We start from the raw sequence: 57671 nt of genomic DNA on the forward strand, positions 1-57671 counted from the left end.
GGGATGGTCTTGCACCATCATGGTTATCAAGTTGTCATGGTTCAGTTTCCTGACCAGGCGGCTAATCCTCCAAGCTTTTTTTTAGGGCAAGGTTTCTAGCCAACGAATCGCACTCTCCTGAAGCGTTTAGGTCTTTGACGACCCAAGTTCCGGTGTGCCCCACCGTACTCAAAGCTCTTTTAAGGATGTTTATTGCGGCATTATGGTCTCTGTCTAACTGGCAGCCACACTTACAGGCGTGAGTCCTAGTTGATAGAGACTTTTTCACTACTTCGCCGCAATTGGAGCAATTCTGGCTGGTATAGGCGGGATTTACTGCAACCGTCACCTTCCCAAATTTCGTACCAAAGTGCTCCATCCATTTCCGAAATTGATACCAACCTGCATCATTAATAGACTTAGCTAAACAGTGATTTTTGGCTAGGTTTTTAACCCTTAAATCTTCATAGGCGACCAGATCGTTAGACCGGATTACGCAGCGCGCCGGAGACGAAACCTTAGAATAAAGAAGCCTTAATAACAAAGATTTAACCCTTTTATGCATAGCCGACTAACCATAAAGGCTTCTTTATTCTTACGGTAACTTCTAACCAGTCTCTTGGCGTGCTCTTCACGTTGCCTACTTATTTTAAGGTGATGTCTGCCTAGTCTATTAACTGCTTTTCTGCGATTGGATGAACCTTTCTTTTTTCTAGAAACTCTGCGCTGATAGAACTTAAGGCGCTTCTCTCCCGTCCTGTAAAAGCGGGGATTTGGTTCAGTTTCTCCAGCGGAATCAGTATAGAAATCTTTTAGTCCAACATCCAGCCCGATAGCCGTCCCAGTTGGTTCTAGATCTTCTTTGATGTCTACTGAAATACAAAACTGGATATAGTAGCCATCAGCCCGACGGACTATCCGAACCCGCTTAATCTGTTTTTTGTCGAAACGCCATAAGTCCCATTTACCTTTAAGTTTGAGCTTACCGATCCCCTTCAAGTCACTAAAGGTGATTGATTTATTGTCAGGAGACAACTTCCAGCCAGACTGCTTATACTCCACTGAACGGCAGTTTTTCTGGAATTTAGGAAAGCCTTTTTTGCCAGGTACTTTTTTCTTGCAGTTGTCAAAGAATCGAACGATTGACGACCATGCTCTCTCAGCGCTAGACTGTCGAGCGGTAGAGTTTAATTCATTGGCGAAAGGGAAGTTATTAGCCAGTACTGCACTGTATTTGTTGAGGTCAAATTTGCTGACCCCTTTATTGTCCATCCAGTACCTAAGACAGCTATTACGGATGAACTGGACTGTCCGAATAGCCTCATTGATCCCAGAGTATTGATGTTTGTTTCCTTTCGCCTTAAACTCTAGAATTATCATCAGTTTCTTAAAGTTACCGTAAGAATAGTGGAGCCTTATAACAACAGTTTTAACCCTTTTCGCATAGCCGACCAACCATAAAGGCTCCACTATTCTAAGGTTTCGTCTCTGACCTCAACTGTTTCTACTATTATTCTACAACATCCAGACTAAGATTCCAGATTTTCTCTAAATATTTTGATCACGGCGGCTAAAGACCGCGCTTGTTCCTTCATCCCCGGTCTAAAGACACGGGGTTTTCGGCTAATGGGGATTTTTATAATTCCCAAACAAGAGGTTTCCCTATCAGCCAGTGGCTAATGGCAAGTACCCGAAACTACCCACAGCGATACGCGATCGCGTAGCGTGGCCGTAGGCCAATCGCTGCTCTAGAATCGTTCGTTGTAGGAGGGATGTGATGCCTCTAGGGGTGTGGGTGCAATGGTTAAGAGGAAAGACGATAGTAGTACAAATGTTCTACTTGATTGTACTGAAACTCCAGTGGATAAGTCAAGGGCAAATTGCCCATGCTAGGCTGGAACTCAAGTAGCTTTGTCATATAAAAACACCTGAAACCCAGTTTATACAAGGGTTTCAGGCTTAATTTAATCAGGAGCAAAATCTAGGGAATCGGGAATCGGGAATCGGGAATCGGGAATCGGGAATCGGGAATCGGGAATCGGGAATCGGGAATCGGGAATCGGGAACAGGGAATAGGGAACAGAGCTGGTTGAGTGACTTTAGATCATGGCGTAGGTTGGGTTGAGGCAACGAAACCCAACAAAGCGTGAGGTGTTCGTTGGGTTAGCGATCGCGTAATCCAACCTACGGGAGAATCAGCATTTCAAGGGTCTTGTCAGTTAATCCCCGGTCCGGGGTGGGTGACCGGGTGTGGGGAAAATAGAAGGGAAAATCCCTCAATTCAATTCTCTGGAAGACATTCCCAACTGATATCCCAGGGCCTTTTTCTTCATGGTCTGGAAAATGTTGTAAAATCCATTAGCGCGAGAAGGGGTTAAACTAGCATTCAATCCTATGTCTTGAATAAAGTCAGGAGATAGGTTGACAATCTCTGTTGGCGTCAGTCCATTCAAGCCTTCAATCAACAACGCTACTAATCCTTTAACCAATTGGGCATCTGAGTCTCCCTGATACAAGACTTTGCCATCATCCAAGTTAGCGGTGATATAAACCTGGGACACGCAGCCAGGAACTTTGTTTTCTGGCACTTTATCAGTTTCTGGCATTGTCTGAAGCTTCTTGGCGTACCACAGCAACTGCTGATACCGTTGCTTGGGGTCTTTGCGGCGCTGAAAGCGTTCTACAATCCGAGCAAGAGCTTCTGGTAAAGGGCTTGAGGTGGCTGACATACCCAATGTTTAAAAAGGATTAACCATTTTATTTATAGCAGTTCTCAATACCGAATTGATAACTAGACTTCTTGCAGAAGTCGGGAACAGGGAATAGGGAACAGCGGATCTGGGAACAGGGAGGAGCTGATCAGGGTAGGTTTTTAACAAAGACGTGAGTATCAACTTTGGGGTGTGGGGTGTGGGGTGATTGGACTTGTCTTCCTTTTCCTCCCTACTCCCTACTCCCTACTCCCTACTCCCTAAAACCCAGGACTTTGTTCCGAACCGAATTAATAACTGTTATAACTGCATATTAGCTGATCAGTTGACATCCAGAGGAGTACAGAGTTTGTGAGCCAATATAAATCGTCAACGGTCAAGGGTCAACCGTCAACCTTTGATAAACAAAATCCTCGCCAGTTAGCATTCCTAGCTCTCCGGGATATTCATCGGCGGGGTGCTTTTGCTGATATTGCCCTGAATCGAGTGCTACACACTGCTCAGTTAACTGGTGCTGATCGGGGCTTAGTGACAGAATTAGTTTATGGTAGTGTCCGACGACAGCGCACTTTGGATGCTCTACTTGACCAGTTGGGCAAAAAGAAAGCGAATCAACAACCTCCAGATTTGCGCACTATACTTCACCTTGGACTATATCAGCTGCGCTATCAAGGCCGAATTCCTGCTTCAGCAGCGGTCAATACCACCGTTGACCTAGCTAAGAACAATGGCTTCAAAGGACTGGCAGGGGTGGTTAATGGTTTACTACGAAACTATGCCCGTTTAGCTGCCAATTCCCCTGACCCTTTGCAGTTGCCAGAAGGGGATATCGAGGGTTTGGGCATTTTACACAGTTTTCCCGATTGGATGATCGAGCTGTGGTTAGAACAGCTGGGAGCAGAGGAAACAGAACAGCTGTGTCAATGGTTTAACCAATCTCCTACTATTGACTTACGGGTAAATCCCCTCAAGGTGTCCATGGAGGAGGTGGAGGCAGGGATGCAATCTGCTGAAGTGGCTATTCAGCGGTTACCGACCTTGGTGTCTCACGAGGACGAGGGGAATGGTGAGATTATCCCTATTTTCAGCAATGCAGCTCAGGTCCCCCAAGCACTGCGGGTTGTGGGTGGTGTTGGTGCGATTCAAGAGCTACCGGGGTTTAAGGAGGGTTGGTGGACTGTTCAAGATTGTAGTGCCCAGCTGGTCAGTTATCTGCTAGACCCTCAACCTGGTGATGTGGTGATTGATGCCTGTGCTGCACCGGGGGGCAAGACAACTCATATTGCGGAATTAATGGCAGATCAGGGCAAGATTTGGGCATGCGATCGCTCGGCTTCCCGCCTCAAAAAAGTCCAACAGAATGCCGAACGGTTACAATTACAATCCATTCACATTACTACTGGTGATAGTCGCGATTGCCCTGAATTTACTAACATCGCTAATGCTGTGTTATTAGATGCTCCCTGTTCCGGTAATGGTACCCTTCACCGACGTCCTGATATTCGTTGGCGCATGACTCCAGAAAAAGTCCAGGAACTTACTGTTTTGCAAAAAGAATTGTTAGAGCATAGCGCAACTTGGGTCAAGCCCGGAGGTGTGTTAGTCTATGCTACCTGTACCTTAAATCCTCAAGAAAATGAGGGGGTAATACAATGGTTTCTGGAAGGTCATTCTCAGTGGCAAATTGAACCCCCTACTCTTTCGTTTCTTAAGGCTTTTTCAAGACCGGAAGGTTGGCTGAAAGTTGTGCCCTATCGAGACCAGATGGATGGTTTTTTTATGGTGCGGTTGAAGCGGATGATATAGGAAAGGGAACAGGGAACAGGGAATAGGGAATAGGGAGTAGGGAGTAGGGAGTAGGGAGTAGGGAGTAGGGAGTAGGGAACAAAAATTATCACAATTGATTGAGTTACCCTATAGCTACCGTTAGTTAGAGTGCTCTTGGAGCCAGTTGAGTAAGTCATCACTGGTGTTAAAATCCCAGATGGCTTTTGATAAACGGTCTAGGTCTTGGTTGGTCAAGGCTTCGATTAATGCGTTCGCGTAGCGTCGGCGAAGCCGAATCGCATTCCTGGTTAGTTGTCCAAAACGGCTCTCAAGCAGTCCCAATAGTAAATTTCTTTTCCCTTCTAGCCTTATTTCTTCTCGTCCTTCTTCTCGTCCTTCCCTTTTCGCGAAACTCCATGCACCTCGCCAGTCCCACAAGGCCATTTCCTGTTTCCAGATCTTTTCCAATTCTGACTCACTCAACCCCGCTTGATTCGCTATTGTTAAAGCTTGTTCTAGCTGTGGGATTTCCCTGAGCTGGTCAGGAATGATTTCTAAGTTGGGTGCTTCTTTGATAAAAAAGATCCACTTATCTATCACACTTTCCAATTCTTCCAGTTGCTTAGTAAATTTGGGGAGTTCCACAAACACCAGCTTTAATTCATTTTCCTGATAAGGCAAGTGGTCTTCTTCCTCTTGAAAGTAAAAACAGCTAATGACTTTTTCGGTTGAGGGGAATAACTTAAAATCCGTTATGGTTAAAGCAATGACCGGATTGAGATCGAAATATCCCTGTCCCGATTTAAGTTGATTTCCATAGGTTTTGCACAAGTTATAAACCACTCGCTTCTCGAAATCCTTTACATTCCAGATTTGGATCTCAATGATGACAGTCGTTTGATCTTCTAATACTGCCTTAACATCTAGATAAGTGTCTTTTAAATCTACTACATCCCCTGCGCTATAGGGATCAATAATTTCTAAATCCTGGATGACTGAATTACCGGAGTATATCATGGCATTTAGAAAGTAAATCAGAATATCTTTACTCTGATCTGAGCCAAAGATTTTCTTGAAAGCAAAGTCAGTTTTCGGGCTGATGAATCTCATGGTTTTACAGGTTTATATAGGGAACAGGGAATAGGGAATAGGGAATAGGGGAGAGTAGTAGGGTGGGCAAAAACAGTTTGGTTTTGTTGAGTATTAATGATTATATTACTTTGCCCACCCTACTTTATAATCTCACTCTTGCCTATTGCCTATTGCCTATTGCCTATTGCCTATTGCCTCTTCCCTATTCCCTATTCCCTGTTCCCTTGTCTATACTCAATCAAACTCCGGTGCCCACACCTCAACAATAGGTAATTCCCAACCAGGAAGCAATTCTGGTACTTGCAGCACATCCCCATCCCCCAGTACAACTTTATCCTGATTGAGGCGATAAACTTCCATGGTGCGAGTTCTCGGATCTACTAACACCCCAACTGTAGTTCCCAATTCCAGAAATTGCTGTATCTTCTGGCGCAATTTTGGTAGGCTATCGCTCTTAGATTTCACCTCAAATGTCAAATCAGGGACTAATTCGGCGTAATCTTCCGTAGTGCGAGGTAGACGTTCAGCTAAGATAAAAGACGCATCCGGGGCACGAACATCCCCATCTTTATTCGGTAAGCGAAAACCACCACTAGAACCAGAAACTCTTCCTAATTTGCGGGGTCTTACCCAGTTACGAAGTTGAGCAGCGATTTCTATGGCTACTTCATCGGATTCTAACCCTGAAGGACTCATAAAAATAATTTCTCCCCCTATTAATTCTATCTGATAATCAGGATGCTGTGCTTGCAGCGTTTCTAAATCTTTGACCGTTAAATTAGCCATGCTTAAAATCCTCCATCTACAGTTTTATTTTAGGGATTAGGGAGTAGGGAGTAGGGAGTAGGGAGCAGGGAGCAGGGAGTAGGGAGTAGGGAATAGGGAGTAGGGAGTAGGGAGTAGGGAGTAGGAGCAATTGCGTTTGTAATTGGGCAAAAATTCTAATATTTTTACCAAAATTACCACACTAAATACCCTCACCATACTAACCACATAAATCTCTTATTTATGTCCTATTTACTATTATAGCAATTTTAAATTTCGTAATAAAAAAAAATTCCTAAACCCCTTGACATTTGATTAACTTATTTATATATTAATAATATACACCATTTAAGGATACTGTTGATCATGACAAAAAACATTCCGCCTAACTCCGATGACAATCAAACTCCTGAAAACCCTGGTCGTAAACCTCAGAAAGTCAAGTACGTTTTGATCGGTTCTCCTGAACAAGTTCGGAATACAATTAATGCCATCTATGCCCTGAAATACGCCTATCCCGACGAGTGGAGCACTCCAGAACCTACTGAAAAGCCTGGTGAGGTTATGACCTTTTTGATTCGATATTTCTATGTAGACTAGGATAGGATTTTGCCAGGGTTTTGACGCCCTGGCGACTAGGAATTGTGGAGGTTATTTTGAAGCGATCAGCTTATGGGTTAGGTCACAGGCTGGAAGCCTGTGCCACAAAGCTGACCACTGAGTAATGTATTCGTTGATCAACAGTATCTAGATTTGAGCTGCGCTGTATTTGTGGTGGCTTACATAATAGAATTCGGTCAAGGATTGGGGTTAACCACAACTTGACCGATTTTTTTTTATTGGTATAGTTAGGGGAGTTCTAATTTGGTGAAGTCTGAAGTTTTGGGTTTTAGGGAGTAGGGAGTAGGGAGTAGGGAGCAGAAACAATAAGGAAAGTGTGAGAAGTTTGGGAGGGGGATGCGGGAATTTTATTATAATTTTTTCCTAATTTCAATGAAGGGGTGACTTCGTCAATAATTTATAAATCCTGGATCACTGAATTACCGGAGTAAATCATGGTATTTAGGAAGTAAATTACAATATACAGCCGTTTGCTAACATTTGCTAACCTAGTGGTAGCTTACAGGTTCAGACAACCATTCACCATATTGCTTCACCCTTACGTAAATCTGCCAATAGACCTTGCTTTTCTAACCGCGCACAAATAGCACTGAAAGGAGTGCCAGCCCTATAACTAGGCTTCCAGCTTGGATCCCTACTATGATGCAGGGCTACCAAATTCCAGTTAATATCAAAACATGGAGAACCAGCGGAACCGGGTTCGGTGTTGGTTTTATACTTAACCATGGTACCATTCTCGTTAATAGTAATAATAGCCTCGGTGTCAAAGGCCAATTTTAAGGGTTCGGCCTTGGCATGTTGCACTATAAACAGTGGAGTATTGGGCACAAACTGATAATATGGCTCTTGTGGTAACTCAATCCACTGGCGCTGTGGAGAATTGGGATCGGGATTTTTCCCTATCGGTTCTTCCCCAGGAACTCCATCTACTCTCAGCAAGGCATAATCCAATTCGTCAGGGGTTGGTAATGGATTGTTGGTATAAGGACTTTGATCAATTAGCCAGTCATCCTCTACTAAGCGATACTCTGTACCTGGGTTGATAATTTTGCTATCCCCTAACTGCTTGTAGTCAAAACGCAGGATAACATTGCTAGAGGTTGCTTGTTTTAAAATTACCGATTCCACCACATGGTAATTAGTAATAACCACATTGGACGCAATCAGAAAACCTGTCCCAAATTCACGACTATTATCGTTATTCGTAACTTCTACACGACAGACTTGCCCTTCAATTTGACCTAACCTTGCCCGCCACTGATTTACATCTAAAAAACAATTATTTTTCTTAATAAGTCTTTCTAATCGACCTCTTTCTGATAGCTGTGGTGGTATAACAATACCAAAATTAAACTCCTGGGCAAAGGCAAATAACGTTGGGTTACCTGGATTTGATTCACGGGCACCTACAATTAATTTATCAACCCATCCTTCTGCTTGGGCAGCTTTAATTAACTTAAATACAATTTCTTTTAAATTATCTCCCATTGCAATACTATCTAGATTTTTACTAAATTTAAAGTAAACTAATTCAGCAAGTATTGATTTTGATGGAAAAGCATCAAGTAAAGCATTCGTTAATTGTTGATATTGCGGTCCAGTTAGTTTAAAATTGGATGAAAGATTAGCTGATATAGGCTTTTTTAAGGCGGAAATTGGTTCATTAAAACGAGCATACTCTCTTCCTGATCGCCCTGAATTTTTTTTATTTTGTGGGGAATCCTGTTGAGCCTCACTTTTAGCTTCTTCTATTAACTCTTTATTTTTAATAAGTTCTTCAGCCAAACGAGCATACTCCCCTCCTAATCGCCCTAAGACTTGAGCCTTGAGGTGTGCAAAGGGACGAATTTTTTCTTCTAACCCATCATTACTTGCAGTTGCCGGTTTAAGTAAACGCGCTTCAAAGTCCTGTACTGATAACCCTAATTTCTTAGCAATAAACTCAGATACTGTATCAAGAACTGAAACGGTTTTACTAATGGGTACAGAATCTACTAATAACTCCCTTACCCCTGGCTTAAATTCGTACTCAATATAATCAGGATTTGAATTTTGGTCTACAGGGGTTATAGACTGGAGGAGTCCACTCATAAACACTTCCGCTACATGAATTTGTGCGGATTTTGGTAGCAGGGTTTGCTGAATTAGTTGCACTACAGGTAAACTAACGGGAGCAGCTGCCATTAATCCAGCTAACCGACGCGCCATAGGAGAAGCCGTAGCACGAAATCGACTAACTAATGCTGATGCTTCGGGTTGGTCTTGATTTGGTTTACGATCTACCTTTCTTCTCTGTGCGTGGGGGTCTTGGGATACATCAAAGTTAAACCCCACTGTTGTAACATTTCCCTGACCAGCAATTACCTGTGACCAGGCCAGTAGCGGGTAGGGTTCTAACGTAACCACGGGAACATTTACAGAGGATTTATTCTGAATAGACTTACTGTCATCTTGATCCCAAGGTTTAACAATCAACTGAGAATTGACAACTCCAGGACTAAAAGAATGCAGTTGCACTGATATTTCTGAAGCTAAAGCCGTGCGTTCCCAAAGCCGTTCAGGAAGTAGCTGAAGGATAGTAAGTAAACCATTGCGTCCCCACAACTCTAGCACTCGATGAATTAATTGTCTGCGCCAAGCCACAGAAATACAATCACTCACCAATAAAATTAAACGTTGTTTCTTCGGGTCAATTAATACCTCGGGAGGATAGGGAGTGGAATCATACCGACCCGTGCTAGTTTGAGAAAATAAGTTTACCTTGGTGTCAGTAATCCTTAATTCCCACGTGCGTACATCCCGAAATGCACCATGATGCTTGACTAAATGTTGCAGTTCAGTGATTGTCTGTTTCCAAATAGCAGTTGAACTAGTTTTTTCAACCAGCAACGCTAACTCTAACCATCGTTCCGAAGCGGGTTTCAGAACTGGAAGCCAAATGTTTGATTCTGCAATTTGGTAAACAGTAGCTTTTTCATCCAATATCGTTTCTGTAGCAGATGGGACTTTCCGCATTAACGGACGAAGTGCCCGTCCCAACGCCAGAGTATTTCTCAATGCTACCGCTGCTGGCACTTTAATCGGAATTGCTTCTCGACTTTCTTTAGTCTTTTTAGGTTTGGAAGAGCGTAGAGAAACATCAGCACCAGGTTTTTTGACTCCAGGTGATGATTTGTGCGTATCTGGTTGGATATCTGGATTTTTATTTGGGGGTTGCTGTGATTGGTCTTGGGATAGAGTTGATGGTTCTGACTCGTCTATTGACTCGTCTAGATGAACAGCCAACCAGAGAATTTCTGCTATTTCCCGAGCAGTTAAATCAAATCCTGCTTGTTGTAGAATAGCGATCGCTTCTTCAAGCATATCCCTTATATAGCAATTATTCTAATCATGACCTACAAATCTCTGGGTTTTAGGGAGCAGGGAGCAGGGAGCAGGCAAGAGACAAGAGTCAAAAAATCCTGTTTACCTCATAGCTATTATAAACACTATATACTACTGAGGGACCGTAGCAATTGGTCAATTAACCTTTTTTTGTTCTGGTCTTTGTCTTCGTCTTGAGAGTCACCCATGGGAGCATCCTCTGTATTAACTGTGTTAGTTAACAGATAAATGGCATTGAGCAATTGGTCTGTAGCCAAGTCTCCTTTATCCTTATCCCGTCGATTGATAAATTTTTCAATAATTGGTTTGGCTTGTTCAATACTATCCCCTAAGTGAGCTTTGACAATCGCTTCTAATTCCTTGGGAGTTGGTTCCAGTAAATCTAATCGTAAACAGCGTCGTAAAAAAGCCGGGGGAAATGCCTTCTCTCCGTTACTGGTAAGGACTACAAAAGGAAAGGCTTTACAGGTTACCTTTCCGCTATGGATGGTTGTCTTTTGATTATCCCAGGTTTTGACATCAATGTTTGCAAACCGGTCACTGATTCGTGTTAATTCTGGGATTTCAAATTTGCCTTCTTCAAAAATAGTCAATAAATCATTGGGTAAATCAATATCGCTTTTATCCATTTCATCAATTAATAATACCCTCGGCTTCTTTGAGTCTTTGGGATCAGTTGAGGGGAGTAACGCTGTTCCCAAGGGACCCAATTGAATATACTTACCAATGTCTGCTAAATTATCCTTGTCGCTGCCTTGAGCATCTTGTAATCTACCAATAGCATCATAACTATAAAGTCCTTGCTGTAAATGGGAGCGAGTGGTAATATTCCAACGTAACACTTCTCCTAATTGTAACTCTTCAGCGACTGCATAGGCTAACGATGTTTTTCCTGTGCCTGGTTTTCCCGTTACTAATAACGGACGACGTAGATACAACGCTGCATTGACTAACTCTATTGCCTCTGGCCTGGTCTGATAGGTTTTACCCCGTTTTTTTTTCTCAAATTTCCGCCAGCTAGGAGGCTCAGGAAGGCGTTCAATACCATTGTGGGGTTCTTCGGGAGTTCCGCGAAAGATTTTCCAAGAGTTATTAGTCATGGCGTTGTATAGTTAATATTGTCGATAATATCGTCGATAACCTGGGTTGGTATTAGATAGGGGTCTTCCCACAAAAGAGTAAGATGATGTCCGATATATTCTTGTTTATTCTTCGCGTTGGAACAAGCTTCTGAACGTTTTTCTATTACCTTTTCGGGAAGTTCATTTATTTTACAATTGAGTAATTTATCGAGTTCATCTTGATCATTTTTAGTTTCACAATTATTTTTTCTTAGCCATAAAGCCACTGGTATTCCCTTCCCTTCAATCACACCATATATCTTATTAGATGGAGGTTTATATAATTTTAATGCTATCTCATATCTTGGTATATTATTTTCTCTTGGTGGCCAAGACAAAAAATGGGTTAATTTCCTAGAATCATTAAAATTACTAATATCACAAAATTGAGCATGACAGCAAACTTCACAACTCTCTTTGAGTGTTTTCCATTTTTTTTCCCACTCTTGTTGGTATCCAGGATAGTCTTTCAACATTTCCAAACGTTTTATAGAGCGAATTACTACGCAATACTCACTACCAATAACAATTGGTTCATCATACTTATCTTGAATCTTAATTATGTCAAATTTATATTTCAATAGTTGACGATTAACCAAAAATACAATTATTGGTTTAGGTATTTTTTTAGGATAGTTAGATCGAGTTAACTGGTTGAGAAAATCTTTTATTAAAGTGGGTAAATCATTTTTAATAGAGATAACATTTTTTCCATAGTTTTTATCATATTCTCGACAATGTTCTAACTTTTTAAATGGTTTATCTCGTGAGTAATTATCATTAATTTTTTCATAAATAGCCCAAGCTGATACTAAATATCTTTTTTGACGTTGTTGGCAATATTGCTTACTGGAATCTAGCTTGATAAGCAGATAAGGTTGTGCATCTAAGTTGGGTTGCTGATAATTTTGAGAGTCACTGCTACTCTGAGATAATAAATCAGAAGGGTTATTGGCATTTTTTTCTAACCATTGCTTGAGTTTCTCAGCAGTTGGCTCGGGAATATCTCCAGTTTCTAATAAACGATCGACAAATTGTACAATAGGTTTTTCATTATCAGTTCCTTGAGCTATCTCATGCAAATTTTCTAGAATTTTAGCTAAACTTTCCAGGGGTTCATCTTCCCAATCATCGAAATGATTAGGACAACAAGCTTTATAAGCCTGTTGGATTGGTTCGATAATATTGTTTGGTAAAGGAAATAAGATGGTTAGTAAACTAGGCGGAATTTTAAATTCTTGAGAATATAGTTTTTTTAATTCAGAATTACGTGGATTTTCGTTAAGTGCTCCATCAAGTAAGTTTTCTAAACTATTCCTAGTCTGAAAATCTTGTACTAGGTTGTAAACAATTTCCTTCAAATTGCCACCACTAGCAACCTGTGCCAGATTTTGACTGAATTGATGTCGTAGCATCATTGCTAATTTCATTTCACTAGGGAAAGCACTACACAGTGCTGACTCTATCTGCGCGAGGAGATGACCAGGGGTATTTCCACCATTCATTTACAGTTACTTCAATCGTTTAAGGGATAGATGTGCCAAAAATTGATTACAACTCAATACAATAATAATCCAAATTACCTTGTCCCGGACCCTGACCCCACTGTGAATCAGGTTTCCAAGCACCATTGGGTTCTTTGCGACAGCGAGTGTGGACAGTGAGCTCATTACCTTCAAATGTCAGTAGATTATATTGCCAAGGATAACCGGTTACGAGTTCTTTGGTCGGTGCGCCAAAGGTACCAGCACAAATTCCGTCGAGTTTGCGCCCATCTCGGCTGAGGTCGTAACGGAAAAGGCTGGTTTCGGCTTTATGGATATGTCCGTGGAGGAAGAAGCGGAATCCAGCAACGGCTAGTTGTTGGATGAATGCTTGGTCGGTAATGCGATCGCTTCCGTCACTATTGAGGGGATGGTGCCAAACCGCTATTTTCAGGCAGTTGTCGTACTCTTTGTTACGGCGAATCTCAGTCAGGGCGTTACTCAGAGCACCGGAGTGGATACTAGCACGGGTTTTGAAGTGATGATCCAGTTCCCAAGCTGAGTTTAGTCCTAGGATCAGCAAGTTTTGCTCTGGGAGATGGTCGATAATGGCTTGCTGGTCATAGTCGAGGGGATACGGTTCATTTTTGATAGTTTTATAGAATTGGCTGAAGTGGGCAAAGCGTTGTTTGTATTTAGCTTCGTCTGGGACTCCAATCAGCTCTTCACGTTTGATATAGTGACCCTCTTTTAGTTCACCCTCGTAGTTTTCGCGATACAAAAACTGATAAGCCTGCTTTGCTAGTGTCCAGTTTAGGTCATGGTTACCCGGAACTAGAACAATTTTCTCTGGGTCTAGGGAGAAGTCTTGGCGGAGGTTGTCAAGAAACTGTTGTGCAGCGTCGTATTCTTCTGCGGTGGAATAATTAGCGATATCACCCGATAGGATCAAAGCATCAAGGTGAGGGATTTGAAGTTCGTAGCTGAGGTCTTGGGCGAGTTGGTTTGACCAAAGGGTAGCTTGCTCAGGGGTGGTTATATGGAGGTCCGAGAGGTGGAGGATATGGGTGGTTTTACAGGATGTTTTCCCACTCCTCGCCGTCCCAGGGCTCAAATCATGCTTGGCATTTTTTTCTAACCATTGCTTTAGTTGAACACCAATTGGGTTGGGAATATCTTCAGTTTCTAATAAACGAGCGCCAAATTGTATAATAGGTATTTCCTGATCATTGTAGTATTGAGGTATTTTATCTAAATTTTTTAGAATTTCCTCTAAACTTTCAGGGATTTCCTCTGCCGAATTATATAATAAATCAGCACAACAAACTTGATAAGCCTGTTGCATTTGCGTCATAAAGTTGTTTTCTAAAGGAAGCAATAAGTTTACTAAACTAGTTGTAATTTTAAATTTTTCTTTAATTGCCTTTAACTCAGCATTCTTGGGATTTTCTTTAAGAGCGTTCTTAATTAATTTTTCTAAACTATTCCTAGTCTTAAAATATTCTACTAGGTTGTAAACAATTTCATTCAAATTGCCACCACTAGCAACCTGTGCCAGATTTTGACTGAATTGATGTCGTAGCATCATTGCTAATTTCATTTCACTAGGGAAAGCACTACACAGTGCTGACTCTATCTGCTCGAGGAGATAACCAGGGGGATTTCCAGCATTCATTGATGGTTACTTCAATATCTGTGAACAATAGAAGTTAATACTCTGACTCTAATTAAGTATCTACACTCTGATTATACCGAGTTCCGTAAATTTTGCTTTATTTGCTGGCATTTGGCAACCTGGTGGTGGTTTACAGGTTCAGACAACCATTCACCACATTGCTTCACCCTTACGTAAATTTGTCAATAACCCTTGCTTCTCTAATCGCGCACAAATAGCACTGAAAGGACTGCCAGCGTTATAACTAGGTTTCCAGCTTGGGTCACCACTATGATGCAGCGCTACTAAATTCCAGTTAATATCAAAACATGGAGAACCAGAGGAACCGGGTTCGGTATTGGTTTTATACTTAACCGTTGTCCCATTCTCGTTAATAGTAATAATAGCCTCGGTGTCAAAGGCTATTTTTAAGGGTTCGGCCTTGGGATGCTGCACGATAAACAGTGGAGTATTGGGCACAAACTGATAAGGCTCTTGTGGTAACTCAATCCACTGGCGCTTGGGAGAATCGGGATCGGGATTTTTCCCAATCGGTTCGTTCCCAGGAGCTCCATCTACTCTCAGCAAGGCATAATCCAATTCGTCAGGGGTTGGTAACGGATTGTTGGTATAACGACTTTGATCAATTAGCCAGTCATCCTCTACTAAGCGATACTCTGTACCTGGGTTGATAACTTTACCATCCCCTAACTGCTTGTAGTCAAAACGCAGGATAACATTACTAGACGTTGCTTGTTCTAAAATTACCGATTCCACCACATGGTAATTAGTAATAACCACATTGGGCGCAATCAGAAAACCTGTCCCAAATTCACGACTATTATCGTTATTCGTAACTTCGACACGACAGACTTGCCCTTCAATTTGACCTAACCTTTCCCGCCACCGATTTACGTCTAAAAAAGAATTGGTTTTCTTAATAAGTTTTTCTAATCCACCTCTTGCGGATAGGGGGTGAGGCAGAGTAATAGCAAGATTCAACTCCAGAGCAATGGCGAATAACTTTGGGTTACCTGGATTTGATTGATGGGCACGGTGAATTAATTCATCAACCCATCCTTCGGCTTCTGCGGTTTCAATTAACCTAAACACTATTGCTTGTAAATCATTACCCATTGCTATGGCATTCAGGTTTTTATTAAACCTGAATCTTACTACTTCAGCCAATCTTTGCTGATTGGTAAATGCATCAATTAAAGCATTCGTTAATTGTTGATATTGCTGTCCAGTTAGTTTCATTTAGCATTTACATGTGAGTTGTGAACAGAATCCCTTAGGAAAAGACAAGAGGCAAAAAAAACTCTGTACCTAATTAACCTTATAAATTTTATAGCAATTCTGATCAATGTTTTTTACACAACAGCATCTTGACATTACTATTTTATGAATATATAGTTATAAAATATAGTAGGTAAGGATATGTCCCCTCAACACTAGGGTTTTTGACCTACAGCACTTTAAATTCTTAACTACAGTAAAAAAAGTTAGCTTAAGGACAGACAGCGATGTCAATTCGTCAACTGTTTGATCAAGACACCTGGACATACACCTATTTGGTAGCTGACTCCAGCACAAAGGAGGCTGTTCTGATTGACCCTGTTCTGGAGCAGGTGGAGCGTGATTCTCAGCTAATCCAAGAACTCGGTCTCACCTTGAGATTTTGTCTAGAAACTCACATTCACGCCGATCACATTACTGGAACTGGAAAACTTCGAGAATTGACTGGGTGCAAGGGGATGGTTCCAGAAAATGCAACTGCTGCTTGTGCAGATGGACATGTTAAAGATGGTGAAGTTTTACAGGTCGGCAGCTTAGAAATTAAGGCAATTGAAACCCACGGTCATACCGATAGCCACATGGCCTATTTGGTGAACCAGACTCACTTGTTCACAGGAGATGCCTTGTTTATCCGAGGCTGTGGTCGAACCGATTTCCAAAATGGTGATGCTGGCACACTTTATGATAACGTCACCCAGCGACTGTTTACATTACCGGATCAGACATTGGTTTACCCGGGACATGACTACAAAGGGCATACTGTATCCACCATCGGTGAAGAAAAACGTTTTAATCCTCGTTTTGTGGGTAAAGATCGCAATGGCTTTATCCAGTTTATGAACAATCTCAATTTGCCAGATCCTAAAAAGATGATGGAAGCCGTTCCAGCCAATGAAGAATGTGGGCAAGTTGCACAAGTTGCCTAAGATGCCTGGTCTCTAGGGATACAGCACATATAGCAATTCTCAGAGTCATGAGCGACATTGCTGATCCCTTTAAGGCAATAGGCAATAGGCATGCTAGCAATAGTAAAGAGGGTTTTAAGCGATGCAGCGCGGTCTTGGGGGTTCCCCCGGAGACAAAACCTTAGACAGTTGAGCCTTTATGGTTGGTAGGCTATGCAGAAAAGGGGTAAAACTTATTGATTAAGGCTCAACTGTCTTACGGTAACTTCAAACCATGAGCGACTGCATCAAGACAGGGAATCAGTGTCAAATAAGACTGTACCTCATAACTGCGAGAAACGCTATATGACATGTAAATCACCTTTTTTTATTTTTTGATTGGACAATAAAATAGAGGCTCTATTTCCCCTCTTACCTCTTGCCTCTTGAAGATTTCCACAACCGTTGCTCCCCACCCTGCTAACTCCCTACTCCCTACTCCCTACTCCCTACTCCCTACTCCCTACTCCCGATTCCCGACTCCCTACTCCCGACTCCCTACTCCCTACTCCCTACTCCCTACTCCCTATACTCTATTCAAAAAATAGCTTTCAGGAAAATATTCACTAATCATCATCACCGATTGGTGATTAGAAAAGACGCAATAGGTACGAAAAAGCAAATTTGCTTCCGGTTCAATCTGGAAATAATCAGCTAATTCGTTAGCAGGCTTTTTTCCAGTATCCACAATTTCTTTAAAGGTCTCGAATCTCTGCTCTCGCCAGATTTTGCCAATGGGGGTTTTAGTTTTAAGTAAATCTTTTTGAAAGTACTCATCTAGACGATCAATAACAATAATTGACTCAGCATAGATATAATTCTTGCGACTTATTTTACCCTGTAATAGTATTTTCCTATCAAGTACTGAGCTTCCTTTATTTAATTGCATTGGATCTATATCATCAGTTGTCGTTACCAATTCTTCCGACAACTTAACTAGACGAATCTGTTCAAACAGATAGGCTTCCAACATATCGGTTACTGTGCCATCTGTCGTTAAGATAATTCTTTGGAAAATACTCAGATTCGAGGGGTCTATATAACTTCGATTTAGGGATTGCTGTAGATCATTTCTCATTTTTAATAGCAATTATTATTGGGGTGAGGTATTAATTTTTGGGTTTTAGGGAGTAGGGAGTAGGGAGTAGGGAATCGGGAATCGGGAATCGGGAGTCGGGAATCGGGAGTCGGGAGTCGGGAATCGGGAGTGTGGGGCGGGAGTCGGGAGTGTGGGAAGTTTGGGGAGGGTGGGGAGTGGGAAAAAATTATCCAAGCTCTTTCCTACTTTTCCCTGTTCCCTATTCCCTGTTCCCTATTTCCTTGTACCTATAACACCAAAAAATTTTCCAAGGTCTTTCCTACTGCTCCGAAGTCCCTGCTCCCTGCTCCCTTGATAAAAACGCTATATCTAGCGTTTATTGCATGTATGAGGTACAATTATCAACCTCAAAGTCCACCTTTTTAAGGGGGACCAACGGGGGATCCCTTTGTACCTCATGGGAAAGAAAATTGCTATATATATCCTGCGCCACCTTTCGATATTTGCGATTTTACAAATACTTCCGCAATATCAACTCCAACTTCTCCTTAGTTGCTTCTGGAGCTTGATCTAAGGGAGTGAAAATAGCATGCTTCAAGGCGGAATGGGCTTTAGAAACGGGTGGATTTTCAACTAACCGGCGCACTGTCTCTTGAATCACCTTCTGAGCATTAATCGCATTGCGCTGTAGATTATCAAGTATCATATTCACGGTGACATGGTCATGATCCTCATGCCAGCAATCATAATCCGTGACTAGGGCGAGGGTAGCATAGGCAATTTCCGCCTCCCGTGCTAACTTGGCCTCTGGCAAATTGGTCATGCCAATTACTTTTGCGCCCCAACTCCGGTAGAGATTAGATTCGGCCATCGTGGAAAATGCTGGCCCTTCCATGCACAGATAAGTCCCACCGTTATGTACGGTCACCTCTGGTAACTCCAAACTTGCGATCGCATCCACTAAAATTCCCGCCAGTTGGTTGCACACCGGGTGTCCAAACCCAATATGAGCCACAATCCCTTCCCCGAAAAAGGTCGAAACCCGATTCTTCGTGCGGTCAATAAACTGATCCGGTACCAGCATATCTAAGGGTTTGACCTCTTCCTGGAGAGAACCCACTGCTGAGGCAGAAATGATATACTCCACGCCTAACTGCTTCATGGCATAGATATTGGCTCGGAAGGGTAACTCGGAAGGCATCAAATGATGATTGCGACCATGACGAGATAAGAAAGCCACAGTAGTTCCTTCTAGGGTTCCCACCATCAAGGCATCGGAGGGAGAACCAAAGGGGGTTTCAATGGGTACCTCCTGCACATCCTTGAGAGCAGCCATTTTGTAAAGTCCGCTACCGCCAATAATCCCAATTTGTGCTTTTACCATGGTGTTTGTGCTTGCTGTGCCTCAGTCCAACGCTTTGTTATTTTACCAATTGTATTAATTTTTGTTAAGGGATTTTAGGGGAAGAGTGTGGGGAGATAGGGGAGTGTGGGGAGATAGGGGAGAGGGGAGACGTAGTTTTCGATGAAGTTGGTATTTTAAGACTATTTTTGTTGATCAGCCATGTTGGTAATCATTTATTACTCGAATGAAGACTTCTGAGCAAAACCAAAAGAGCGATGCTCTGAAAGAGCCGCTACGCGAACGCATTTTCGCAATCGAAACTAGCCTTGAGCAAAGCAAAAGCCTGGCATAGAGTTAAGTCACGACTCCCGACTCCCGACTCCCGACTCCCGACTCCCGACTCCCGACTCCCGACTCCCGACTCCCGACTCTCGACTCCCGACTCCCGACTATTGAAACTAAAATCTTAGACCAAATCCACCTTGGACAGAGGCAGCCACGCCGCCACCCTCCCGATAGGCATCAAAAGCAATAATCGCATTACCAAACAAAACCGTTTGGCTATTAGGGATCATAAAATCAATACCAGGTTGTATAGCAAAACTCGTTTTATCTCCTACTGGTGAGGGAGAGTGACCGCTAGCAAATACAGCCCCTGCTCCCACGTAAGCATCGGTTTGCCAGTTAAGGGGGAAATCGTAACTAATTGTTGGCACAATAGCAGTGCCAGCACCAATCAGGGCTTGTGTCCGGAAGGAAATCGGGATTTCTAGGAATTTGTAGCGAAACGCAATTAATCCACCAATTTGCTGACCTTCTCCATCATCATCCTTTGTAATACCAAAGGTAGGACCGATTCCCACATAACTTCCGTAGGCAGCTTGAGCAAATGCTGGTTGCGACTTAATCATTAAACTAGCCAGACTCCCCAGCACCAGCGTTCCTAGTGTGGACAATAAACCAATAGCATTACCCATTTCCTCAACTCCTCAATACCTAATTCTAATGATGGCTGCTTTCTCGCTCATATTAGCTTAATTGCTTTGGTGAAACTAATATAGCAAAGGGAATAGGGAACAGGGAATAGGGAACAGGGAATAGGGAACAGGGAATAGGGAACAGGGAACAGGCAAGAAAGTAAAAATTATTTGATTATAATAGAAACCGCTATATACAGGTTGATGTTTTGTTCACTGTTGATAGTTAACTTTAAATCAACGCAATCCATTAAGCAATCTATTCTGGTTAAGGGGGTTTTCAACTCAAGTCAACTCGAAGATAGTGCATCAACTTAGGAGCTTTTGAATTTATGCGTTCGCGTAGCGGCTCTTTCAGAGCATCGCTAATTTTTTGACAATAGAAAAAAATCAAGTAGGCTGATTTTTTTCGTGGTCAATTTATATGATTAAAACTTTATAGCGTTTCTCATAGTTATCAGGTAAACATGATTTTATTCCTACTCCCTACTCCCTACTCCCTACTCCCTACTCCCTATTCCCTGTTCCCTATTCCCTATTCCCTACTCCCTACTCCCTACTCCCGACTCCCGACTCCCTACTCCCTACTCCCTATTCCCTACTCCCTACTCTAAAATAGTGTCACAAACATCGAGGATGAAGTCCACCATAGGTACAAATATAGCGAAGTTGCTGCTCATCTAAATTTTTAACATTAGCAAAATCAACCCCCTTGATCCGGGCTAAATTCGATTTAGGTGGTGGCAAGGTAATAAATTGATTAGCCTTGTTCTGTTTAGCCATAGCAAAGGTAACTCCCAGAAAATCTGCTCCAGCTAAATTAGCCCCTCGCAAATCCGCAGCACTTAGATTAGCGTGACGTAGCTTAGCATTGTACAGCTGGGCATTGCGTAAATTAGCCCCTACCAATTGGGTTGAATTGAAATCAACATTTTTGAGATTAGCATTACTCAAATTTGCCCTAGAAAGATTCGCTCCTTGCCAGCTTGATTGACTTAAATCAGCAGAAGAGAAATCACTCCCCACAGCACTAACTTTGCCCAAACGAGCACCATGAAGACTAGAGAGACTGAATTTTGCTTCCCCCAAATTAGCTCCTGTGAGGCTAGCATTTTCTAAGATAGCTCTACGGAAATCAGCATTAATCAGCTGGGCACTGCTGAGATTAGCACCGATCAGGCTACCGTTATAAAACCTTGCTCGGTTCAGGGTTGCCCCGATTAAATTGGTGCGATTCATCAAGACATTGTCGAGAATAGCACCAGTTAGGTTAACTTCTCTGAGATCAGCTCCGCTAAAGTCACTGACCCAATCATCAAAAGTGCCAAAATGTTCATCCTCACCAGGGCCATAGAAGCGACTACCCTGCAAATTAGCACCGGACAAATTAGCGTAGCGGAAATTAATGCCCGACAAATTCAGATTGTTCAGAATTGGATTAAAATAGCCATAACCCTGATTAACCTTACTGAGGTTAATATAGCTCAGGTTAGCATTATGCACTTGACCGTCGTAGATAGTCAGAATTTTCGAGATAGCTTGCTTAGTTGCTCGGTGCCGCACCGCTAGCACTCCCCCAACCCCTGGTTTACCTTCCCTGGTTAGGGTTTTCTGGTCGTTGGCCAAAGATTGATTCAATATTCGTAGATGGGGAAGGGGTTGAACACCTTTACTGACCAAGGTTTGTTGGAGGGTATCAATCAAGCTAGGGGTATTTTCCTGACCCAGCAAATCCACCAGAAACGGTACAGCACGATGGTCGTCTATCCTACCTAGAGCCAGAATTGATCCCATACGTTCTTCTTGAGCAGTGCTATCAGTGGAGCTTAATTGTTTCACTAAGGTCAGAAAGACCTGATTTTTCTGCTGATTGAACGCTCGCCAATTGGCCTGACTTTGAATATAGATTTGGGTACCCACAAACGTGCCGAGTACAGAACCCATCCCGCCAAAGGTAACAATTAGCAGAGTAAGACCAGGATTTCGGCGCATCCACAACCAAAGATTGGGGGAGTGCTGTTGAGATTTTGAGTACAGGGTAATGGGATTAACTGTTGCGCTACGGTAACCCCAGGTAGCTTTCTGGTGATTAGACCATTGCCCATCAGTTTCCTCCTCTAGCTCTACCTCTTCATACTCTTGAGACCATTGCCCATCAGTCTCCTCCTCTAGCTCAACCTCTTCATACTCTGGTGAGGGGGAGGATTCAAAACTTGACCAGTACGGCAAGAGCAACCGAGAGGAATCCGACACATAAGTTCCGGCTATGTAGTCGTGGAGGCTGCGATGTTGAGCATTTAATACAGAACTAAAACTCTCTGCCAATAGCATCAATCCTGCCAATCCCAACAAAATTAACAAGTCGGGAAACGCTCCAGTGTAGCGCCAGAGTAAATAAGCACTTCCCAGTGGTAATCCCCAGCGTCCCACTGCCTCACGCCACACCGCACCGATCAAACCAGGCGGTTTTCCCGAAGCGGTAACCACTCGCACTCCAAACCAACCTTTGGGAATAGTTTGACCAGTTTTTCCCAGCAGATAAAGTTGCCATAGGGTTACTCCTACTGGCATCACTAACGAAGCACACCAAAAAAAATTGGTCAGGGGAGTGACTCGCTTGGTTAGTTGTAGGCGCGGGTAAGCTAGAGTTTTTGCGATCGCATTCTGGGTTGCCCCCAACACTGGGTTAAGGGGAACCGGTTCTGCCTTCGAGTATTTTTCTGCATACAAACCAATCCCGTAAGGGAGCAATGCACTAGTAGTTACCAGCGATACTTCCAAAAGCGCTGCCACGCAACGCCTAGTCACCAGTGGCAGAACCAAGTTCAGTCGCAGCGGAAAATACCAGCTACCTTCTCGATGTTGACCTGTTTTTAGAGTGGGGCTAGCCATATTTAATTACCAGGCTGCTTATGGTTGCTTTGTAATGACTTTAAACGCTGATTTCAAGGATCAGTAAGCAAATTCCCCGAGATTATAGCAGATTTTGCTTGATACCATTTTTTTTTGCAAACACCTGATGACTATGTTTAACTATGTCTAGACTTAACCAGTTGAATATCGGCAATAGCACTGAACTGCTATGAAATCAAGCCTCATCATTATATAGCAGTTTTAAATTGGGTGAGGTACCCGTCAGCCCTTAGCCCTCAGCCTTCAGCCCTCAGCCCTTAGCCCTCAGCCTTCAGCATTTTAATGCTAGCTGATAACTGTTCGCGTAGCGTGCGCGTAGCGCTTAAGCTGATAACTGATAGCTGATAGCTGATAGCTGATAGCTGATAGCTGATAGCTTACCCGAAACAAATTCAAATGGAGATAGTCAAGTAATCTAGAACAAGTGTATTAGTAATAGATCAGAAGACTTTAGGGGATGACAATGACTAAACTATTCCCACACTGGATGATTGTTCCGATCACCATAGCTGTATGCTTAAGTAGCGCTGGTGTCGCCAGCGCCGAAACCATCAACCTTGAGCCTGAATTCCAGCCTGATCCCATCGTAGTTACTGGAAACTCTGGAGGATCAAACAAGAGCCAATGCGGTATGGTTAGTACCCAGCCCAATCATGTCATTAATTTGAACCAAGATTTTACCTACTTGCGCTTCAACCTAGAAAGCCAGGGCCAGCCCACTCTATTGATTCAGGAGCCAAATGGTACCTCATGTACACAGGCCGATAATTTATCTGGGGGGAATATTGTTAAAATGGGATATTGGGAGCAAGGCAGCTACTCATTCTACGTCGGCGATCGCAATGGTGAACAGCATCCTTATACCTTATCGATCACTAAAACTCCCTAATACCAGCATGCAGAACTAAATCTATATGAATATTAATTTATTTTCACAAAAATTATTCTCTTATTAGATAAATCTAATAAGAGAATTACTATACTTAGTTATATTCACAAGATATATGAACATATTGCCATGTTGAATAAACTGAGTATTTTATCTGTTGCAACCATTGCAAGTATAACCATAAACCAAGGATTAGCTTATGCTGGCTTCGGAGATGGAGGTAGTACAGGTTGGAATGCTGTTAGTAGTAATAGTTGGGAAAGCTGTGCCAATAAAGCTTTAGAAAAAATGACAACTTTTGTAAATAACGGAGATGTCCAATTTGTTCCAGGATGGAAATCACGTTTTAAAATAGGAAATACAGTTATTTTAAATGTTCTATGTAGTCCAGATGGTAATTATGTCACGGTAAGTGTTTTTTGTATTAATGATTGTAGCAGCAGAACTATCGGTCTTCGTAAAAGAATACGTGGAGCTATGAATTGGTGAGGTACCCCAGCCTCAGCGAACGCGCCCCGCGTGACCGAAGGTCAAGCAGGTTGGGGTACTTCACAAGTTCAACACTCAAGAATGATTGTATGCAAGCCTTTTGCCTGACAACTGCAGCGAAGTCTATTGGTGATTAGCGATTACTCTAATCTTCAATCTGCTGAACCGATACGTGACGTACTCCCGACGTTGCCCTAACGGGACAACGCGGGCTTCTTGCCAACACCAGGTACCCCTATCGGGCTTTGCCCGACGCTACGCGAACGGTTATTCGGCAAGCTTTACTCCTGACGGGACGCCCCACCGCCAAATTTAAAATGTTTATTGCCGCATTCACATCACGATCTGCTGTAAAACCACAGTGAGGACAAGAATGGATGCGGTCTTTTAATTCTTTAGGGACTTTTGTTCCACAATTGGAACAGTTTTGGCTGGTATTTCTGGGATTCACTGCCTTCGTGATCAGTCCAGCATTTAAGGCCGTAGGCCACGCTACGCGAACGGCTTTGACTGACAAAATAGACAGGAATTGCCCCCAACCAGCATCTAATACAGATTTAGCTAATTTAGTTTTAGCCAGACCTTTAATATTGAGCTTCTCATGAGCTACTAAATCGTGCTCATCCAGCAACTTTTTTGCAGTTTTAAAATGAAAGTCTTTTCGAGTATCAGCTACCTTTTTATGAGCCACCCCTAATTTCGTTACAGCCTTTTTTCGATTGTTGCTGCCTTTTCTGGAGCGGCTAACAGCTTTTTGGATTTTCTTAAGCCGTTTCTGGGCTTTTCGGTAATACTGAGGGATTTCAATCTCTGAACCATCAGACTTAATCAAGAATGATTTAAGACCCATGTCAATTCCGATCGGACTAGATATCTGATCAACTGGAATAATATTGGGAACAGTGTCATCCTGAACAGACAGTGTGATATAGATTCCGTCAGCTTTCTTGGTAACGGTAGCAGTCTTGATTTTAAAACCTTCAGGAATTGGCCTGTGATAGATCATTTTAACCCAACCAAATTTAGGTAATTTTAATTGATTGCCTTTGATTGGATCTTTTCCTAAAGACGGAAAGGTCAAGGAACGATACCGCCCTTTACCTTTAAAACGAGGTCTGCCGCTCCTCTTTCCTTTAGAATCTCCTTTTAGCCATCTTTTAAAAGCTAGATCTACTCGTTTAACACAATCCTGTAAAACGTGAGCATGAAGATCTGCGTACCAAGGTCTATCCTTCTTGAGTCCAGGCAGTGTCCTCTTTTGAGAGAAATAATCTGGGTTCTCTCTTAATTCTGGTAAATGACAAACAAGAGGGCAGGAGTTAACGGAACAGCGGTTCTGTTCATACCAGTTGAAGCGATCGGCCAATAGGTAATTATATTGATGGCTTAACATGTCTAGCCATCGATCTAATTCCACGACTTGCTTTTTTGTTAATCTCAGCCTGTACTGATATGCCGATCTCATTGTTGCCATCTTGTTTTCGACCTATTCTTAGAGTAGCAATCGTAATTACAATTGCCAATGCAAAAATGAAAGATAAGACTATAATGATCAGGTTGACTAATTTTGAAAAACAGCAACTAAAACAGGAGGCCGACCGCCGGGGGATGACTTCCTCTGAGTTACTAAGAAGCTTGATAGCTCGCTTCCCTGAACCAAAAAAATCCTAGTTGGTGATTCCGTTCTACTCCATCACCGGGCTATCCTTCCCGACGCCCACCTTTCAGGTAGGGCGCGGGGCTGTCGCCCGATACCTCAACCGCTTCCACATCAATTGTACCTGGAGCTGTTAAGCGGTTAAAACGACCCTGTTCTATCTTCAAAACTTCCCCGCAACTGGGGCACTGAGACTGGGTATTATTAAACCCAGTGAACTCATGGGCACAGACTGGACATTGATCTTCGACTAGATTACGTCTGAGCCACCAGCGAACTCCGAACCAGGCAATCACTGGTGAGATGATTAATAAACCAATCAAAATCAAAAAACCATTGACTACCCATCCCAAGCCAACTGTGCCTAGCAAGAAACAAGTTAAGAAGAACGCTAGCCAACAGCCCATACCTGACAGGTTGAACTGAAACTGTCTCGGGGTATTTTGATTCACTGTTTTCTTTTAACAATAACAAATATGATCGGGTAGTTATATCCTAGTTCAGATTCGCCTTAACTTGAAGGGCAACTCCCCCTCGCTGCTTATGGTCCGCAAGGGGCGACTCAATGTTTAGGCAAAATCAAGTAACTCTTGTAACCGCTTTGTCAGAGCCTCTTTACTAAATAACCCTAGGGATTGTTCTCGTAACCACTGACCATCACAGCGTTGATCCTCTCCCTTAAGAATTTCAATACAAGCCGCAGCCACTGCATCAGGGTCTCGATAGGGAACTTGCCAACCAAGCTGACCATCTTGTAAGGGATCAGCAGAACCATCAGAATCCCCAGAAAGGACAGGTTTACCACAAGCCATGGCCTCCAGGTATACAATCCCAAAGCCTTCTTGAGAGGGCATGACGTAGGCATCAGCTACTCGGTAGTGTTCCACTAATTCTGGTGTAGGGACAAAACCAGCAAAAACCACCTGATCGGCAACACCCAAATCTTTGGCTAGCTGTGCCAGTCTCGGTTGATCATCACCACGACCAATCACTAGATATTTAACCTCTGGAAAGATTTTTGCGATCGCAGGAAGTGCTTGAATGGTAACATCAACTCCTTTATAAATATCCCCAGACCACAGACGGGCCACAGTCATCAACACCTTAGCACCAGTCAGACCATACTTTTCGATTAAGGCTGGTGATTTCGGACCAGGAGTAAAAGTATTCCCATCAACTGCACAAGGCAACATCTTGACCTTTTCAGGATTTAAGTGATTGGCAGCACAAGCGCGATCGCGACTGTAACGACTGATAGTCCAAATTGCTGCTGCCCGGTCTAGGGCATTACGTTCTTTTAGGGGTAAGGGTTGCCAAACCTCTTTGCCATAGGTCAAAACTGTATAGGGAATCCCCAGACTATTGCACAACAGCTGAGTCAGGGGAGCCAGTTTGATATGACCGCAGAAAACATGCTTGGGACGTTTTTGCCATAAATAAAACCATAGCGCTATTGTTAAGCGAACACGCCCTAGCACAGGAGACTTAGTTTTCAGGTAATGGAATTTGAGTGGGTAGACATCAAAGGGATTGTCACAACCAATACCATCCCGCAGCAAAAATACTTGAGCGCTAGAACTGGTAACAGTCTTAGCAGCAACAGACAAATATGCCTGGAAAATATCTTTGACGTAGGATTGGATGCCCCCTTCACACTCAAAAATCTCTAGGAAAATGAATACGTAGTTAGATGCGGTTTTCTGTGTGTCGCTCAAATTCGTTAGTTTTGAATTCGATTCACCTATCTTACCCTCGAACTATTTCTAAAAGCATTAGGGATATTAGGGAAAAAGAACCAAGAACTTGTAGCCATGGGAGACAGGGTTACGATACTTGGCACTGAGGAAATTCTTTGAAATTCCTATCAAGCAAAAATCCCACGGCTCAAAGTACGTGGGATTTTCAGAAAAGCTTTTTTACAGGACTAATCACGCTACCACTGGAAATCCCACAAACTCTAGATGAAGCTTCCACCACCTGGTTATCACCGTTCGCGTAGCGTGGCGATAGCCAGGTGGTGGTGTCTTATGCTAATCTAGGGCTAGCCGCAGCCCACAAATCACACAAGCAAACCCAGCTTCTAGGTGGTCGTCCAGAACTTTTGCTGGAACGACCCTCACCGTCATTTCTGCGAGTGAGTTTAAACACACCTCTAGCACCGATGTTGTAAGCGCCGTTTAAGTCGGCATTAAACCGCTTACCTGAAGGGAAGGTTGCCAAAGAGTATTTTTGAGAATTTCTCTTAACCGTACCAGAGCCATCAAAAGCAAGTTTAGAGGTATAAGACGCAACGACTTCTATCACTTTTCCACCCAATTCAGCCCATTTCATTTCTGTGAAGTCGCGGATTTTTGCCTTGAGCCATCCGTGGAATCTTTGTTTTAAATTAGACCGCTTTCGTCCACCAATGGGCTTCCACCCTTTAAGATTCTCGAATACAATGGCTTCCGAGTTAAACTTTTCAGCAATCTCAACAATCCGCTTGGAAACAATATGGCCAATTTGGTTATTGATTCTTTGGCATTTTTGATAAGTCAAAGAGCAAAAACCTTTATGTAGTTTTCCTCCTTTTCCCATCGTTTTCGATGCTCTTGCTGATACGGACTTTAGTCGTTTGTCCCTGCGGTCTATGTCTCTTCCAAGATGAATAAAATCACGTTCGCGTAGCGTCGGCTTTGCCGAATGGATTACAGTGCCACTATGGGTTACAACTGCTACGGTAGCGGTAGTATTAATCCCTAAATCTACCGCAGTTATGTTAGCCAATGGCTGGCGTTTTTCGGGTTTGCAAGTAAACGGAACAGACAGATGACAGTACCGTACGTTAAAAATCAACGAAGGGGACATCATCTTGTTTGTAGCTATCTTATGACGCTCTCTTAGACCAGTTATTTGAACTGTAGTCCAAACCCAATCTTTACCATTAAAAGCCTTGATTTCGATTTGGTCAAAACCATGTAGCTTGTAACATTGACCTTTGTACAAAGCTGGATAGCAGCCAGTATCAGCATTTAATCTTGGTGGCTTGCTATCTTTTCTTTTTCGACTACCAGACTGCCATTCACGGTATCGAGTCACATAACTACTAACCTGTCCAGCGGCAAATGCTATCGCAGCTCGACGGTAGTAACTAGGGAACTTGTAAAAAGCCTTGTTGAATTGTGGATATTTGATATTTGGACGCTTGGCTGTTTTATGCATCAACTTTTCGACAGCAGGAGTTAGCTGTACAGCAGTCAAGCCACCAAGCTCAGACCAATGAGTATAGATAATACCGACTAAGTACCTACAAGCCTGACGATAAACTTTAACCGTCTCCGAAAACAAGATTTTTTGTCCGGGAGACGGATTAAGCTTCCATTTATCAGTCCTGATGACTTTGGTCGGCGTTTTCACTAGTCTATGATTCTATTGTTAGTTAATATTTTAACCTCTAAAAATGTAGACGACAATAGATTGATTGATGTTTTAGGTTTTTAGCTATTGTTGTTGGCGTGGACTAACCCCCACCTGGACGAGGTGGGGGAATGCGTCTCACGTCTTGTTCAAACTCTAGTTGTAGGATCAGCCTGATGGTTAGGCTTATCTTAAAACAGACCCCAAGTCAAAGACTGATCAATGGGTAAGGTAGCACCAACACCAAGCCAGATGGTGACTAGGGTACCAAATAAAAATACCGTAGTTGCCACTGGACGGCGGAATGGGTTCTGGAATTTGTTCACACCTTCGATGAAGGGAACCAGCATCAGACCCAAGGGAACTGATCCCATAGCAGCAATACCCAAAAGTTTATTAGGGAGAATGCGCAAAATTTGGAAAACAGGATATAGATACCATTCCGGGAGGATTTCTAAAGGTGTGGCAAAGGGATCTGCTGGCTCACCAATCATAGCTGGATCAAGCACAGCTAAACCAATGCATAAAGCAATGGAACCCATGATTACCACTGGGAAAACGTAGAGGAGGTCATTAGGCCAAGCTGGCTCGCCATAATAATTATGACCCATCCCCTTGGCTAGTTTGGCACGTAAAATGGGATCGTCTAGATCCGGCTTTTTAAGAACTGACATTGCTTAAATTATTCTCCTTAATAAGTAAAGGTAAGCAGGTGGCAGCAGGAAGGTTTGCATTTAGTTTTAACACTTTCCTGACTTTTAGTCAGTACAGATTTACAACGGACCAGAAATGCCCTGTTTGCGAATCATCAGGAAGTGCAGCAACATGAATACAGCGATAAACCAAGGTAGAACAAAGGTATGTAGACTGTAGTAGCGACTCAGGGTACCCTGACCTACACTAGTACCACCGCGCAGCAGTTCAACGATTAAAGAACCAACCACGGGAATAGCTTCAGGAACGCCAGATACAATCTTGACCGCCCAGTAACCAACTTGGTCCCAAGGCAAGGAGTAGCCAGTCACACCGAAGGAGACGGTAATTACTGCTAAAACTACCCCTGTCACCCAGGTCAGTTCACGGGGCTTCTTGAAACCACCAGTCAAATAGACCCGGAAGACGTGCAGAATCATCATCAGCACCATCATGCTGGCAGACCAGCGGTGAACAGAGCGGATCAGCCAGCCAAAGCTCACTTCAGTCATAATGTACTGTACAGAGCTAAATGCCTCAGCGACCGTCGGCTTGTAGTAGAAGGTCATGGCAAATCCAGTGGCGAACTGGATTATAAAGCAAGTTAGAGTAATTCCACCCAGGCAGTAAAAAATATTAACGTGGGGAGGTACGTACTTTGAAGTGATGTCATCGGAAAGTGCCTGAATTTCCAGACGCTCCTCAAACCAGTCGTATACTTTCGAGTCAGTGATTTGCTTAGAAAACATGAGGCCAGAGTTTCCGAAAGGATTTTGCCGTCAGACGTTGAATGTCGGAGTCTTCAACTCCCTAAGTTACAACGAATACAGCCTATATGTTACATGATGTTAATTTTAACATGACTTGCTTCATTAATTTGCCGTAAACTCTGGCGGTTACAGCCCTAATATTATACCTGATAGCGGTTACAGGTAATATAACTTAACAAGTACTCTAATAATTTTGATCATGCACAAACGATCCTTGTGGGTTGGACTCCTACTAACCTTGCCAATCATGCTATTGTCTGCCTGGTGGACACCAACAGCCGCTGCCTTCTCTCAGGAGCAAAGGCTTTTTTCCCAAGCATGGCGGATTGTCTCTCAATCCTACGTTGATGATACCTTTAACCATCAAAATTGGTGGTCGTTACGTCAGAAGACCTTGAAAAAGCGGCTGCCTAATCGTGAAGCTACCTATACTGCCATAGAAAAAATGTTAGGGAGTCTTGGGGATCCCTTCACACGATTGCTCAGACCTGAACAATATCATAGTTTGCAAATCAGCACCTCTGGTGAACTCTCCGGTGTCGGGCTACAAATTGCCATTGATGGGGAAACTGGTCAGTTAGAAGTAATCACCCCAATTGCTCAATCACCAGCGGATTTAGCCGGTATCCGACCACGGGATCACATCCTAGAAATTGATGGCATGTTGACTAGGGAAATGACTCTTGATGAAGCGGCAGCACGGATGCGTGGACCAATTGGTACAACGGTTACCTTGACAATTCAAGGCCAGAAAGAACAGCCAAAATTGGTGGAAATAGTACGCGATCGCATTTCCCTAAACCCAGTGTATGCAGTGCTCGATACCCAGGAAAATAGAGACCCAGTCGGTTATATTCGTCTGTCTCAATTTAGTGCCAACGCCCCAATGGAAGTTGCCCACGCTGTTGCTCAATTCAAGGAGATGGGTGCCCATGGCTATATTCTTGATCTGAGGAATAACCCAGGGGGTCTATTGCAGGCAGGTATTGAAATTGCTCGCCTCTGGTTAGATCAAGGCACTATTGTTTACACCGTTAACCGCCAAGGCACCATTGGTAGCTTTGAAGCCTATGGTGACGCTCTTACGGAAGACCCCTTGGTCGTATTAGTTAATGAAGGCAGCGCCAGTGCTAGTGAGATTCTAGCTGGGGCTTTACAGGACAATGGTAGGGCAAAGCTAGTCGGGGAAAAAACCTTTGGCAAAGGGTTAATTCAGTCGTTATTTGAACTAATCGATGGGTCAGGATTAGCAGTTACTGTTGCCAAGTACGAGACCCCCAATCACCGGGATATTAATAAATTAGGGATTGAGCCAGACTTGGAGGTGCCTTTAGAAGCAATTACTATGAGCCAAGTGGGAACAAAAGCAGATACTCAGTATCAGGAAGCAATCAAGTTGTTGAGTTCTGATACTTTTCTAGCTAAGGCAAGTTAGGTGGTCATTACATAATGGCCTCAGAGCATCAGGCCGTCAGGGCGTCAGATATATAGCTCTTCTGGGTTTTTAAACTCTGCGCTCACTTCTGATAAACGCTCTGTAGCTTGGTCAATCACCCCTTTGCCTCGCAAAAAACCAGTATTGGCACCAGGACAGATAAATTGAAGAGTCTCTGGGGTAAAACGCTTAAGCAAAGATTGCAGACTCCGAATCTGTCTTGGCCAATGAAATGTTTTCGGGGTTCGCAGGGGCAACAGTTCTCCTTGTTTACTAGGAAGCAAATGACGCCCAGAAAATAGCACACCCCCGGCACCAGTGTAGTAAAGACAAGAAGAACCAGGAGAGTGACCAGGAGTCCAAATGACGTAGCAGTAGGGATTTATAGTCAACTGCTGGTGAAATGTAACTACGTCCAATCCCGGCAGTAAGTAAGCCTCTTGTTCTTGAATCAGGACTTGGCATCCCATACTCTCCTGAATTTCCTTTGCTTTACCAATACCACCGCGATGGGTAATAAACAGTAATGAGACTCCCCCTTGCTCACGCAAAAATTGTTGGTTAGTCTCATTCCAGGCAGGACAATCAATCAATAGGTTGAAGGAATTTCCTACAATAATATAAGCCGTACCACCTAACGTATCTCGATTGGGTGGAAAAGCGAAAATGGTATCTAGAACAAGGCGTGGTGGCTTGGATGCAGCAGGTTGCTGATTAGAAGATGCGCTTGGCGTAAGATTAAAATCGCCTTTTGCTGGAGTATCGGGTTGCACAATGCTTGTAGTTTAATTGTAGTTTTTAGTAGACGGTGTGATCTTTCATCATGGAACTCTGGCTACTCCCATTTATTTTACTCGCTGTGATCACTTACTTCGTTATCCAGCGAAGCGTTGCTAGCCTCACTCGGACACCAGTCTGGTTACTGTGGCTGGTAATGATGACTCCACCACTAGTCTGGATTGGTTGGACTCTGTTCAATGGTGAGAACACACCAATACCACCAGCCCTATTGCTCGGTCCATTTGTCATTTGCTTGCCATTGTACTGGCTGCTGATTCAATGGGGACGCTCAGATCCCAATTCAACAATGACCAAAGAGAATCCTACTAAAACAACTACCTCAGACCCGGTCGCCAAAATTTCATCGGCAACTGAAAAGTCAAGCCTTCGTCCTATAACTAAAGAAGAAGAAAAAGACCTCAGAAATTGTTTTCCCTGGGGAATCTACTATCTCCAGAATATTGAGTACCGACCTCAAGTGGTGTTGTGTCGCGGCAAACTGCGCACTAACCCAGAGCAAGCCTACCGTACCGTGCGGTCAAATATAGAAGCCGAGTTTGGCGATCGCTTTTTCGTAGTCTTTCAAGAAAGCTTTAGCGGCAAACCCTTCTTTGCTCTAGTGCCCAATACCAAAAAATCAACCAAACCTTACAGGGGGTCTCAATCATTAACGCGACCTGGTTTAGCATTGGGGCTGATGGTGATTACCTTGTTTACCACCACCTGGATGGGAACTCAGATAGCTGGGGTGTCGGAAAATCCCCTTACTGACCCAGCGCTTTTACTGCAAGGACTGCCCTATGCCCTGGCCTTAATGGCAATTCTCAGCATTCATGAACTTGGCCATTATTTCGCCGCAATGGTTTACAAGGTGCGTACAACTCTGCCTTACTTTATCCCGATACCCTTTTTATTCTTGGGAACATTGGGAGCATTTATTCATATACGCTCTCCTGTTCCTAACCGTAAAGCCTTATTTGATATAGGCATTGCTGGTCCACTAGTCGGCTTAGTGGTTACCCTACCAATCCTAATGTGGGGATTAGCTCATTCCACTATAGTGCCTTTGTCTGACTCTTCAGGAATCTTGAACCTAGAATCCCTCAATCCCCGATTTTCCTTTTTGCTCACCTTACTAAGTAAATGGGCATTGGGCAGTGAATTTGTCTCCAACACAGCCATTAACCTTCATCCTGTGGCAGTCGCTGGTTATGTCGGTTTAGTTGTTACTGCTTTCAATTTAATGCCAGTGGGGCAACTTGATGGTGGGCATATCGTCCATGCCATGTTGGGTCAAAGAACTGGTATGACCATTGGTCAAATTACCCGGCTGTTAATGATGCTCTTAGTATTGATTCAGCCAGAATTACTCCTGTGGGGAATTATTATTTTATTCATGCCAGTGGCAGATGAACCAGCCCTTAATGATGTTTCAGAACTTGACAACTGGCGAGATTTGTGCGGAATTATAGCATTGTTGATTTTAGTCAGTATTATTTTGCCAGTACCAGGAACAATCACTAAGTTGTTAACTATTTAGTCAAAATTTAACATTGAGGAGTGAAAATTGAGACTATAAAATTGTTAATTGTGAATTGTTTGATATTAACAGTTAACAATTAATAATTAACAATTGAATAAAGTGGTTGTCATAGAAATCAGGTACACAGGATTTTTTTCCCTACTCCCTACTCCCTACTCCCTACTCCCTACTCCCTACTCCCTACTCCCTGTTCCCTATTCCCTGTTCCCTTTGCTATATAATGACTAATGACAAACAACAAGTAAATGTTATCGGTGGTGGACTAGCGGGTACAGAAGCCGCTTGGCAAATTGCTCAGGCAGGAGTACCAGTGGTGTTGCACGAAATGCGACCAGTGCGACTATCTCCAGCTCATCATACTGCTGAATTGGCAGAACTAGTATGTAGTAATTCCTTTGGTGCTAAGTCAAGCGATCGCGCTGCGGGTTTGTTGCACGAAGAATTGAGACGCCTTGATTCAATTATTATTGGCAAAGCTGATCAACATGCTGTTCCAGCTGGGGGTGCCTTAGCTGTAGACCGAGCAGTATTTAGTCGGGAATTGACTGAAACCTTAGCTAGTCATCCCCTGATCGAGTTGCAGCGGGAGGAAGTTCCGCAAATTACTACCACAGGGGTGGTAGTACTGACAACCGGTCCGTTGACTAGTCCTGCTTTAGCCGAAGACCTGCAACAGTTCACTGGTTTAGAATACTTTAGTTTTTTTGATGCTGCATCACCGATTGTAGTGGGGGAATCCATCAATCGTGATATCGCCTTTATGGCATCCCGGTATGACAAAGGAGAAGCTGCTTATCTTAATTGTCCCATGAATCGGGAGCAATATCGTCACTTCTGGGAAGAACTGTGTGCAGCTCAAAAGGCGGAATTGAAAGACTTTGAGCAAGAAACTGCTAAATTTTTTGAAGGGTGCCTACCGATTGAGGAGATGGCTCGTCGCGGGGAAGATACTATGCGCTATGGTCCTCTGAAGCCAGTGGGACTGTTTGATGCCCGTAAGGGAGACTTCCGCGCTCCAGAAAATCAGCACCAGCGTCCTTATGCTGTGGTACAGCTGCGACAGGAAGATAAAACAGGTCAGCTGTGGAATATGGTGGGATTCCAAACCAATTTGCGCTGGGGTGAGCAGAAACGGGTATTTAGACTGATTCCAGGTTTGGAAGAAGCAGAGTTTGTGCGCATGGGGGTGATGCATCGGAACACGTTTCTGAATGCTCCTGAGTTATTGCAACCAACCCTACAGTTCAAAAAACGGTCTACTTTGTTGGCAGCTGGTCAATTGGTAGGAACAGAAAGTTATACAGCAGCAGCTGCAGGAGGGTGGCTAGCTGGTACCAATGCGGCGCGATTAGTATTGGGATTGGAACTGGTAACGATGCCACCCACTACGATGATGGGAGCGTTGTTTGAGTTTATCAGTTCCGCATCACCTAAGCATTTTCAGCCTATGCCACCAAATTTTGGCATTTTACCCGAATTGCCAGTGCGGATAAAGAATAAGCGAGAACGGTATGGAGCATATCGCGATCGCGCTTTGGCAGATCTTAATGATTGGTTGAGTAGGCTGCGCCTATCTGCAGCTTAAGAACTCTTATAATCCAAAAACAAAACTTTGACTTATTCTGACTCGAAGCTCCTGACTTGATATTCCTAAATTTTAGAGCTTTTAAGTGAAGGTGCAAGATATTAGAATGGGTAATGGCTTGGGAGTAATCCTAGTTACAAATTTACCATTACCCAATTTTTACAATACTGATTTTCCCGGATCTAATATCAGTATCATTCAATTTATGTTTACCAATTAAGTGCGGGATAGCTCAGCTGCCATCGCTGTTTTCTTAGCATCCACATCTGGTTCCTGAACTAAAGAAGCTTTTTTTATAGAACTCTTCTCCAAATTAGCAATCGGGGCAACGATTGGCCAAAAAACGGTTGCTATCGTCAACACTATCCAAGATATGCGGATTTGCTCAGGAGATAAATTAGTGTCTTTCTGGAAAGCTTGAAACCAGATCGCAAAAAAGTAGAGAGCGCCAGAAACGTAAAATCCTGCTAGTACCGTCATAACTAAATTCAATCCTAATATTGGTTTAATTACAAGTTTTAAGTCGGTCTGATTGACTGAAAACTCTGATGATATCAAGTCCGGTTAATTACTGTTTTGTTAACTATTCCCTTGATGTTTGGTAATGGGCAATCGGGAATCGTCAACTACTAATTTCCAATTACGAATTACCAATTACCCGATCAGGGATATAATCATTATTTGACCGGATTTGAGATGAGCTACCTTTACAGAGTTACCGAAAATTAGGCTAAAGTAACAATTTTACTGAAAAAAAGTCTCAATTCCCCCAAAGTGAACAGTTAGGGAACGGGTAAAGGGGAATTGAGAACAGAACGATCAAGTCTTCTGTTGCCTATTGTCATCTCCCCAAAAAACGAGATATATACTGTAATTCACGGAATTTAAACCCGCTGTATACTTGATTTCCCTTACTTAAATAGACTAGAGGACTGAGGTTTGCGCTGAGGTTGTTGCTAGAGTTTGTGGTGTTTACTTTGATGTATGATTTCCCAGCTCAAATACCTTAGATACCTAAATAGTAAACACTAGTCCCCATAATGACAACACTAATGGTTTACCCTCAGTCTTAACTATGGGGCAGCAGTAGTAGATAATATCCAAGGAGTGTTTAACTGTCGTCAGGATAAATTGATCTACAACCGTTGACAGCTGTATTCGGGAATTTTTTCGATGATTGTTCACAATACTGAGATAGTCTGTGGTTAAGGAAATTCGGCAGAGGGGAATTTATACCAAAAACTTCAACGCCTTTGGTAGGGTTAGGGATTGGTATGGCTTACACGGCATAGGGAGAGTTTGTTTAGGCTGTCTGCTTTGGCTGCTAATCGTCACAATTCCAGGGAGTACTTCTCCCTCAACCAACCCAGAAGTAGTAAACCCAGGAGCAGTAAACCCAGGAGCAGTAGATACCCTGCAACAAATACAGCAACATATTGAGCAGCAGCGGTCTAGTATTATTAAGGAAAGCGATCGCATATCTAATGTGGAGCAATCTGCTCAGAAGAAGCTGGGTGTGATTGAGCTTAATCTCAAGTCTACTGATACGGCTAACCAGGATTACAATGGGCAAATCCAACTCGCTAACCAGCGTCTAGACCAGTTGCAGGAGGATTTAGCAATTGCCGAGAGAAGCTATTACGAAAAGCGTGCTGCAATCATTGCTCGACTGCGTTTTCTACAGCGCCAGCCCACTGCTGAAGTTGGCTCGAATATCCTGCTCAAAAGTCAAGATATCAACGAATTTCTGGCTCAACGCCGCCGATTGAAGTTAGTCTATCAAACAGACCAGAAAATCTTAACTAGTTTAAAAGCTGAAGCCGACAGCATTAACCAACGCAAAACCGAGATAGAGGCTCAGAAAAACCGAGTTTCCTTACTTAAACAGCAACTCCTAGCCAAAAAGAAGCAGTTTCAAGCTCAGCTCAAGACACAGCAACAACTGATTGAGCGACTTAATTCTAACCGAGAAGCTTTAGAAGCATCCCAAGCTCAGTTAGCAGAAGATTCTAAAAATCTTGTGATCTTGATTCAACGAGAGATTGCCCGTCAAAACAAGATTGCGGCAGCTAGGAAAGCAAGGCTTCGCAAAACGGTTATTTTTAATACTGGTCAGCTACTTTATCCCAGTAATGGCTCCATTACCAGCAGCTTTGGTTGGCGACGTCACCCCATTCTAGGTACATCTCGGTTCCATTCTGGGATTGACTTTGGGGCTAGTTATGGCAGTACTATTCGAGCAGCAGATAGCGGTACAGTAATTTTGGCTGGTTGGTATGGTGGTTATGGCAATACAGTAATTATTGACCATGGCGACAGTATTGCTACCCTCTATGGTCATGCCAGTAGACTGTTGGTGACGAAAGGAGAATCGGTGAAACGAGGAAATGCGATCGCAACCGTTGGGTCTACGGGTTTCTCTACCGGTCCCCACCTCCATTTTGAAGTTCGTAAGAACGGTGAACCTGTCGATCCGGCAAGTTATCTGTAGCCGATGGCACAAGCTTAGGCAAATTTAAAACGGTTTACACTTTTCGGTGCTCAAGTAGTGTATAATAAGTAATTGCGATAGTGTGCTATTATCAAAGCTAATCAAATAGAGTAACCCTTGATATAGTCACTCAAGCATAAGGGCGCGTAGCTCAGTGGATAGAGCACCAGATTCCGGTTCTGGGTGTCGGGGGTTCAAATCCCTCCGTGCTCGTTTAGATAACTTAAAATAGCAATCCTACTTGTATTCTATGAAGGGAGAGCTCTGGCGTTAGGCACGACCAGAGCTTAACTGCCGTGAAAGTTGCAGATTTAATTATTACTATTCAGTTAAAAATTAATAAGTAACAAGTAATAATTAACAAAATTTCCCTAACCATAATAATATTTTGATTAACTGAACTTCCCATCACTGTCTATCCTAGAGCCCATCATGACCCTTCCAGACTTAGTGACGTGGCTAAAACAACGAACTGCTCTGAGTATTTTGACTCAGGAAGTGTTAGAGAATCTAGCACCTAAGCTGGAAGAGCGGATTTTGCCCGCAAACCAAACCTTAGTGCTAGCAAACACGCCTCCCGCAGGATTATATATTCTCCGCTCAGGTCGGGTCGAAAGCAATCCTGAGGATTGGCAAGCTGTGGGTTTACTCCCTGGGGCAGTAATTAATCTACAAGCTCTATTATTGAACAAACCTGTTGAGCAAACCTTAATTACCCTCAACGAATGTCAGTTTTGGTTTGTCAGTGCTTCCGAATTTCGGGCACTCGTGGAACACTATCCAGAAATTACCCAAGCTTTCTCCCAACAACTGGCTGAAGAAGTAGAAGAGTTATCCGCTCAGCTAGCCTATGAACAAGAGCGTCAAACTATCTTACGACCATATCTGGTTAGTAAAGCCAAACGGGGGATTAGTGACTACTCCCACATCAAATCAAAGATTATGATGTGGGCTTCTCTCTCCTCACGAATGAGACTTGCTGCTCCTCGGCGGAGGCCGACGCTACGCGAACGATATCCTGTACCGATTTACTACAGCCATTAAGCGGCAGTCCAACCGCCAATAATCCACGATTCAAAATGTTAATCCCGCTATTCCAGTCGCGGTCAATTTTGACGTTACAACTAGAACAGCAATGAACGCGTTCGCGCAGCGTCGGCTTCGCCGAATCACTTAAACTTTTTTTGACCCTAGAGCCACAATTAAAACATTCAATACTTGTGCCACGTGGATTAACTTCCTGGACTAACAAGCCGCGTTTTACCGCCACTACTTGCAATATTTCCAAAAATGCTCCCCAGGCTGCATCATGTATCGATTTTGCCAACTTAGTCTTGGCGAGTCCTTTGATATTTAGGTTTTCGTGAGCAATCAAGTCATATTTACTACACAGCCAATGAGCAACCTGATAATGAAATTCTTTTCTGCATCGGGTCAGATGAAGATGTAACAAAGCTACTTTATGTTTGGCTTTTTTCCAGTTATTTGACCCTTTCACGCGACGAGACATTACTCGCTGAGCCTGAGCAAGCTTTTCCTGAGCCTTCCTGTAAAACTGCGGAATAGGTACCGCCTCGCCATCGGAAGTGGTCAAAAATTTTTCCAAGCCAACGTCAATACCGACGGCAGACTTGACTGAATCTATGGGTAGTAGTTCAGGCACAGTATCGTCTTTCATTGAAAGACAGCAGTACCAACCATCGGCCTTTTTGACAATAGTGCATTGCTTAAGGATAAAGCCTACGCCCTTCGGGCAAGCTTCGCTAACAGGTAATGGTCGATGCATTATGACAGGCATTGATCCAATTCGGCTTAGTTTTAGAACACCATCAACTAAATGTGCCCCCGCCTTAGAACTATTCACTCTAGGAAAAACAAACGATCGAAGCTCTCCAGGTTTTTTAAAACGAGGTCTACCTCCACGCTTGCCGCTAGCATCAGGTTTTCGCCATCTGTCCCACGCTTTGTTAAGACGTTGTAAATTTACCTGTTGGGTTTCTGCATAAATTTTTTTGTATTCGGGAAACAGTTTTTTGGTTTCTTTGAGAGCTGCTTGCTGAGTGTAATAGTTTACTTGCTCTGGGATTTCTCCAATTGGCTCACTCACTAAACTGCACCTATCAATCGGAGAACGAGTCCGATTTAGCCAGTCAAGTCGTTGACCTAAAGCATAGTTCCAGTGACGGCGCAGTAGTTCGAGCCACCTTTCCATGGTGACAATTTGTTCGAGGCTTGGCTTGATTCGGTAGCAGTAGGTGAGTATCATAGATTTATTATAGCACTTACTGTAAAACTATGAAAGGTAATTACACAAAGGCAAATAGGTCTGTATATCGTCTTACTGTGCATATTGTACTAGTAACCAAGTATAGACGACTTGTCATATAGCGAGCAAATTTTGATTCGGCAGAGCCGACGCTGCGCGAACAGGTTAAAGCAGATTTGCTCTGATACTTGTGTCAAATGGGATTGCAATAAGCGTGGAATTTAACGGAGAGAAAGATCATATTCACTTACTTGTTGACCTTAATCCTAAGGTGGCTCCAGTTAAACTAATAGCTAATATCAAAACTGTGACCAGTAGATTAATTCGTTACTGATTTTCTGAATACTTGAAGCGGTTTTACGGAGACAAAAAAGTTTTCACCGACAGGATCTTATTTTGTGGCTTCCTGTGGTGGCGTGACGATCGAGCAATTAAAGAGTTATGTCCAAAATCAGGATACCCCGTCAGGTAATTCCCCTCCCGCTAACCCTTCGGGTATAACGGGAGACCCCTTACCTGTTTAGTTGGGAAAAGTCGCTATGGGGTGCGACTGCGATCGCAAGTTAAACAAGCAGCGGAAAACCGCGAATCGGTGATAATCTTCGGAGAACCTGGACTGGAAAAAGATAACATAGCAGCCTTGATTCATTTTAGTTCTCCCTATCGGCGAGAAGCCATGATTAAAGTCGATTGCTCTAAATTACAAGCCAGTGGAGCAGAATTATTTGGTCGTGCCGGGGGGAAACCTGGCTTAATTGAAGCCTTAGGTCAAGGAACTCTACTATTAAATAATATTCAAGAACTTAGCCCAGAACTTATTCCAGAAATTGCTAATTTACTTAGAACCAATACCTATACTCCAGTCAACCGTTCCCAACCGGTAGTCGCTCATGGGGGAGACCCCCAAGACCGCGCTACCTCAGAACATACAAATGTTGCACCAGCCAACGTCTCTACCAGTCAGGCTCGGATTATCATGATTGCCGAGAGAAAACTGCCAGAGATTGATTCAGTGGCAGAAAAATTGATTAAAGTACCACCACTACGGGTACGAAAAGCCGACATTGGTGACATAGTCAACTACTATATTAGTATCATATCTCGTGCTAAATGTATTAATAAAAACCGGATAACTCCCGAAGCATTACGGCGATTACAGGCTTATGATTTTCCCAATAATCTCAGGGAATTATTTAATTTAGTTGAACGAGCAATTGTACAGCTAGAAGGATGATCAGAAGTAACTGAAGAAATTATCTGGCCCTCCCAAAGTAAGAAAAAGAAATTTCGTCTCAATCTCTTAAATGCTTATCCAGGGTTACGTCGCTTTCTCCGCAGCCCTTGGTGGCCAGACCGGATTAATTATGGCTTTACATTAACGGCTTTTGCGATTATTGTTGTTATTTTATTTATCGGACCTCAGAATCGTCAAGAAAACTTTGCGCTTAATTTATTCTGGGCGTGGTGGTGGCCCTTAGTATTAATTAGTTTTCCCTTTGTGGGTAGGTTATGGTGTGCAGTTTGTCCATTCATGATTTATGGAGAAGTTACTCAGAAATTATCCCTGTGGCTATTTCCCCGTAAGTTAAAACGTTGGCCCCGAGAACAGGCTCAAACCTGGGGAGGATGGTTTTTGTTTGGCTTATTCTTCCTGATTTTATTGTGGGAAGAACTGTGGGATTTGGAAAATACCGCTTATCTTTCCGCTTGTCTGCTGTTATTAATTACAGCAGGTGCGATGATATGTTCCGCAATTTTTGAGCGACGCTTCTGGTGCCGCTATTTATGTCCCATTGGCGGCATGAATGGCATGTTCGCTAAACTAGCGATAACGGAATTACGAGCACAACAAGGGATATGTTCAGCGGAATGTAGTACCTATCAATGTTATAAAGGTGGTCCAGAAAAAGGGGAGGGGATGGAAACCGATGGCTGTCCTTTGTACTCTCACCCAGCACAATTGGAAGATAACCGGGATTGTGTGTTGTGCATGACCTGTTTGAAAGCCTGTCCCCATCGTTCAGTAGAAGTGAATTTACGTCCTCCAGGTATTGAATTGTGGACTACCCATGTGTCTCGCAGTTATGAGGTAGCCTTGTTATTCTTATTGTTAGGAGCAGTGTTTTTGCACCGTTTACCAGAGTTACAAGAAAACCTGGGGTTAGGGTGGGATTTGAGTCAGTTTTGGACTCATGGTTTTCTCTCGGTAACAGTGTTGAGTTTACCAGCAATTGTGCCACTATTGGCTCAAGGAATGATGGTAGGATTATATCAGGTAAAAGAAATTCGTAAGCCGAGTTCTTTTGTTAAATTAGCTTATGGATATTTACCGTTAGTATTAGCTGGTAATTTGGCTCATTATTGGCGGCTTGGTTTAGGAGAAGGGGGAAGGATTTTACCGGTAATGTTTGCTACGTTTGGATTGAGTGGTGAAGGATTACCTGTGTTGGTGGCGCATCCAGCAGTAATTGCATTCTTGCAGGGAACTACGTTAATTGCTGGAGTACTTTTATCCCTGTTTTTGACCCAGAAGATAGGGCGTCAACCGTTTAGTTTGTTATTGCCACACCATGTGAGTACCCTAGTTTTAGGGATTAGTTTGTGGTGGATTATTGTGGGGTAAGCATTAAGCTATCAGCCGTGAGCTAAAAGCTCACGCGTGCGCGTTCAGCCGTCAGCCACGCTACGCGATTAGCCCAAAGGGCTACGCTACGCGAACGCACTCGAGTCAAAATCACGTAAAGGTCACGGTAATAGGTCTTGCACAGTCAAGGAACCAATGGGAGAGCCATCGATTAGAACAGACACTTGTTCGGAGGGTTTGTAATCGTGACGTTGCTGATAGGTTGGCGTTGTAGCTAGATCAATGGGTTGGGTATAAACTTCGAGTTGCTTGTCGATCAGATTGACAATCCAATAAACTGAAATACCTGCACGAGCATAGATGCCTTTCTTTAAGGTTCGGTCTCGTTCTAGGGTGGAGTCAGCAATTTCAACCACTAAAGCTAGGTCTGAGGCACCAGGATGGCGGTCAAGATAATCGCGAGTATCGCCTTTAACAATCACGATATCCGGTTCTGGCTCACTATTTTCCAAAGTAATTGGTTCTTGTGCATCTACATACCATCCCTTTGGAATAATCGCTTCCAGTGCATTCCGAGTCAGTTTAGTAGACGCACGATGTGGTGGATTTTTCGGCATTTTAGGAATGAGCCACCCTTCCAGCAGTTCAACTGGGTCATCTTCGCCCAGGATACCCCAGCGAATCATCTGGTGGTATTGTTCAACCCTAAAGCGCCAGACCGGTTCAGTTGGTACAGCTAAAGGCTGTCCAAGGTTTTTTCCCCTCGATTGAGTAGAGACAGACACAAGGTTACGACTTCTTGTTTTTGCCTTTTATCCTAGCATTGCAAAACCTAAGAGATAGCCCCAGACCTGATCGGGTCTGTTATGCCAATTTCCAAAAATATTGCTACAATCTTACAGTATACTATAGACATTCATCACCTCTTCACCACCTCAGACCATCACCATCTGTCCGCTGGCTAGCTTTATCCTGAGACTTGCAGTTAGGGATTATATCAGTTACGTTAATAAATCGGTTAACAAATTGGTTTAGGTAAACCCTCTAGATAGACTTAATGATCGCTATTTCCGCAGTAGACCTGTTTTGTGGTGCTGGGGGGCTGACCCATGGCTTCCAGCAGGCGGGTCTTCCTGTGACTGTCGGGTATGATATTGACCCTATATGTCAGTTTCCCTATGAATACAACAATAAAGCCAAGTTTATACTCCAAGGCGTAGAAGAACTCACTGGTACTGACTTAGCAAAACACTACAGAAGGGATCAGATCAAGGTACTAGCAGGATGTGCTCCATGCCAGCCCTTTTCCAACTATTCCAGGCGATACACCAACAAAACCACTAAGTGGAAACTTCTCCATGACTTTGCTCGCCTCGTCCGGGAGTGTAATCCAGAAATCGTTTCCATGGAAAACGTTCCTCAATTGAGACGATATCAAGTTTTCGAGGAATTCACTACTGAATTAAAACATCATGGTTATTCTATCTCTTTTTATGAGCTTGAGTGTAAAGACTACGGTATTCCTCAAATCCGCAAGCGCTTAGTCTTTTTTGCTTCCAAGTTTAGTAAAATCAATCTAATTCTCCCCACCCACAATAACAAGAATTACGAAACAGTACGCAAAACAATCTATGACCTTGAACCTCTTGGGGCAGGTGAATCATCAAAAACTGACCGACTCCATCGGTGCAGTAAACTTTCAGCACTAAATCTCCGTCGTATCCGTGCTTCATTGCCTGGTGGAACTTGGCGAGACTGGCCCGATGAGTTAGTTGCAGAATGTCATACTAAGGATAGCGGTAAGACATATTCAGCAGTCTATGGTCGGATGGAATGGGATTTGCCAAGTCCAACGATTACTACACAATTTTTTGGTTTTGGTAATGGTCGGTTTGGACATCCTGAACAAGACAGAGCCATATCTTTGAGGGAAGCTGCATTGTTACAAACTTTTCCTCGGGACTATAAATTTGTTGCAGACACTAAACCTGTGGTGTTTAATCATCTCGGGCGTCTAATTGGCAATGCTGTTCCTGTAAAGTTGGGTCAGGTAGTAGCTCAAAGTATTCTGAAGCATGTTACGAATATATAAATTAAGGAGTAGTGCTAGATGAATCCAAGTATTCCTGGTTAGCTAGATAGGTTTCTATATTTTGTAGTATCTGCCTTAAATAATTAACTACCTTATTTTGGATTTTTAAGAGGTCATCAGCACTTTGTTCTCTTCCTACTTCAGCAAAGGACTTGATGCCATGGGCTAAATGGTTTCTGTTATCTTTAACAGTTAACAAATCCTTTCCATTTCCCGTCTTCGCGTGGTCAGTTGTGCATGAGAACCCATATTCCTTTGCTGTTTCCTGGATCTTTTTTCCGTCAATGTTGCCTGAAAATAGTTTTTGTTTATCAAAACCAGCATTGATAATGTCAAGATAAATCGCTGTTATATTTGAAATGAAATCATCATAATGTTTTCGGTTTTTAAGGTTTTTTAATAAAATTTTCTTAAGTTCAGGTCTGATTTCATCAAAGGAAATTCGTTTACTCTGAAGTTCATCAAAGATGGCTTCTATAGCATTTCGCATTGTGGATTCGACCAGATTGTAAAGCAACAAGAATCCACTAGCTTTCATAGTTTTTAATAACTCAGGGTCAATTTGTTTAATTTTAGGTTCTCCACTCTTACCCTCCATACTTAACTTAATTGTTCCTTGCTCCATATTTTTCATAACAATAAAATACTTACTCACTTCTTTAGAGCGTTCGTTGAAATCTTCAAATAATGGACTGGTCATGCTTTACCTAGGAGTTGATCACGCACATACTCAAGACGCCGAATTACTTTAGGTCTAGAGTTACTTGCATCAGAGGTAGTGTACTCCTTGAATTCTGGCGATTCAAGCCAATTCATTGATTTTGGCTGAAGATTTCTATTTTCCCTCAAGGCAAGAGCAACCCCAACTGATATAGCCTCAAATCGAATACGAGGCGTCGTTGTATGTCGTTTTGATTTGGTAAATCCATTTTCAAAGTACTTCTCTACGAAATCTAACATTGATTGGAATTCAGCCTCCATTTTATCACGATCAAGTCCGGGCTTGTTGTGTTCTTCCAAGTATTCATCAAGAAATTTCTTAACTTGGTTTTGAAAATTATTATAGTTGTTCAGATACGCGAAAAAACGTAACACGAATTCCTGGGGTTCACGTCTGAGGATTCGGGCTTCTGAAAACGGACATAGCTGAAGGAATTTTTCATTTTTGGAGAGTGGCTTCAAGAGATCTAGGAATGGTCCGGGTGATATTCCTCTGCGTTTCTCCATGTCATTTAGCTCAACGCTACCTGTATTGATCCTTTCAAACATATCCCGGCGCACTTCCTCATCTGCCTTTTCAGTCAGTTGGATCATCCGAAGCGTACTCCGTTTAAAGCGCCTTTGTCGTGCAAGTGGTAAGTCAGTATACCTAAATTTATTGAGTTTTTTTAGCTTCTCCAAATCAGTTAAGGTAAGTTCATTATTTATAAATCTAGCCAGAGTACGGATACGCTGTGTACCGTCTACTATCTCCAAACGCCCTAGATCATTTTCTGGGTCGTTGATATCGGCAACAAAGATATATGGTATTGGTAACCCTAAAAGTATAGACTCAATGAACTTCGACTGCCTTGTTTCATCCCAAGCCATCTCCCTTTGGTAATCTGGTATGAACAACTCGTTGGTATCGTCATCCTTTCCATCCATGTATTTCTGAACCAGTATTTCAACTGGATACTCTTTGGTGTCGTAATCAACAGGCTTCTGCTTCTCCCTAATTTCTGCTTCTGCTGCCTCTTTATCCTGAACTGTGATTTCTTCTGGCTTCTTTGACTTGGGCATAGTTTTACCTGATATATATATTAGTTAATAATACCTAAGTATTCAGCGGTCAGCTATCAGCTTATGCGCTACGGGAACACTACGCGAACAGCTTATGCCCGTAGCGCAATCGGTGCTTGTGAATAAAATAAGCATATCAAGTAGCGTGAACCAAAAGTTCACGGTTGACCGCTGACTGCTGTTGGCGTAGCCTGCGCGTAGCGCATATGCTTACAATAGTTATAGCGCTGCTTGAGGTGGAATAGGGAATAGCGCTGCATAGCTTCCCACAAATCATGAAGTATTATCCTGACTAATCAATTCTGTTCAGGAGTCAGAATAAAGAAAATTTATGTTGTTGAAATAACCACAGTTATAATAATAGTTTAACCAAAAAAATAACTAGAAATCCTTAGTTATTTTACAAAAAAATTCCCTCTCCTCACACTGTTCCCCCTGTTCCCTGTTCCCTGTTCCCTATTTCCTCTTAAACACTTATGCATCAATTGTTAATTGCCAATTAGCAATTGACAATTAACAAGCTGAAATTAAACCACCCGATAGAGAAAACTTAGAGTTGCCCAAGTATTGACATCCAAGGCGTAGGAATCAGCAGCTATACTGAGGGAAGAATCTAGGGAATTTGCACTAGCATCATGTATGTCTTGCAACACCGCCTTGGCCACATCCAAGGGGTTAAACAAATCATCAATTGGTGCTCCGATTCCGCGACGAGATGGCACAGCGTCGAGAGCTGTACCGGCCTCAGTGAAGGGAGAGCGACTGCAAATAAGTTGCATTTCCACCATTCCACTAGGACCTGAGACAATCCCACCAACAGAAGCTACGGCTGATGGCAGAGTTAGGGTTTCCCCAGGAGCAATTACAGCATCTTTGATAGATGGAGAGTTTTCTGAAGTCTGTGATGTCTCCAAAAATGGCAGTTCATATAGTGCGATCGCATTGCCATTGGTATTAAAGCCTAATAGCAAGAAATAGATCGGTTGGTCACCGTAGTTTTCGATCTGATAATGGAGACGACTCCCTACCGGCAAAATAGGAACACCTGCTTCTGCCACAGTTTTTGTCAACTCAGCCTGAGATTTAGCTTCACCCTCAGCTACCAAATCTACCCGTGAGGAGGAAGCCGTCCGTGATGTTTCGAGTTGCATCACTAGCTTTTGCTCTGGTTCAATCATCTGTAGGGATACCCGAATACCTAGACCGGAAGACCCATCATTAGCAGTTAGTCGCAGCAATTTTGCTGCCAGCAAGGTGTTCAGTTTACCAGCCAATCCCATAGCTGCTGACTTCACGGCTACCCCAGCTTCCCCAACTCCATTGGGTATGGGTTGACCGTCGAGATAGAAGATTCCATAACCCCCTCCCCCAGCATTTTTGGAAGAGAGTGCTTTCCCAAACAAGTAATCAGCAGGTTGTTCCCCTGCTTGCACTATCGATGCAGTAGAGATACCAGAAAAGGCGCTGGTAGCATCTACTCGTTCAATTCGTTCTAGGTTCCCATCCAGAGCTACCGTTATACCAATATTACGGGGTAACACCCGGACAGCTTCTTGCACCAGCTGCCCAACTTGTAGCTGATTGTTATTATCAGTACTAGCACCAATAAATTTTGCCTTAGCAGTCAGACCATCTTTAGAGGTTATTTGTAGTTGGGAGGCTCCCGACTTAGCACCGACTAATTCCAATACAGAGTTATTGCTATAGTAATCCACAACTGTTGCTGGTAATCCTGCCAACCACAACTGTGCAGTTTGAGCATTATCTTCCACGGCGGTGACCACACCATCCGCTCCCATGCTAGGGTCAGGGGGCAGATAATAGGTAGGTATTGGCTCAAGACTACTTTGACCCCCTAGCCTGGGCTGTTGTTGTGTACCTGTCAGTTGATTAACCATCACACCAGCGTGAGTCAGGCTCACCTGACTTGTCGTTGTTGGTATTGCCTGCCACAGATACTGAGTAAGAGCATAGGTAAATAAGCCAGCACTGAAACCATTCCATTTAGCCTCCATGGCCATTTGATTTGGTTCAGCAGCGGTGAGAACCAGACCTGCCATAGGATTCATCGATCCAGGCACAACCGAGACCGATTTCTGGTTTACCATCCCTTTCCCAGAATCCTGTATCCGCCGCCGCAGTTGCTCTTGAAAAGCCAGTTCGTCCCGACTAGCCTCTTGGGCTGGTGGGTTAGTACTAGAGCGTACCTTAATATTTCCTTGGAGGAGGCTATCAGCTACCGTGTGGCTAGTATCAAGTACTGTAGTGACTTGGTCAGTGAAGAGCGATCGCAATAGCAAAACTAGAGTTTCTTCCAGTAAATCGTTGGCTACCTTAGGTTTTTTTTTGGTCAGGCTCCCATCTACTGGAACCAAGCTATTTTGAAGTGCAACAGACGTATCGGTTTGATACCCTTGAGATAGCTTGACCTGGCTACCGAAGCCACTGAAGTGGAAGACTACCACATCACCCGCTTTCGCTTGCTCCGTCAGATGTTCAATAAAAGCCGTTTCAATATTTTCGCGAGTCGCTTGGTCATCTTTAAGTATCAGTATATCCTTCGGGTTGAAGCCAAACCGATGAATCAATAGTTCTTGTTGTAGTTCTACATCAGTAACACAGCCATCCAAGACTGTGCTACGAGGATACTTGTTGATACCCACTAGTAGGGCTAACTTTCGCCCAAGGGGTTGTGCTAATACTTGGAAGTAACGGTCTATTCCAGGAACAGCTAAACCACTATTCCCTAGGAGGGATAGTAATGTTTCACTTACTCCTAATGTTGCCAATCCCAAACTAGCTTTTTGCAGAAAAGTCCGGCGATTAAGTCCCATATCCGCGCTTCAGCTTTCAGATTTCAGCTATCAGCCTACCAGGATTGGCGCTCCCACGGCCACAAGCCGTGGGATTCCCAGTTGAGCTAGTTCACTAGTTCACTAGTTAAAGGTTGAACGCGATCGCGTGGCCGAAAGGCCAAGGTTACAGGTTGAAGGTTATTTGGTTGAAGGTTGAACGCGATCGCGTGGCCGAAAGGCCAAGGTTGAAGGTTGAACGCGATCGCGTGGCCGAAAGGCCAAGGTTGAAGGTTATTTGGTTACAGGTTACAGGTTACAGGTTGAAGGTTATTTGGTTACAGGTTACAGGTTACAGGTTGAAGGTTATGTGGTTACAGGTTACAGGTTACAGGTTACAGGTTGAAGGTTATTTGGTTACAGGTTACAGGTTACAGATTGAAGGTTATAGGTTTAAGGTTATAGGTTTAAGGTTACAGGTTTAAGGTTTGGAATATAACCAAATAACCAAATAACCAAATAACCAAATAACCGCCTCACCTCCAACCTTCAACGGTCTAACCTCCAACCTTCAACGGTCTAACCTCCAACCTTCAACAGTCTAACCTTCAACCTTCAACGGTCTAACCTTCAAAGGTCTAACCTTCAACGGTCTAACCTTCAACCTTCAACCTTCAACTCCTCTCGTGCATTGCCTTAGCCAGTTCTGCTGCCACTTCAGGTCGGGAAAATTCCGGTGGTGGTAATTCTCCCTCACGCAGCATTTTCCGTACCTTAGTACCGGATAAATGAATCCTCTGCTCCGGTGTACTTGGACTAGTCTTGGCGGTAGCCATACCTTGGGTGCGAGTGCAGTAGAAGGCGTGCTCAAACTTCATCGGCATGATCCCCAACTCACCTGGCTCAAACTCACCAAAAATGTGTTGGGCATCATAGGTGCCGTAATAGTCTCCCACACCAGCGTGGTCTCGTCCTACAATGAAATGGGTACAGCCATAATTCTTCCGTACCAAAGCATGGAAAATGGCTTCTCTTGGGCCTGCATAACGCATGGCAGCAGGGTTAATTGCCAGAATCACGCGGTCATTGGGAAAATAATTCTCCAACATGATTTCATAGCAACGCATGCGCACATCGGCTGGGATGTCGTCGCTTTTAGTAGCACCCACTAAGGGATGAAGGAATAGACCGTCTACGGTTTCTAGAGCGCACTTGATGATATATTCATGAGCCCGATGAATGGGATTACGGGTTTGGAAACCTACCACTGTTTTCCAACCCCGTTCCGAGAACATGGCTCTCGATTTTTCTGGATCGATTTGGTAGGAGGGAAACTGGGGATGGGGTAACCGTTCCAGTAACCATACTGAACCAGCTAAATTAATCTCTCCCTGGTCATACACGACTTTCACACCAGGATGCTTGTCTTCATCAGTGCGGTAAACTTGCACCGCTTCATGGGTTTTGTCGTAAGAATATTTTTCTGTCAGTTCTAATACACCAATAAACCGACCACTGGTATCATCCAAACGGACTAATCCCCCCTCTTGCAGAGGGGCAGCTACTTCAGAGGTAACCGAGAGGGTGATCGGAACTGACCACGGTAGGTTATTGGCTAGACGCATCCGGTCTACCACTGATTGGTAGTCTTCTTTGGCCATGAAGCCAGTCAGGGGACTAAAGCCACCGATAGCAATCATTTCAAGGTCGCTGACAGCCCGTTTATCCAGTGTGACTCTGGGCAGAAATTCAGCTTTATCCAAAAATTCCTGCCGTTGTTCAGGTGTAGCGACACGGTTGACCAGTTGACCACCGTGAGCTGGGATAGTTTGTGAAGGATGGCTTAACACCGGGCTTTGCATACTCTAGGAATAATAATTAGATTCTACAATTGTCTCAAGAATTGTCTCAAGATACGACTCCCACTCCAAAGCGTGTAGGTGGGGTTCTTGAGTTAAGGTTTCTATAAAGATTCTGCTTCAAGTACTAGAAATATAATTTAACTCTTCCAGCTTTTTAAGAACTTTGTCCACACTTTCTGATAATTCTTCTTGGTCAGTGCGACATTCCACCTCCGGATTTAATGGTGGCTCATAGGGGTCATCAATACCAGTAAAATTCTTAATTTCTCCATCACGAGCTCGTTTGTAAAGTCCTTTGACATCTCGGCCTTCGCAAACTTTTAGGGGAGCATTAACATAAACTTCTACAAAGTCACCAATCCTTTGCCTGACCTCCTCTCGAATTTCACGGTAAGGAGAGATAGCGGATACCAAGACAATAACTCCATTGCGGGTTAAAAGATGGGCAACAAAGCCAATGCGGCGAATGTTTTCATCCCGGTCTTCTTTACTAAATCCGAGTCCTTTGGTTAAGTTCTGACGGACGATATCCCCATCCAAGACTTCGGGCTTGCATCCTTTGGCGTTTAGTTTTTCTTCTAATGCCTTAGTAATAGTGGTCTTTCCAGCACCACTAAGACCAGTTAACCATACTGTAACACCACGATGTTCCATTAAATTTATTTACCTCCTAGATTTTTTGTTGACATGAGTTGGATTTGGTGTGGATCGGGTATTGGTATTTCAGCTGAACACCAAACTCAACCTCGTAAGTCCTATGGCCTTTAGTCTCGGCTCATTTATAACAGATGCTTCCCTTCCGTAGCATGCTTTTGAGATACCCCAACTTAACGTAGTAGAACGAGTCGGATTGCCCTCGAATTATTTTCTGTCACATCCCCCCTATAGTGGCTTACCCTAATGGCAATTTAATGGGTATTTTTGCCCTTTTTCAATGCTAACCTTCTGAAAGTCTCAGCAACCAGATTAACTCATCTGCCCTAAGTATTGCTGATAACCTAACTCATCCAGCAATGCTTGCTTTTCCATCACTGATTGGGCTAAATTCTGGCGATACTGCTGCACTCTCTCTAGTAATTCCGGCTGATGAGTCCCCAAAATCTGCACTGCTAACAACCCTGCATTCTTGGCATTACCAATTGCTACAGTAGCGACGGGAATTCCCCCAGGCATTTGAACAATTGAGTATAGGGAATCGATACCCTGCAAGTGACGACTAGACACTGGAACCCCAATTACAGGCAAGGGTGTTAGGGCCGCTACCATCCCAGGCAGATGAGCCGCCCCCCCAGCACCAGCGATAATAACTTTGAGTCCACGCTTGTGAGCGTTTTGGGCATAATTTACCATCCGTTCAGGGGTGCGGTGGGCGGAGACAATCGCCACTTCCGAAGGAACACCGAAGTCTTCACATACTGCGATCGCATTTTGCATGGTGGGCAAATCGGAATCGCTGCCCATAATAATCCCAATTAACGGTTGGTTATTGGTCATGAATCATGTTTGATGGTAGATGAATTAGACTTCGCCACATTCCCTAATGACTCTAGATATTATCAATGCTCGTGTCCCTAGTTACCAGGGTTTACAGAATATTCACATTAATGATCATGGAATTATTGACGCGATCGCACCCAACCCAGAAACTCTTCCTAAGCTAGAAACTCTTCCTAACCCGGCTATCCTTGACGTTGCTGGGGATTGGGTCTCCCTAGGGGGTGTGGATTTGCAGATTAATGGGGGGCTAGGCTTAGCCTTCACCGATGTGGATTTTCACCACATCCCTTTACTCCAGGATATTTGTCAATTCCTTTGGCATCAGGGTGTCGATCACTTTTTACCCACTCTGGTGACTACTTCTGTAGAGAAGATTCAGCGATCGCTTTCTGTGTTTGCTGAATTTATCCCTTCCCAACCTTACCAGACCCCAAGCGCCCGCATCTTGGGTGTCCATCTAGAAGGGCCTTTTCTCAATCCCCAAAAACGGGGAGCTCATCCTGTTGAGTATCTATTACCACTTACTCTTGAAAATGTCAAGGAAGTTTTGGGATACTATGGTAATCTGGTTAAACTAATTACCATAGCGCCAGAGTTAGATAGCATTGGTGAGGTGATTCCGTATTTGCGATCGCGCAACATAATTGTTAGTCTTGGTCACTCCCAAGCCACAGCAGAGCAAGCCCAAAGCGCCTTTGAACATGGGGCATCCATGGTAACCCATGCTTTTAATGCCATGCCAGGACTCCATCACCGCAAACCAGGATTACTGGGAGCTGCCCTAGTTACTCCCGGTGTCCAGTGTGGACTAATTGCCGATGGTCAGCACGTTTGTTCCACCATGATCCAATTGCTGCTCCGTGCTGGGGGTTATGAACAAGGGATTTTTCTAGTTAGCGATGCCCTAGCACCAATAGGATTACCCGATGGCGTCTATCCCTGGGACACCCGCCAGATAGAGGTCAAAAATGGGACAGCACGGCTACCAGATGGGACATTATCTGGGACAACCTTGCCATTATTGGTAGGGGTAGAGAATTTAGTCCAGTGGGGGATTTGTAGCGTTGAGAATGGCATTGCCCTCGCAACGGTTTCCCCTCGCCAAGCCATCGGTTTGCCAACCCTAAGCATTGGTCAACCAGCTCAGTTATTACGCTGGCATCTGGATGAGGAAACATCAAAGCTGAATTGGCAGCGTTTGTCAGATTATAGGAGTTCTCAATTGGTTGGGGTACAAAGTCCTGGGTTTTAGGGAGCAGGGAGCAGGGAGCAGGGAGCAGGGAAGAAAATTTAAATGTACCTTACGCTTACTACGAAACTCTATAGACTTCTCCGAGAAGTCGGGAATAGGGGGAAGAGTGTGTTAGACAGGGTAAGCGTGGTAAGCCTGGTAAACGTAGTAGATTTTTAGTAAGGGTCTATCTTGGTAGACTTTGGTAGCTAAAAAGTATCGGTCATCATAGCGTTAATCATACTCATGAGATACAGTCAATTTTCTTACCCCTACTCCCTACTCCCTACTCCCTACTCCCTACTCCCGATTCACTACAGGGAAATTAATAAAACTTAAACAATTAAGTCAACGGAGAAGCCTAATTGAGTAGTACGCTGTAGAACTAGAGCGTAAGGTAAATTTTTTTATGGCAGAACTAAAACGTGGTGCAAAAGTTCGGATTAAAAGAAAAGAATCCTACTGGTATAACGATGTGGGAACTGTGGCTAGTATAGACAAGAGTGGTATCAAATACCCAGTGATTGTCCGCTTTGATAAGGTCAACTATACTGGCTACAGCGGTAGCCCCTCTGGGGTCAACACCAATAACTATGCACCGACTGAACTGGAAGTAGTTGGTTAACCTAGCCAGACTCAGGAATTTGAGTTCCTGGTGTCTGTAGAGTGCTAAGTTAACACGCTTGCACTCACCATTGATTAACTAAAGCACTCAATCGTGCCGGAACTACCAGAAGTTGAAACAATTCGCCTGGGTCTAAATCAAGTGACTACAGGCCAAGAAATCCAGGGTGGAGAGGTGTTACTATCGCGCACCATCGCCCACCCTATTTCTCCGAAAGATTTTTTAGCCCAACTCAAAACTGTCACCATTAGTGATTGGTATCGACGGGGCAAATACCTACTCGCTAAACTAAGCAAGTCAGACAGTGATCAGGCCGGTTGGTTAGGTGTTCACCTCCGGATGACTGGTCAACTGCTATGGCTAAGTCAAGACCAGCCTCACCCAAAACACACGCGAGTGCGATTGTTTTTCCCAAACAACCAGGAGTTAAGGTTTATCGACCAGCGCACCTTTGGTCGAATGTGGTGGATTCCGCCATCCCAATTACCAGAAACTATTATCACTGGTCTAAAGCAACTCGGACCAGAACCGTTTTCCCAGGAATTTTCTACAGATTACCTAGTTAGTAAGCTCCATCACCGCCAGCGTGCGATTAAAACAGCCTTGCTCGATCAATCCCTGGTAGCAGGAATAGGTAATATCTATGCCGATGAAGCATTATTCTTGAGTGGTATTCGACCAGAAACCCTTTGTAAAGATTTGGGGTTAGAGCAGATCGAAAAGCTGAGCATCGCGATTATCCAAGTATTGGAAAAAGCGATTGAGTCTGGTGGTACCACGTTTAGTGATTTTATCAACGTCCAGGGAGTCAATGGCAACTATAAGGGGATTGCCTGGGTTTATGGTCGCACCGGAGAACCCTGTCGTATCTGTAGCACCCCCATCCAGCGAACCAAGTTAGTCGGTCGCTCAGCTCACTTTTGTCCGAACTGTCAGCGTTGATAAGTGTGGGAAGTGTGGGAAGTGTGGGGAGATGGGGAGATGGGGAGATGGGGAGATTTCTATTAAGGGTAATTATCGGTTCTCATGGTAATAAGGTAAACAAGATTTTTTACCGACTCCCGACTCCCAATTCCCGATTCCCGATTCCCGATTCCCAATTCCCTGTTCCCGATTCCCGATTCCCGATTCCCGATTCCCGATTTCTCATTCCCCCGATAGAATAGAAGAGGAAAGACAAAAGAGATTTTATGGCTGGGAAAATTAAAAAGGGAGTATTGGTTCGGGCTATCCAAGCCCAGTTAGAGGGTAGCCTGGAAGCAAAAGCAAGTGACCCCCGCTTTTCCTCTTATCTGTTTGAAACCGATGGGGAAATTGTTGATATTAAGGGGGATTATGCCCTGGTCAAATTTGGTCGGGTACCTACCCCCAACATTTGGTTACGTATTGACCAGTTGGAAATCTCGTCTTAACCGGCCTGAAAAGTATCGTCTTAACGAGCATCCCTTTTGAAGACGATGCTCGTTAAGAGCGGCTACGCGAACGCATTTCCACCCTACCCATTCCGATCATGGTACCCTATCCCAACTCCCCAATTGCCTGCCACGACAACCGTGTATCCGTAATCGGTGGTGGTAGAGTAGGGAGTACTCTTGTCCAACGGATTGCTGAGAAAAATCTGGCCGATGTCGTACTCCTGGATATTAAACCAGGTATGCCCCAAGGCATTGCTCTCGATTTAATGGAGGCCAGGGGCATTGAAGGTCACGATTGCCAAATTATCGGAACTAATGACTATGCTGATACTGCTGGTTCCGATGTGGTGGTGATTACGGCAGGAAGTCCCCGGAAACCAGGCATGAGTCGGGATGACCTGCTACAGATCAATTCCAAAATTGTGGTGGAAGCGGCTAAAAATGCGATCGCAAAATCCCCAGATGCCATGTTAATCGTGGTCACCAATCCCCTCGATGTGATGACCTACCTAGCCTGGCAAGCTACTGACTTACCACCCCATCGCGTCATGGGCATGGCAGGGGTGTTGGATTCTACCCGATTCCGGACATTCATTGCCATGGAAAATGGTGTATCCGTTGCGGATGTCAATGCTGTAGTGCTCGGAGGCCATGGGGACCTAATGGTGCCACTACCCCGCTACTCTACCGTTAGCGGTGTTC

56 protein-coding genes, 1 tRNA gene and 5 pseudogenes (1 of these 62 running past the window's edge) are annotated in these 57671 nt (G+C 43.6%); 27 read left to right on the plus strand and 35 right to left on the minus strand.

Annotation, left to right across the window (positions count from 1 at the left end; genetic code table 11):
* Positions 1-61 precede the first annotated feature (61 nt).
* From F6K49_RS00690 to F6K49_RS00710, 5 genes and pseudogenes are all read right to left on the minus strand, one after another.
* Positions 62-484: pseudogene (locus F6K49_RS00690) on the minus strand (transposase); the annotation flags it as partial.
* A gap of 29 nt (positions 485-513) precedes the next feature.
* Positions 514-1359, minus strand: a complete 846-nt coding sequence (locus F6K49_RS00695; RefSeq protein WP_293038110.1) for a transposase — start codon at positions 1357-1359, stop codon at positions 514-516.
* A 588-nt stretch (positions 1360-1947) separates the two neighbouring features.
* A complete protein-coding gene (locus F6K49_RS00700; protein WP_293038102.1) occupies positions 1948-2109 on the minus strand; it encodes a hypothetical protein in 162 nt (53 codons plus the stop codon).
* Between the two features lie 146 nt (positions 2110-2255).
* A complete protein-coding gene (locus tag F6K49_RS00705; protein ID WP_075897267.1) occupies positions 2256-2708 on the minus strand; it encodes a SufE family protein in 453 nt (150 codons plus the stop codon).
* 9 nt (positions 2709-2717) lie between these two features.
* Positions 2718-2858 carry a hypothetical protein gene (locus tag F6K49_RS00710; protein ID WP_293038096.1) on the minus strand — a complete coding sequence of 47 codons (141 nt, stop codon included), beginning with the start codon at positions 2856-2858 and terminating at the stop codon, positions 2718-2720.
* Positions 2859-2875: 17 nt separating this feature from the next.
* Here F6K49_RS00710 and F6K49_RS00715 point away from each other — a divergent pair, with 17 nt between their 5' ends.
* Both F6K49_RS00715 and rsmB read left to right on the plus strand, forming a co-directional pair.
* On the plus strand, positions 2876-3007 hold the full coding sequence (locus F6K49_RS00715) for a hypothetical protein (protein ID WP_293093218.1): 132 nt from the start codon (positions 2876-2878) through the stop codon (positions 3005-3007).
* 34 nt (positions 3008-3041) lie between these two features.
* A complete protein-coding gene (gene rsmB / locus F6K49_RS00720; protein ID WP_293093221.1) occupies positions 3042-4496 on the plus strand; it encodes a 16S rRNA (cytosine(967)-C(5))-methyltransferase RsmB in 1455 nt (484 codons plus the stop codon).
* Here rsmB and F6K49_RS00725 read toward each other — a convergent pair.
* Positions 4442-4654 carry a hypothetical protein gene (locus tag F6K49_RS00725; protein WP_293093224.1) on the minus strand — a complete coding sequence of 71 codons (213 nt, stop codon included), beginning with the start codon at positions 4652-4654 and terminating at the stop codon, positions 4442-4444. The genes rsmB and F6K49_RS00725 overlap by 55 nt on opposite strands.
* Positions 4617-5567 (minus strand): Rpn family recombination-promoting nuclease/putative transposase, encoded by a 951-nt coding sequence (locus F6K49_RS00730; protein ID WP_293093227.1) that lies wholly within the window; start codon positions 5565-5567, stop codon positions 4617-4619. Before F6K49_RS00730 ends, F6K49_RS00725 begins: the two co-directional genes overlap by 38 nt.
* Positions 5568-5629: 62 nt before the next feature.
* On the opposite strand from F6K49_RS00730, the gene F6K49_RS00735 reads away from it, so the two are divergent.
* Complete coding sequence (locus tag F6K49_RS00735) at positions 5630-5818, plus strand: hypothetical protein (RefSeq protein WP_293093230.1); 189 nt, start codon at positions 5630-5632, stop codon at positions 5816-5818.
* Here F6K49_RS00735 and F6K49_RS00740 read toward each other — a convergent pair.
* Positions 5784-6335, minus strand: a complete 552-nt coding sequence (locus F6K49_RS00740) for a Uma2 family endonuclease (RefSeq protein WP_293066181.1) — start codon at positions 6333-6335, stop codon at positions 5784-5786. The genes F6K49_RS00735 and F6K49_RS00740 overlap by 35 nt on opposite strands.
* A gap of 36 nt (positions 6336-6371) precedes the next feature.
* Positions 6372-6533, minus strand: a complete 162-nt coding sequence (locus tag F6K49_RS00745; RefSeq protein WP_293093233.1) for a hypothetical protein — start codon at positions 6531-6533, stop codon at positions 6372-6374.
* Positions 6534-6680: 147 nt separating this feature from the next.
* On the opposite strand from F6K49_RS00745, the gene F6K49_RS00750 reads away from it, so the two are divergent.
* Positions 6681-6914 (plus strand): hypothetical protein, encoded by a 234-nt coding sequence (locus tag F6K49_RS00750; protein ID WP_075897255.1) that lies wholly within the window; start codon positions 6681-6683, stop codon positions 6912-6914.
* Between the two features lie 540 nt (positions 6915-7454).
* On the opposite strand, the gene F6K49_RS00755 is transcribed toward F6K49_RS00750, so the two are convergent.
* The 5 genes from F6K49_RS00755 to F6K49_RS00775 form a co-directional block, all read right to left on the minus strand.
* Entirely contained in the window at positions 7455-10298 is a 2844-nt protein-coding gene (locus tag F6K49_RS00755) for an SAV_2336 N-terminal domain-related protein (RefSeq protein WP_293093238.1), read from the minus strand.
* Between the two features lie 125 nt (positions 10299-10423).
* The gene (locus F6K49_RS00760) at positions 10424-11419 is read right to left on the minus strand and encodes a MoxR family ATPase (protein ID WP_293093241.1); all 996 of its coding nucleotides are present in this window, start codon (positions 11417-11419) and stop codon (positions 10424-10426) included.
* Entirely contained in the window at positions 11416-12945 is a 1530-nt protein-coding gene (locus F6K49_RS00765) for an effector-associated domain EAD1-containing protein (protein WP_293093244.1), read from the minus strand. Before F6K49_RS00765 ends, F6K49_RS00760 begins: the two co-directional genes overlap by 4 nt.
* Positions 12946-12991: 46 nt before the next feature.
* Positions 12992-14599 carry an effector-associated domain EAD1-containing protein gene (locus F6K49_RS00770; protein WP_293093247.1) on the minus strand — a complete coding sequence of 536 codons (1608 nt, stop codon included), beginning with the start codon at positions 14597-14599 and terminating at the stop codon, positions 12992-12994.
* Positions 14600-14749: 150 nt separating this feature from the next.
* A complete protein-coding gene (locus F6K49_RS00775; protein ID WP_293093250.1) occupies positions 14750-15838 on the minus strand; it encodes an effector-associated domain EAD1-containing protein in 1089 nt (362 codons plus the stop codon).
* 266 nt (positions 15839-16104) lie between these two features.
* On the opposite strand from F6K49_RS00775, the gene F6K49_RS00780 reads away from it, so the two are divergent.
* Together F6K49_RS00780 and F6K49_RS00785 are read left to right on the plus strand one after the other, a co-directional pair.
* On the plus strand, positions 16105-16803 hold the full coding sequence (locus F6K49_RS00780; RefSeq protein WP_293093253.1) for an MBL fold metallo-hydrolase: 699 nt from the start codon (positions 16105-16107) through the stop codon (positions 16801-16803).
* 404 nt (positions 16804-17207) lie between these two features.
* Positions 17208-17369, plus strand: coding sequence for a hypothetical protein (locus F6K49_RS00785; RefSeq protein ID WP_293093256.1), 162 nt, complete (start codon positions 17208-17210; stop codon positions 17367-17369).
* Here F6K49_RS00785 and F6K49_RS00790 read toward each other — a convergent pair.
* From F6K49_RS00790 to F6K49_RS00800, 3 genes are all read right to left on the minus strand, one after another.
* The gene (locus tag F6K49_RS00790) at positions 17348-17899 is read right to left on the minus strand and encodes a chorismate pyruvate-lyase family protein (protein WP_293093259.1); all 552 of its coding nucleotides are present in this window, start codon (positions 17897-17899) and stop codon (positions 17348-17350) included. The genes F6K49_RS00785 and F6K49_RS00790 overlap by 22 nt on opposite strands.
* Before the next feature lie 45 nt (positions 17900-17944).
* Complete coding sequence (locus tag F6K49_RS00795) at positions 17945-18094, minus strand: hypothetical protein (protein ID WP_293093262.1); 150 nt, start codon at positions 18092-18094, stop codon at positions 17945-17947.
* A 277-nt stretch (positions 18095-18371) separates the two neighbouring features.
* Positions 18372-19244 carry an S-methyl-5'-thioadenosine phosphorylase gene (locus F6K49_RS00800; protein ID WP_293093264.1) on the minus strand — a complete coding sequence of 291 codons (873 nt, stop codon included), beginning with the start codon at positions 19242-19244 and terminating at the stop codon, positions 18372-18374.
* Positions 19245-19531: 287 nt separating this feature from the next.
* Between F6K49_RS00800 and F6K49_RS00805 the strand changes: the two genes are divergently transcribed.
* Positions 19532-19675, plus strand: coding sequence for a hypothetical protein (locus F6K49_RS00805; RefSeq protein ID WP_293093267.1), 144 nt, complete (start codon positions 19532-19534; stop codon positions 19673-19675).
* Here F6K49_RS00805 and F6K49_RS00810 read toward each other — a convergent pair.
* Positions 19664-20182, minus strand: a complete 519-nt coding sequence (locus tag F6K49_RS00810) for a hypothetical protein (protein ID WP_075897241.1) — start codon at positions 20180-20182, stop codon at positions 19664-19666. The two genes, F6K49_RS00805 and F6K49_RS00810, sit on opposite strands and share 12 nt — an antisense overlap.
* 467 nt (positions 20183-20649) lie before the next feature.
* Between F6K49_RS00810 and F6K49_RS00815 the strand changes: the two genes are divergently transcribed.
* The gene (locus F6K49_RS00815; protein WP_293093271.1) at positions 20650-20796 is read left to right on the plus strand and encodes a hypothetical protein; all 147 of its coding nucleotides are present in this window, start codon (positions 20650-20652) and stop codon (positions 20794-20796) included.
* A gap of 7 nt (positions 20797-20803) precedes the next feature.
* On the opposite strand, the gene F6K49_RS00820 is transcribed toward F6K49_RS00815, so the two are convergent.
* Positions 20804-23074, minus strand: a complete 2271-nt coding sequence (locus tag F6K49_RS00820; protein ID WP_293093276.1) for a pentapeptide repeat-containing protein — start codon at positions 23072-23074, stop codon at positions 20804-20806.
* 484 nt (positions 23075-23558) lie between these two features.
* Here F6K49_RS00820 and F6K49_RS00825 point away from each other — a divergent pair, with 484 nt between their 5' ends.
* Positions 23559-23984 carry a hypothetical protein gene (locus F6K49_RS00825; RefSeq protein ID WP_081431088.1) on the plus strand — a complete coding sequence of 142 codons (426 nt, stop codon included), beginning with the start codon at positions 23559-23561 and terminating at the stop codon, positions 23982-23984.
* Positions 23985-24113: 129 nt separating this feature from the next.
* On the plus strand, positions 24114-24473 hold the full coding sequence (locus F6K49_RS00830) for a hypothetical protein (protein WP_293093280.1): 360 nt from the start codon (positions 24114-24116) through the stop codon (positions 24471-24473).
* 235 nt (positions 24474-24708) lie between these two features.
* On the opposite strand, the gene F6K49_RS00835 is transcribed toward F6K49_RS00830, so the two are convergent.
* The 6 genes from F6K49_RS00835 to petB form a co-directional block, all read right to left on the minus strand.
* The gene (locus tag F6K49_RS00835) at positions 24709-25938 is read right to left on the minus strand and encodes a transposase (RefSeq protein WP_293093283.1); all 1230 of its coding nucleotides are present in this window, start codon (positions 25936-25938) and stop codon (positions 24709-24711) included.
* 236 nt (positions 25939-26174) lie between these two features.
* The gene (locus F6K49_RS00840; protein WP_293093286.1) at positions 26175-26582 is read right to left on the minus strand and encodes a hypothetical protein; all 408 of its coding nucleotides are present in this window, start codon (positions 26580-26582) and stop codon (positions 26175-26177) included.
* 117 nt (positions 26583-26699) lie between these two features.
* Positions 26700-27845 (minus strand): glycosyltransferase family 4 protein, encoded by a 1146-nt coding sequence (locus tag F6K49_RS00845; protein ID WP_293093289.1) that lies wholly within the window; start codon positions 27843-27845, stop codon positions 26700-26702.
* A gap of 310 nt (positions 27846-28155) precedes the next feature.
* Positions 28156-29526: an IS200/IS605 family accessory protein TnpB-related protein gene (locus F6K49_RS00850; RefSeq protein ID WP_075897231.1), complete on the minus strand. Its 1371-nt coding sequence runs from the start codon at positions 29524-29526 to the stop codon at positions 28156-28158.
* 191 nt (positions 29527-29717) lie between these two features.
* Positions 29718-30200: a cytochrome b6-f complex subunit IV gene (gene petD / locus F6K49_RS00855; RefSeq protein ID WP_009149162.1), complete on the minus strand. Its 483-nt coding sequence runs from the start codon at positions 30198-30200 to the stop codon at positions 29718-29720.
* 99 nt (positions 30201-30299) lie between these two features.
* Positions 30300-30968 carry a cytochrome b6 gene (petB, locus tag F6K49_RS00860; RefSeq protein WP_070391575.1) on the minus strand — a complete coding sequence of 223 codons (669 nt, stop codon included), beginning with the start codon at positions 30966-30968 and terminating at the stop codon, positions 30300-30302.
* Between the two features lie 220 nt (positions 30969-31188).
* On the opposite strand from petB, the gene ctpA reads away from it, so the two are divergent.
* A complete protein-coding gene (ctpA, locus tag F6K49_RS00865) occupies positions 31189-32424 on the plus strand; it encodes a carboxyl-terminal processing protease CtpA (protein WP_293093294.1) in 1236 nt (411 codons plus the stop codon).
* Positions 32425-32468: 44 nt separating this feature from the next.
* On the opposite strand, the gene F6K49_RS00870 is transcribed toward ctpA, so the two are convergent.
* A complete protein-coding gene (locus F6K49_RS00870) occupies positions 32469-33197 on the minus strand; it encodes an MBL fold metallo-hydrolase (protein ID WP_293093297.1) in 729 nt (242 codons plus the stop codon).
* 50 nt (positions 33198-33247) lie between these two features.
* Between F6K49_RS00870 and F6K49_RS00875 the strand changes: the two genes are divergently transcribed.
* The 3 genes from F6K49_RS00875 (at position 33248) to trmFO (ending at position 36332) form a co-directional block, all read left to right on the plus strand.
* The gene (locus tag F6K49_RS00875; protein ID WP_293093300.1) at positions 33248-34744 is read left to right on the plus strand and encodes a site-2 protease family protein; all 1497 of its coding nucleotides are present in this window, start codon (positions 33248-33250) and stop codon (positions 34742-34744) included.
* 93 nt (positions 34745-34837) lie between these two features.
* A complete protein-coding gene (locus F6K49_RS00880) occupies positions 34838-34975 on the plus strand; it encodes a hypothetical protein (RefSeq protein ID WP_198953965.1) in 138 nt (45 codons plus the stop codon).
* Positions 34968-36332 (plus strand): FADH(2)-oxidizing methylenetetrahydrofolate--tRNA-(uracil(54)-C(5))-methyltransferase TrmFO, encoded by a 1365-nt coding sequence (trmFO, locus tag F6K49_RS00885; protein WP_293093305.1) that lies wholly within the window; start codon positions 34968-34970, stop codon positions 36330-36332. The genes F6K49_RS00880 and trmFO overlap by 8 nt, the downstream gene beginning before the upstream one ends.
* Positions 36333-36548: 216 nt before the next feature.
* Here trmFO and F6K49_RS00890 read toward each other — a convergent pair whose 3' ends face one another.
* A complete protein-coding gene (locus tag F6K49_RS00890; protein WP_293068112.1) occupies positions 36549-36812 on the minus strand; it encodes a hypothetical protein in 264 nt (87 codons plus the stop codon).
* 721 nt (positions 36813-37533) lie between these two features.
* Between F6K49_RS00890 and F6K49_RS00895 the strand changes: the two genes are divergently transcribed.
* The 3 genes and pseudogenes from F6K49_RS00895 to F6K49_RS00905 all read left to right on the plus strand — a co-directional run.
* Entirely contained in the window at positions 37534-38823 is a 1290-nt protein-coding gene (locus F6K49_RS00895) for a peptidoglycan DD-metalloendopeptidase family protein (RefSeq protein ID WP_293093308.1), read from the plus strand.
* A gap of 140 nt (positions 38824-38963) precedes the next feature.
* Positions 38964-39036 (plus strand) — tRNA-Arg (locus tag F6K49_RS00900).
* 219 nt (positions 39037-39255) lie between these two features.
* Positions 39256-39591: pseudogene (locus F6K49_RS00905) on the plus strand (cyclic nucleotide-binding domain-containing protein); the annotation flags it as partial.
* Between the two features lie 165 nt (positions 39592-39756).
* On the opposite strand, the pseudogene F6K49_RS00910 reads toward F6K49_RS00905, so the two are convergent.
* Positions 39757-41089 (minus strand): annotated as a pseudogene (locus F6K49_RS00910) (transposase).
* Between F6K49_RS00910 and tnpA the strand changes: the two are divergent.
* Positions 41045-41613 (plus strand): annotated as a pseudogene (gene tnpA, locus F6K49_RS00915) (IS200/IS605 family transposase). The pseudogenes F6K49_RS00910 and tnpA overlap by 45 nt on opposite strands.
* A pseudogene (locus F6K49_RS00920) lies at positions 41610-43712 on the plus strand (sigma 54-interacting transcriptional regulator); the annotation flags it as partial. The pseudogenes tnpA and F6K49_RS00920, both read left to right, overlap by 4 nt.
* 122 nt (positions 43713-43834) lie before the next feature.
* On the opposite strand, the gene F6K49_RS00925 reads toward F6K49_RS00920, so the two are convergent.
* Positions 43835-44458, minus strand: a complete 624-nt coding sequence (locus tag F6K49_RS00925) for a Uma2 family endonuclease (RefSeq protein ID WP_075897213.1) — start codon at positions 44456-44458, stop codon at positions 43835-43837.
* Between the two features lie 272 nt (positions 44459-44730).
* On the opposite strand from F6K49_RS00925, the gene F6K49_RS00930 reads away from it, so the two are divergent.
* The gene (locus tag F6K49_RS00930) at positions 44731-45765 is read left to right on the plus strand and encodes a DNA cytosine methyltransferase (RefSeq protein ID WP_293093313.1); all 1035 of its coding nucleotides are present in this window, start codon (positions 44731-44733) and stop codon (positions 45763-45765) included.
* 1 nt (position 45766) lies between these two features.
* Here F6K49_RS00930 and F6K49_RS00935 read toward each other — a convergent pair whose 3' ends face one another.
* From F6K49_RS00935 to F6K49_RS00945, 3 genes are all read right to left on the minus strand, one after another.
* Positions 45767-46465 carry an MAE_28990/MAE_18760 family HEPN-like nuclease gene (locus F6K49_RS00935; protein ID WP_293093316.1) on the minus strand — a complete coding sequence of 233 codons (699 nt, stop codon included), beginning with the start codon at positions 46463-46465 and terminating at the stop codon, positions 45767-45769.
* Positions 46462-47547, minus strand: coding sequence for a DUF262 domain-containing protein (locus F6K49_RS00940; RefSeq protein ID WP_293093319.1), 1086 nt, complete (start codon positions 47545-47547; stop codon positions 46462-46464). The genes F6K49_RS00935 and F6K49_RS00940 overlap by 4 nt, the downstream gene beginning before the upstream one ends.
* A gap of 527 nt (positions 47548-48074) precedes the next feature.
* Complete coding sequence (locus F6K49_RS00945) at positions 48075-50381, minus strand: caspase family protein (protein ID WP_293093322.1); 2307 nt, start codon at positions 50379-50381, stop codon at positions 48075-48077.
* 113 nt (positions 50382-50494) lie between these two features.
* Here F6K49_RS00945 and F6K49_RS00950 point away from each other — a divergent pair, with 113 nt between their 5' ends.
* Positions 50495-50824 (plus strand): hypothetical protein, encoded by a 330-nt coding sequence (locus tag F6K49_RS00950; protein ID WP_293093325.1) that lies wholly within the window; start codon positions 50495-50497, stop codon positions 50822-50824.
* A 189-nt stretch (positions 50825-51013) separates the two neighbouring features.
* Here the strand turns inward: F6K49_RS00950 and sat are convergent, their stop codons facing one another.
* From sat to purE, 3 genes are all read right to left on the minus strand, one after another.
* Positions 51014-52201, minus strand: coding sequence for a sulfate adenylyltransferase (gene sat / locus F6K49_RS00955; protein ID WP_293093328.1), 1188 nt, complete (start codon positions 52199-52201; stop codon positions 51014-51016).
* A 117-nt stretch (positions 52202-52318) separates the two neighbouring features.
* Entirely contained in the window at positions 52319-52855 is a 537-nt protein-coding gene (gene cysC / locus F6K49_RS00960) for an adenylyl-sulfate kinase (RefSeq protein ID WP_293024150.1), read from the minus strand.
* Positions 52856-53167: 312 nt separating this feature from the next.
* On the minus strand, positions 53168-53695 hold the full coding sequence (gene purE, locus F6K49_RS00965) for a 5-(carboxyamino)imidazole ribonucleotide mutase (RefSeq protein WP_293024152.1): 528 nt from the start codon (positions 53693-53695) through the stop codon (positions 53168-53170).
* A gap of 46 nt (positions 53696-53741) precedes the next feature.
* Between purE and nagA the strand changes: the two genes are divergently transcribed.
* The 6 genes from nagA to mdh form a co-directional block, all read left to right on the plus strand.
* Positions 53742-54950 carry an N-acetylglucosamine-6-phosphate deacetylase gene (gene nagA, locus F6K49_RS00970; protein WP_293093331.1) on the plus strand — a complete coding sequence of 403 codons (1209 nt, stop codon included), beginning with the start codon at positions 53742-53744 and terminating at the stop codon, positions 54948-54950.
* Between the two features lie 388 nt (positions 54951-55338).
* Positions 55339-55554, plus strand: a complete 216-nt coding sequence (locus tag F6K49_RS00975; protein ID WP_293024157.1) for a photosystem I reaction center subunit IV — start codon at positions 55339-55341, stop codon at positions 55552-55554.
* 93 nt (positions 55555-55647) lie between these two features.
* Positions 55648-56496, plus strand: coding sequence for a DNA-formamidopyrimidine glycosylase (locus tag F6K49_RS00980; protein WP_293024159.1), 849 nt, complete (start codon positions 55648-55650; stop codon positions 56494-56496).
* Complete coding sequence (locus tag F6K49_RS00985; RefSeq protein WP_293093335.1) at positions 56493-56720, plus strand: hypothetical protein; 228 nt, start codon at positions 56493-56495, stop codon at positions 56718-56720. Before F6K49_RS00980 ends, F6K49_RS00985 begins: the two co-directional genes overlap by 4 nt.
* A gap of 24 nt (positions 56721-56744) precedes the next feature.
* Entirely contained in the window at positions 56745-56966 is a 222-nt protein-coding gene (locus F6K49_RS00990; protein WP_293024163.1) for an NAD(P)H-quinone oxidoreductase subunit O, read from the plus strand.
* 98 nt (positions 56967-57064) lie between these two features.
* Positions 57065-57671: the 5' portion of a malate dehydrogenase gene (mdh, locus tag F6K49_RS00995; RefSeq protein WP_293024165.1), read on the plus strand. The gene runs 365 nt beyond the window's last position; only the first 607 of its 972 coding nucleotides appear in the window; its start codon is at positions 57065-57067; its stop codon lies beyond the right edge, outside the window.

Source organism: Moorena sp. SIO3I6, assembly GCF_010672095.1.

Coding starts and splice junctions, on each gene's coding strand:
- F6K49_RS00695 (WP_293038110.1), bottom strand. CDS start 1,359: ATGATAATTCTAGAGTTTAAGGCGAAAGGAAACAAACATCAATACTCT.
- F6K49_RS00705 (WP_075897267.1), bottom strand. CDS start 2,708: ATGTCAGCCACCTCAAGCCCTTTACCAGAAGCTCTTGCTCGGATTGTA.
- F6K49_RS00725 (WP_293093224.1), bottom strand. CDS start 4,654: ATGACTTACTCAACTGGCTCCAAGAGCACTCTAACTAACGGTAGCTAT.
- F6K49_RS00730 (WP_293093227.1), bottom strand. CDS start 5,567: ATGAGATTCATCAGCCCGAAAACTGACTTTGCTTTCAAGAAAATCTTT.
- F6K49_RS00740 (WP_293066181.1), bottom strand. CDS start 6,335: ATGGCTAATTTAACGGTCAAAGATTTAGAAACGCTGCAAGCACAGCAT.
- F6K49_RS00745 (WP_293093233.1), bottom strand. CDS start 6,533: ATGGTGAGGGTATTTAGTGTGGTAATTTTGGTAAAAATATTAGAATTT.
- F6K49_RS00750 (WP_075897255.1), top strand. CDS start 6,681: ATGACAAAAAACATTCCGCCTAACTCCGATGACAATCAAACTCCTGAA.
- F6K49_RS00755 (WP_293093238.1), bottom strand. CDS start 10,298: ATGCTTGAAGAAGCGATCGCTATTCTACAACAAGCAGGATTTGATTTA.
- F6K49_RS00760 (WP_293093241.1), bottom strand. CDS start 11,419: ATGACTAATAACTCTTGGAAAATCTTTCGCGGAACTCCCGAAGAACCC.
- F6K49_RS00765 (WP_293093244.1), bottom strand. CDS start 12,945: ATGAATGGTGGAAATACCCCTGGTCATCTCCTCGCGCAGATAGAGTCA.
- F6K49_RS00770 (WP_293093247.1), bottom strand. CDS start 14,599: ATGAATGCTGGAAATCCCCCTGGTTATCTCCTCGAGCAGATAGAGTCA.
- F6K49_RS00775 (WP_293093250.1), bottom strand. CDS start 15,838: ATGAAACTAACTGGACAGCAATATCAACAATTAACGAATGCTTTAATT.
- F6K49_RS00780 (WP_293093253.1), top strand. CDS start 16,105: ATGTCAATTCGTCAACTGTTTGATCAAGACACCTGGACATACACCTAT.
- F6K49_RS00790 (WP_293093259.1), bottom strand. CDS start 17,899: ATGAGAAATGATCTACAGCAATCCCTAAATCGAAGTTATATAGACCCC.
- F6K49_RS00800 (WP_293093264.1), bottom strand. CDS start 19,244: ATGGTAAAAGCACAAATTGGGATTATTGGCGGTAGCGGACTTTACAAA.
- F6K49_RS00810 (WP_075897241.1), bottom strand. CDS start 20,182: ATGGGTAATGCTATTGGTTTATTGTCCACACTAGGAACGCTGGTGCTG.
- F6K49_RS00815 (WP_293093271.1), top strand. CDS start 20,650: ATGATTTTATTCCTACTCCCTACTCCCTACTCCCTACTCCCTACTCCC.
- F6K49_RS00820 (WP_293093276.1), bottom strand. CDS start 23,074: ATGGCTAGCCCCACTCTAAAAACAGGTCAACATCGAGAAGGTAGCTGG.
- F6K49_RS00825 (WP_081431088.1), top strand. CDS start 23,559: ATGACTAAACTATTCCCACACTGGATGATTGTTCCGATCACCATAGCT.
- F6K49_RS00830 (WP_293093280.1), top strand. CDS start 24,114: ATGTTGAATAAACTGAGTATTTTATCTGTTGCAACCATTGCAAGTATA.
- F6K49_RS00835 (WP_293093283.1), bottom strand. CDS start 25,938: ATGAGATCGGCATATCAGTACAGGCTGAGATTAACAAAAAAGCAAGTC.
- petD (WP_009149162.1), bottom strand. CDS start 30,200: ATGTCAGTTCTTAAAAAGCCGGATCTAGACGATCCCATTTTACGTGCC.
- petB (WP_070391575.1), bottom strand. CDS start 30,968: ATGTTTTCTAAGCAAATCACTGACTCGAAAGTATACGACTGGTTTGAG.
- ctpA (WP_293093294.1), top strand. CDS start 31,189: ATGCACAAACGATCCTTGTGGGTTGGACTCCTACTAACCTTGCCAATC.
- F6K49_RS00875 (WP_293093300.1), top strand. CDS start 33,248: ATGGAACTCTGGCTACTCCCATTTATTTTACTCGCTGTGATCACTTAC.
- trmFO (WP_293093305.1), top strand. CDS start 34,968: ATGACTAATGACAAACAACAAGTAAATGTTATCGGTGGTGGACTAGCG.
- F6K49_RS00890 (WP_293068112.1), bottom strand. CDS start 36,812: ATGACGGTACTAGCAGGATTTTACGTTTCTGGCGCTCTCTACTTTTTT.
- F6K49_RS00930 (WP_293093313.1), top strand. CDS start 44,731: ATGATCGCTATTTCCGCAGTAGACCTGTTTTGTGGTGCTGGGGGGCTG.
- F6K49_RS00935 (WP_293093316.1), bottom strand. CDS start 46,465: ATGACCAGTCCATTATTTGAAGATTTCAACGAACGCTCTAAAGAAGTG.
- F6K49_RS00940 (WP_293093319.1), bottom strand. CDS start 47,547: ATGCCCAAGTCAAAGAAGCCAGAAGAAATCACAGTTCAGGATAAAGAG.
- F6K49_RS00945 (WP_293093322.1), bottom strand. CDS start 50,381: ATGGGACTTAATCGCCGGACTTTTCTGCAAAAAGCTAGTTTGGGATTG.
- sat (WP_293093328.1), bottom strand. CDS start 52,201: ATGCAAAGCCCGGTGTTAAGCCATCCTTCACAAACTATCCCAGCTCAC.
- cysC (WP_293024150.1), bottom strand. CDS start 52,855: ATGGAACATCGTGGTGTTACAGTATGGTTAACTGGTCTTAGTGGTGCT.
- purE (WP_293024152.1), bottom strand. CDS start 53,695: ATGACCAATAACCAACCGTTAATTGGGATTATTATGGGCAGCGATTCC.
- nagA (WP_293093331.1), top strand. CDS start 53,742: ATGACTCTAGATATTATCAATGCTCGTGTCCCTAGTTACCAGGGTTTA.
- F6K49_RS00975 (WP_293024157.1), top strand. CDS start 55,339: ATGGCAGAACTAAAACGTGGTGCAAAAGTTCGGATTAAAAGAAAAGAA.
- F6K49_RS00990 (WP_293024163.1), top strand. CDS start 56,745: ATGGCTGGGAAAATTAAAAAGGGAGTATTGGTTCGGGCTATCCAAGCC.